We start from the raw sequence: 57,671 nt of genomic DNA on the forward strand, positions 1-57,671 counted from the left end.
CTGGTAGCAGCGCACGGCAGGCGAAATGAAAATAATCGCTCAGCAGCGCGCTTTGCGTGTCGGCGCTCGCGAGGTGAAATAGATCTTTGGCGGCAGGCTGAAACAGAAGGTGGGCAGGGTGGCGCAGTAGCGAATCGGGGCTAACGCCCGCGCTGCTCATTTGAAATAGCGCTTGCCCGCATTCGAGCGCGTCGTCACTTAATGCCGCTTGCAGCGCGCGTTGCGCCCAAGCGCGCTGGCTGCCCGCTTCCCACGGCTGTATCACGGGCTGATGTTTGCGCGTGATATTAAGCCAAGTTTGCAGGCTGCCCTCGTGTTGCAACTGCACCAGTACCGCCCATTGCCATTGCGGGTCGATCTCAAAGCCTTGAATCGCAGCCGATTTGATCACGCGCTTGAGCATCAGCCGCGCCATACCGGCTTTCAGGCCTTCCAGCGTAAAGTGAATCTCGGACGGCGCTTGCGCGTCATTGATAATGCTAAACAAGCGGTTTTGCGCCAAACCCGTGCCATAGCAGGCAAAAGCGGCGAGCAAAGGCCAGTCGGCGAGGTCGAGCTCGCCGTTCTCGATGGCGTTGGCGATCATTAGTGCAACTCGTTCAGCAATTCTTTCACGCGCACTGCACGCAATACGCTCTCTGGCCAATTACCTTCAACGCGCAATTTATCTTGGCCCGCCAGTTTGTAGTTTTTCTTGCTCTGGATCAGCGAGATGATCTTCATCGGGTCGACCGTGGTTTTGGGCAAGAAATGAATAATAATCGCATTGTCCGCAGCGTCAATTTTGCTAATGCCGAGCGGCCCCGCCAGCATGCGCAGGCGATGGCAGTCGAGTAGCACTTTGGCGGCGTCGGGCAATAGGCCAAAGCGATCGATCATTTCTTGATGAATGTCACCCAATTCATCGTTGTTTTCGACGCTGGCGAGGCGTTTATACAGCGACAAGCGCTCGTTCACATCGGGGCAGTAATCATCCGGCAGCAAGGCGGGCGCGTGCAGATTGATTTCTGTTGTAACGCCCAAAGGCTGTGACAAATCGGGCTCTTTGCCCGCTTTTAGCGCTTTCACCGCTTGCTTGAGCATTTGTGAATACAGCGCGAAGCCAATTTCCTGCATTTCGCCCGATTGCGAGTCGCCCAGCACTTCACCCGCGCCACGAATTTCCAAGTCGTGCATCGCCAAGTAGAAGCCAGAGCCGAGCTCTTCCATCATTTGAATCGCTTCCAGACGTTTTTTCGCGTCCTTGGTGATGCCATCCACGTCGGGGACGAGCAGGTAGGCGTAGGCTTGGTGGTGGCTACGGCCAACACGGCCGCGCATTTGGTGCAACTGCGCCAAGCCGAATTTATCGGCGCGGTTCATGATGATGGTGTTGGCATTCGGGATGTCGATACCAGTTTCGATAATCGTCGTACACAACAGCACATTAAAGCGCATCTGATTAAAATCGCGCATCACATGCTCAAGGTCGGACGGGCGCATCTGGCCGTGCGCGACGCCGATACGCGCTTCGGGTAACAGTAGCGCCAATTTTTCGCGCATGTTTTCGATGGTGTCGACTTCATTGTGCAAAAAGAAAACCTGCCCGCCGCGTTTCAATTCGCGCAGCACCGCTTCGCGGATAATGCCGTCAGAAAACTTCGCGACAAAGGTTTTTACTGCCAGTCGTTTATTCGGTGCAGTGGCAATGACTGAAAAGTCGCGCAAGCCTTCCAAGCTCATCGCCAGCGTACGCGGGATCGGCGTAGCGGTGAGCGTCAATACGTCAACATTGGCGCGCAGTGCTTTCAGCTGCTCTTTCTGGCGTACGCCAAAGCGGTGTTCTTCGTCGATGATCACCAATCCGAGTTTGGCAAACTCAACGTCGGGCTGAACCAGTTTATGCGTGCCAATCACAATATCAATCGTGCCATCGGCCAAACCTTTCATCGCCGCTGTGGTTTCTTTGCCAGAACGGAAACGGGAGAGTTCGGCGACTTTAATCGGCCAGTCGGCAAAACGATCGGCAAAGTTTTGATAATGCTGCTCGGCCAATAGCGTGGTTGGTACTAACACAGCAACCTGTTTGCCGCCTGCAACCGCACAGAACGCCGCGCGCAGCGCAACTTCGGTTTTACCAAAACCTACGTCGCCACAGACCAAACGATCCATTGGCTGTGTGGTGCGCATATCGACCAATACAGCTTCAATCGCCGCGGCTTGATCGGCGGTTTCTTCAAAGCCAAAGCCGGCGGCAAAGGCTTGGTAATCGTGATGGCTCCATTCAAACGCATGGCCTTGGCGCGCGGCGCGGCGCGCGTACAGGTTCAGCAATTCAGCGGCGGTGTCGCGCACTTGTTCGGCGGCTTTGCGCTTGGCCTTTTCCCAAGCGCCAGAGCCGAGCTTGTGGACATTGACGTTTTCAGTCGAGCCGCCTGAATAGCGCGAAATAACGTGCAATTGGCTGACTGGCACGTACAATTTATCGCCGCCAGCGTATTCGATCAGCAGTAATTCGGTATTGCCATCGCCCAAATCCATCGACGTCAGGCCCATATACAGGCCAATGCCGTGCGCTTCGTGCACGACGGGGTCGCCAATTTTGAGCTCGGACAAATCGCGCAGCATCGCATCGGTATTGCTGCGTTTTTGCTGCTTTTTACCGCGCGATTGAATGACGGCAGGGTAGAGGTCGGCCTCGGTAATCACCGCCAATGATTCAGACTGCCACACAAAGCCACGGAAAATCGGTGCTGCGATTAGCTGGATTTTGGCTTTGTTAGTTTTGGCTGTCGCCCAATCTTCCACTAATTCCGGTTTAAAGCCGTATTCAGCAAAAAACTGCGACATCGTTTCGCGGCGGCCCAAGCTTTCGGCAACCAGCAGCAAACGGCCTGGGTAGTGCGCGGCGAAATCGGTCAGTTTGGTAATTGGATTTTCGCTGCGGCGATCCACGTCGAGCGCGGGCAGCGGTTGGGTGATGCTGGTTTCGCCTGCGGTTAACTCTAGGCGGCGGTATTTTTTGATGTGGCCAAACAAAAGGTCTGGCGCAACAAACAAATCGCGCGGTGGTAAGAGTGGGCGGTCTTTGTCGCCAATATTGAGCTTATGGCGCTCGGCAATATCTTGCCAGTATTGCTCTGCAGCCGAGGTTAGATCACCGTGAAGCGCCAATACCCCGTCGTTAGGTAAGTAATCGAATAGCGTTGCCGTCGCGTCGAAAAAAAGTGGCAGATAGTATTCAACCCCCGCCGGAATAATGCCATTGCTAATGTCTTTGTAGAGGCGCGCATTCGTTGGCGCACCTTCAAACACCTCGCGAAAGCGCTGGCGAAATTTGGTTTTGCCCGCGTCATCGGTCGGGAATTCTCGCGCTGGCAGCAGGCGAATTTCGGGCACGGGGTAGAGGCTGCGCTGCGTATCGACGTCGAAAGTGCGGATTGTTTCGATTTCGCTATCGAATAAATCAATCCGAAACGGCAGCGTGCTGCCCATAGGGAATAAATCGATCAAACCGCCGCGAATCGAAAATTCGCCCGGACCATACACTTGCGTGACGTGGTTGTAACCGGCAAACGCCATATCGGCGCGCAGTTTTTCTGCGTCGAGCTTTTCGCCTTTTTTAAGGAAAAAAGTCGTGCCAGTAATAAATTCAACCGGCGGAAAAACGCCCATTGCGGTTTGAAGCGGCACAACCAACACATCGGCTGCGCCTTGGCGTACTTGCCAGAGCGCGGCAAGACGTTCGCTAATCAGGTCGGAGTGCGGCGAGAAATGATCGTAGGGCAGTGTTTCCCAATCGGGGAGCTGGACGATGCTTTTCTCGGGCAGGAAAAACGCCATTTCATCTTTAATGCGAGCCGCTTCTTGCGCGTTGGCCGTTAGCACGATCAGTAATTTAGCCTCGCCCACGTATTCGGCAAGGAGTCGCGCGTCGCCCGAGCCGTGTGGCGTGGCGAGCTGAAGGCGTTCTGGGTTGCTAGAGGCACGAGGTAGAGCAGGCAGCGTCATGGCATCAACACGAAGATGAAGTTTTCACGATTATATCAGGCTCAGACAGCGCATTGCGCGAATGATATTAATACCGCATTCATACTGTGCCTTGTATATCCACTAAGGCTATATGGTTATTGCATTTTGAGGTGATACCCCCGGGTGTTTGCCGTCGAGGGCTTGTAGCATGGTCGATGGCATTGGGCTTGACGGGCATTTGGGCTAGAATAGTCGACTTTCTTTCAGATCTGTATGGCTGCGGCCATCCAAGTTAAGCTTTGGAGTCTTTAATGTCGTCTACCAGTCTCAAGCAAGCCAATCTGCTCGATGAGTTACAAGCGCGTGGTTTGATCGCACAATGCACCGATCACGCTGCCCTGAATGAACTTTTGGCCAAAGAGTCTGTGACATTGTATTGTGGCTTTGACCCGACCGCAGATAGCTTACATATTGGTTCTTTGGTGCCGATTTTGGTGCTGAAACGCTTTCAGCAATTTGGTCACAAACCAATCGCCTTGGTGGGCGGCGCCACCGGTATGATTGGCGACCCTAGCTTTAAAGCGACTGAGCGCAAACTCAATACGCCTGATGTGATTGCCACTTGGGTTGATAAAATCCGCGCGCAAGTTTCACCTTTTTTAAGCTTTGAAGGCGAGAATGGCGCGATTATGTCGAACAACTACGACTGGTTTGGCGGGATGGGCGCGTTGGAATTTTTGCGCGATATCGGCAAGTATTTCTCAGTCAACCAAATGATCAAAAAAGAAGCGGTGCAGCAACGTATCGCACGTGAAGATCAGGGTATTTCGTACACCGAATTCTCTTACAGCTTGCTGCAAGGCTACGACTTTACCGAATTGAACAAACGCTACGCGTGTAAGTTGCAAATCGGGGGCTCGGATCAGTGGGGCAATATTACGGCGGGTACCGATTTAACGCGCCGTTTGAACCAAGAACAAGTATTCGGTCTGACATTGCCGCTGGTGACCAAGGCCGACGGCACTAAATTTGGTAAAACTGAGTCTGGCACGATCTGGCTCGATGCGAAAAAAACTTCGCCTTACGCGTTCTACCAATTCTGGCTCAATACCGCTGATGCGGACGTGTACAAATTTTTGAAGTACTTCAGTTTCTTGTCGGTCGCGGAAATCGATGCGATTGAAGAAGCGGATAAAACCAGCGGAAAAAAACCTGAAGCGCAGCGTATTTTGGCTGAGCAAGTGACCGCGACTGTGCACGGTGCCGCGGCAGTTGAAGCTGCACAGCGCATTAGCCAAAACTTGTTTAGCGATAGTTTGGCGGCTTTAACGCAAAATGACTTCGAGCAATTGGCGCAAGACGGTATGCCAAGCGTGCAATTGCCAAGCTCAGATAATCAATTGATTGCGACCTTGGTGGCGGCTGGTTTAGCAAAATCAAACTCTGAAGCGCGCACCTTTATTCAAAGCGGCGCGGTGATTGTGAATGGTGCGAAAGTAGATGCGCTTGATTTTACGTTTGGCGATGCAGAACGTTTGTTTGGCCAATACACTTTGATTCGCCGAGGCAAGAAAAATTACGCTTTGGTGTGTTGGAAATAAACTGGGCGGTAGTATTGGTCTGCAAGTGGTATTTTAACAATTCTTGCAGGCAATACCCAATAAAAAACCCCGCAATGGCGGGGTTTTTTATTGGCGTTAATGAGGGGCTTGTGTCTCTTCTCCTTCTGCTGGTTTTTCCCAGCCGCCGCCAAGTGCTTTGAATAATTCAACACGATAGTTTAGTTGGTCGCGTTGCGCGTTGACTAAGCTAATTTGAGCGCCGAAAAGATTGCGCTCAGCATCTAGTACTTCGAGGTAGCTAGAAAAGCCGTTGTCGTAACGCAAATTGGCCAGCTTCAATTGGCGATTGAGGGCGTCAACTTGTGTTTGGTCAGCTTTTACCTTATCGCCAATCACCAGATTTGATGCCAGCGCAGTGCGTGTTTCCGCAAAGGCTGTTTGAATTGCCAGTTGATAAGCCGCCGCGGCTTGACGCTCTCTGGCCTTGGCCTGATCTATTTGTGATGCGGTTAAGCCATTGTCAAATAAAGGCATTGCCAAATTACCCGCAAAACTCCAAGTTCGGGCGCTGCTATTAAAAAGTGCCCCTAGGTCATTGCTTTCGACGCCAAGTAATCCAGTGAGTGAAATGCGTGGCAGGTATGCTGCACGCGCGGCTTGTATTCTGGCTCGGTTGGCACGCAAGCTGGATTCAGCAGCGGCAATGTCGGGTCGGCGTAGCAATAAATCAGAGCCAAGTTCGGCGGGAATGCTTGGTGCAGGCTGAATGTAACCCATGGCTAGGCCACGTGGAATATTATCCTCAATTAGGCTCTTGGGCGATTGACCAATCAAGATGCTTAATGCGCCTTCAGTGCTGGCAATCGCGCGTAATATTTCCGGTAGGCTCGACTGTGCATTAGCCAGCTCAACTTCGGCTTGACGAACATCTAGCTCAGAGGTGACGCCCCCTTTGAAACGTTTGCTTCGCAGGGCGTAGGCTTCTTCACGCGATTTGATGGTGTTCTCGGTGATTTGTCGCTTTGCATCAAGCGCGCGTAAATTAAAGTAGGCTTGCGCTACTTCAGCCGATAATGAGCTAATCGCTGCGTCTTGATTGTACTGTGCGGCAAATAAATCATCTCGTGCGGCCGCACTCAGGTTGCGTACACGCCCCCATATATCGAGCTCCCAGCTCACTTGTCCGACCAACTTGTAGTTCTCAGCGTTGGTATAGGCAGGGTAGCCCAGTTCTTTTGACTGCGTGGCCTGTCCTGCGCTACCGCCAAGGCCGATGCGCGGTAATTGCTCTGATGAAGTGATTCCGAGTACTGCACGCGCTTCATCCACTTTGGCTTGAATCATGGCCAGGTTTTGATTGTTTTTGCGCGCAGCCTCGATCAGTGTCGTTAATGTGGGATCATTAAATTGTGTCCACCATTCTTTTGCGACCACATTTTGTACGGAACTAACCGGTAATTCCGTACTTGGAGGTGTGTAGTCTGGGGTAAAAGCGCAGGCGCTTAGTAAGCCAGCAATACATAAGGAGAGTATTGTTTTAGTCATGTTGTTGTTCTCCTGTCGTAGCCGGTACTGATTTCTCCGAACGTTTCATAATCAAGCGGAAGAACAGGGGGATGAAAAAGATAGCGATAAATGTTGCCGCCAACATGCCGCCAATCACAGGTACGCCCAGTGCTTTACGGCTGGCCGCCCCGGCGCCGCCAGAAATAACAAGCGGAACGCAACCCAAAATAAATGCCAATGAAGTCATGACGATAGGACGGAAACGCAAGCGAGAGGCTTCAAGCGCTGAGTCCAGTAGACTCATTCCTTCCTCGTATTTCATCACAGCAAACTCAACGATCAAAATGGCATTCTTGGCCGCTAGCGCAATCAAAGTGACTAAACCAATTTGGAAGTACACATTGTTGGTTAAGCCAACTGCCCATGTCGCTAGTAGTGCGCCAAATAGGGCGAATGGAACGGCTGTAATCACGGCAAGCGGGAGTGTCCAGCGCTCATACTGCGCAGCCAAAATTAGGAAGACCATTACAATGCCGAAGATAAAGGCCATTGAAGCTGATGAGCCAGCTGACTTTTCCTGGTAGGCAGAGCCTGTCCATTCGAGTTTGTAGTCTTGGCCCATAACCTCTTTTTCAACGTCTTCCATGGCTTTGATGGCCTGACCTGAGCTGATGCCAGGTGCTGGCTGAACCATGATTTTAGCTGCCTGGAAGATGTTAAAACGCTCGGTTAGCTCGGGTCCTACTGAGTTTTTGACATGAACTAAGCTGGTGAGAGGAATCATGTCGCCAGCGGTTGAGCGTACATAAACATTGGCAATGTCTTCAGGTCGAGCGCGGAAATCAGCCTCAGATTGCATTTGAACACGATAGGTGCGCCCAAACTGATTAAAGTCATTCACATAAACCTGACCAAAAGTCGCCTGCATGGTGTCAAACACCGTGTTAATGCTAACGCCTAAAGCTTTCGCCTTTTCACGATCTAGGTCTAAGTAAATTTGCGGCACGTTGGCGCGGAAAGTAGTTGAGACCGAAGAAAATTCAGGGCGTTTTTTTGCTTCCTCAACAAAGCGCTGAACTTCTTTGGCAAACTGCGCTGTGTCTCCGGTGCCCCGGTTTTGTAGGTAACCTTCAAGCCCACCTGTTGTTGACATGCCGCTAATTGCCGGAGGATTGAAAGTGGCAGCAAAGCCATCCTTCAAGCCCATGTAGGCCATGCCTTTAAAGGTTTGCGCGAGCGAGAATGAGTCGTCGCCTTTGCCTTCGCGCTCGGACCAATCTTTGAGTGTAACGAAGGTGATCCCACTATTACTTAATACTGCGCCAGAGAGCATGTCAAAGCCGACAAAAGAGACGACGTTTTCAATGTTTTTGTTCGCCATCAACATCTGATCGTATTGCGCTGAAACGGCCTGTGTGCGTGATAATGAAGCAGCATCAGGCAGCATTACCGCACTAAGCAAGTAGCCTTGGTCTTCGTCAGGGACTAGTGCACCTGGTACTGCTTTGAATAGCAGTACCAATGTCACCACCATTGCGCCAAAAATAGCAAAGGCAATGCCGACGCGGCGATTCAGAAAGGCAACACCACCAACATAGCGGTTTGTTAGGCTGTCAAAACGATCATTAAACCAAACAAAGAATTTAGCTGGTTGATGGTGGGTGTTTTTAAGCAAAATCGCACACAAGGCTGGCGTAAGTGTGAGTGCGACAAGGCCGGAAATGGCAACCGATACCGCAATGGTGATCGCAAACTGCTTGTACATCACACCGGTCATGCCGCCCATAAAGGCTACTGGCAAGAATACCGCACATAGTACCAATACGATCGCCATCACCGGCCCTGCTACTTCCTGCATGGCTAGAATTGAGGCTTCCTTGGCTGAGCATTTTTTCTCCGCCATGATCCGTTCAACGTTTTCTAGAACCACAATGGCGTCGTCGACAACAATACCGATGGCCAGAACCATTCCTAGTAGTGTTAACAGATTGATCGAGAAGCCGAGCATCAGCATGCCGGCAAAAGTACCAATCAATGAGATTGGCACTGCGATACACGGGATCAGTGTAGCGCGGAAATTTTGCAAGAATAAATAAACTACCACAAACACTAAAACCATTGCTTCCAGTAGTGTGTGGATTACCGCTTCAATCGAGACTTTGACAAACTCGGTCGTATCATAAGGGATGCTGTATTCAATGTCGCTAGGGAAGCGCTCTTTAAGAGACTCCATTTTTGCGCTAACCGCGTCTGCGACAGCAACTGCATTGGCCCCTGGCTGCAAATAAATACCCATGGCTACGGCTTGTTTGCCGTTTAGGTTGGCAAGAAGGTCGTAGTCTTTGCCGCCCATCTCAATGCGTGCAACGTCTTTTAGGCGTGTTTTGGCGCCATCCGGTGTTGCGCGAATAATGATGTTTTCAAAGTCCTCGACGCTTTTTAAGCGGCCTTGTGTATTGACCGTGAAGGTGAAGTCGACTTTGCTGGAGGTGGGTTGGGCGCCAATTTTGCCTGCGGCAAATTGCGCATTTTGTTCTCGAATCGCGCTTAAAATATCGGAGGTAGTAATACCCAATTGTGAAATACGATCAGGGCGCAGCCAAACGCGCATTGCGTAGTCGGTGCCGCCAAACATTTGCAGGTCACCAACACCTGGGATTCGCTTGATTTCGTCTACGATATTTAGCAGTGCATAGTTCGATAAGTAGGTCGTGTCGTAGCTACCTTTTGGGGAGCTAAGTGCGATTACGTTCAAGATTGACGTTGATTTCTTTTTGACCGTTACACCCTGCCGTTTCACTTCTTCAGGTAGCTGCGCCATCGCAGCAGAGACTCGATTATTGACGTTGATCGTCGCCTGATCCGGGTCTGTGCCGATTTCAAAGTAAACGTTTAGTGACATTTGGCCATTGGAAGCAGAGCCAGATTGAACATAGATCATGTTCTCTACACCGTTGATCTGCTGCTCTAGCGGTGCCGCGACGGTCTGAGCAATGACGTCTGGTGTAGCGCCCGGGTAAAAAGCTGTGACTGACACTACAGGTGGGGTGATGCCTGGGTATTGTTCAACTGGAAGTGAGCGCATGGCCGCTAAACCAGCGAGCACGATAATAATCGAAATCACGCTGGCAAAAATGGGCCGCTCAATAAAGAATTTAGAAAACATAGAGTCCTCGGCGGATTATTTAGTCGCTTGCACTTGGCTGGCTTGCGAGGCGTTGGCCTGTACTGGTTTTACTGTAGAGCCCGGTTTTGCTTTCATAATGCCTTCGACAATTACAATGTCGCCTTGTTGAAGGCCAGACTCGACTCTAACCATGCCATCCGATTGTGTGCGGCCAACTTTAACGGTGCGCGGGGATACTTTATTGTCTTTGTCGACGGTCATGACCAATTTATCCGCCTGCGATTGAACAATGGCGCGCTCTGGAATCAGGATGGCATTGTTTGCCTTGCCAAAATCTAGATGTAAACGAACAAACTGCCCAGGTAGAAGCTGTGCTTTGGGGTTGCTGAAAATGGCTCGCGCGCGGATGGTGCCCGTTTTGGGGTCGACACGGTTATCAGAGAAGTCGAGCTTGCCAGTCTCTTCGTAAAAGCTGCCATCGGCCAGTTGGATGCGTGCTTTAAGATTCCGTTGATCATTGAGCGTAATTTTCTTACTTTTTTCCAAAGACTCCATGCGCTGTCGGTCCTCTTCAGAGTAAGAGAATGTTACATAGAGGGGGTCTAGCTGTGAAATAGTGGTTAATTTCCCAGAGTCGCCCGCTGTGCTGACTAGGCTACCCTCAGATTGAGCGACTGTGCTGGTCATGCCAGAAATTGGCGCAACGACTTTGGTGTAACCTAAGTTCAATTGTGCTTCGCGAACCTTGGCTTCGGCCGCTTGATGGCTTGCAACAGCGGCGGCGTGGGCTGACATGGCATCGTCGTAGTCTTTGCGGCTGACTGCATTTTCTTTGAATAGTGGAATTATACGGTCTCGGTCAGCGCGTGCTTTTTCTAGTTTTGCGATCTCGATTGATAACCCGCCTTTGGCTTGATCTAGCGCGGCTTTGTACGGTTCAGGGTCGATTTCAAATAGAACTTGACCAGCGCTGACAGATTGACCTTCGATGTAGGTGCGTTTTAGCAAAATGCCATTGACGCGAGAGCGAACTTCGACGTCACGATAGCCGGCTGTTTCGCCAACCATCTCGAAGGACATCGGGGCAGAAGTTGGTTGGACAGTAATGACTGCTACTGGGGCCGGCGGTGGGGCTGGTGGCGCTGCTTTCTCGCCACAAGCAGAGAGAAATAAGGCTGAAGCGACGATTGTTATTGTTTTTAAGGTGGGCGTGTTTGTGCGCGTTGGGGCCATGATTTCTCCGAAGGTTGCGTATTATTCTGAGTCGAATAAAACCAGTGCTTGGTATTTACTTAGATTAACTCATTCGCGACATTTGTTTTCGCGAAGATTACGAAAAATTCTAACCGATGATTGTGACGGAAAAGTACTTTAGAAGATAGTGTAGAAATGCATTTTAGATATTGCTTTCTGAAAATTAAAAAGCCGCCATGAGGCGGCTTTGAAGCTTGATTGCTTGCAGTGGATTAGCAGGTGTGTTGACCGCCATTGATGGCTAAATTGGCGCCAGTCATGAAGCCGGCTACATCTGAAGCAAGATAGCCAATTAGACCTGCGATTTCTTCGGGTTTACCTAGGCGTGCAACTGGAATTTGCGCCACAATTTTATTGCGTACTTCTTCAGGTACAGCCATGACCATGTCTGTGGCGATATAGCCTGGAGAAACTGTGTTAACTGTTACCCCTTTGCGCGCAACTTCTTGGGCCAGCGCCATAGTGAAGCCATGCATGCCTGCTTTAGCTGCGGAGTAGTTGGTTTGGCCAAACTGCCCTTTTTGCCCATTAATCGAAGAGATGTTGATGATGCGGCCCCAGTTGCGATCAACCATGCTGTCAACAAACTGTTTCGATACATTGAAAACAGAATCTAAATTCGTACCAATAACTGCATCCCAATCAGTTTTACCAAGTTTCTTGAAGCTAGCATCTCGAGTAATTCCTGCGTTATTCACCAGTACATCGACAGGGCCTACCGTGTCGGTGATTTTTTGGGCTAGAGCCACGCAGGCGTCAAAATTAGTGACATCGCACTCAAAGGCATGAAATTGATAACCTGCGGCTTTATTCTCATCCAGCCATGCTGCCTCTTTTCCAGGGCGGGAGTATGTTGTTACCACAACGAAACCGTCATCTGCCAGTTTGCGACAAATTGCTGTTCCAATGCCACCCATGCCGCCCGTGACGAGAGCTACTTTTGCCATTCTTGTATATCCTGTATTGATTTATAACTTGCTTGATTTTGGCCTGCTTAAAGCGAAAATGCTTGCGTGAAACATAATTTCAGCTTGCTGATCGTAGCTAGGGGATACCCCTAATGTAAATGCAATTCAATTTCATGGTGTCAGAATGGATACACTTTAAATGTCGCATCGATTAAGAAGTATTTTAATTACGGGCTGCTCGAGTGGCATTGGCTTGGCTTGTGCGCAAGGTCTGCTGAAAAAAGGCTGGCGGGTTTTTGCTTCGGCGCGATCCGCAGAAGATGTTGAGAGATTGAAAGATTTGGGTTTGGCAGACGCTTTGCTTTTGGACGTAGCGGATAGCGAATCTATTTTTTCGGGTGTGCAATGGGTTTTGACGCAAACAGGGGGCAATCTTGATGCCGTATTTAATAATGCGGGCTTTGGTGTGCCTGGCGCAGTGGAGGATTTGAGCCGAGCAGCTATGCGTTATCAATTTGAAACCAATGTGTTTGGTGCAATTGAATTGACTAATCAAGTGTTGCCGATTTTTCGACGACAAGGCTATGGAAGGGTGGTTTTTAATAGTTCGGTGCTTGGATTTGCGGCCATGCCATATCGTGGAGCTTATAACGCTAGTAAATTTGCGTTGGAAGGTTTTGCGGACACCTTGCGTTTGGAGTTGCAAGGTAGTGGTATTTTTGTGTCCTTAATTGAGCCAGGTCCAATTGTTAGTCGCTTTAGGGCTAATGCAGCGGAGCAGTTTTATCGATGGATTAAGCCTGAATTGAGTTTTCATCTGCCGTCCTATCAAGTGATGGACGCTAGATTAAAAAAAGCTGGTCCAGTAGCGCCGTTTACTTTGCCGGAAGAGGCGGTTTTGGAAGTGTTGTTGCGGGCGCTAGAGGTTAAAACCCCTGCTGTGCGGTATCGGGTTACAACACCCACTAAGGTTTTTGCATTTTTGAAGCGAATTCTGTCATCTCGCTTGTTGGATCGTGTTTTGCTCGCGGCGTCAGGTGATGAGCCTGGGTTTTCTTATGGCCGAAAGCGTGATTGAGGTGTTTTTTATTGCTGATGCGGCAAATGCACAGAAATTTTAGTTTGTCCAGAATTGAGATTGAGGCTGTGGTTCAGGTAGAATAGGGGATTCAAACTTGTGCGCTCTTAACATGACCAAGTATATCTTCGTTACCGGTGGTGTTGTTTCATCACTCGGTAAAGGCATTGCCGCTGCCTCTTTAGCCTCAATCCTTGAGTCTCGCGGCCTTAAAGTCACCATGATGAAATTGGATCCGTATATCAACGTGGATCCTGGCACGATGAGCCCAATGCAACATGGTGAAGTATTCGTCACCGAAGATGGCGCGGAAACCGACTTGGATCTGGGCCATTACGAACGCTTTATTACGTCAAAAATGCAGAAGCGAAATAATTTCACGACGGGTCAAATTTATGACTCGGTGCTCAAAAAGGAGCGTCGTGGTGATTATTTGGGCAAAACTGTACAGGTTATTCCTCACATTACTGATGAAATGCGCCTCTTTATCGAGCGCGGTTCGGAAGGTGCTGAAGTCGCTGTCATTGAGGTTGGTGGTACTGTCGGCGATATCGAGTCACTGCCATTTCTTGAAGCCATTCGTCAGATGGGCGTGTTGCTCGGCAAAGACAGCACGTGCTTCGTGCATCTGTCGTATGTGCCATACATTGCAGCAGCTGGCGAAATTAAAACCAAACCAACTCAGCACAGTGTGAAAGAGTTGCGTGAAATCGGTATTCAGCCGGATATCTTGATCTGCCGTGCAGACCGCATGGTGCCTGATGAAGAGCGTCGTAAAATTGCTTTATTCACCAATGTGGCTGAAAAAGCAGTGATTTCATGTCCTGATTTGGATTCGATTTACAAAATTCCTCGCGTATTGTCTGAGCAAGGCATTGACGAGATCATTTGCAAGCAATTTGGTCTTGATTTGCCAAAAGCGAATTTGTCGGTTTGGGATGGTATCGTTGATGCGATCCAAAATCCAAAACAAACCGTCAATATCGCAATGGTTGGCAAGTACGTTGACCTGACTGAATCGTACAAATCGTTGATCGAAGCGTTGCGTCACGCGGGTATTCATACTCGCTCAGAAGTGAAAATTCACTTCGTCGATTCAGAGTCGCTGGAAACTGAAGGTGCGTCTTGCCTGAAAGACATGGACGCGATCTTGGTGCCGGGCGGTTTTGGTAAGCGCGGCGTCGAAGGTAAGATCGTTGCAGTGCGTTTTGCACGCGAAAACAATATTCCATACATGGGTATTTGTTTGGGTATGCAAATTGCGTTGATTGAATTTGCGCGAGATATGGCTGGCATGACCGGTGCGAACTCAACCGAGTTTGATCTGGAAACCGAATTCCCAGTGGTTGCATTGATTGACGAGTGGGTGAATCACGACGGTAAAGTCGAAAAACGTGACGAAAACTCAAATATGGGTGGCACGATGCGTCTAGGCGCACAAGAGTGCCGTCTGGATGCCGGTTCGCTTGCAGCACAAATTTATGGCAATGAAGTCATTACCGAGCGTCATCGTCACCGTTATGAAGTGAACAACTACTACTTGGCGCGTCTTGAAGCGGCTGGCCTGAAAATTAGTGGTAAATCGGTGGGCGCAGAGCAATTAGTAGAAACGATTGAGTTGCCAGAGCACCGCTGGTTCTTCGCGTGTCAATTCCACCCTGAATTTACTTCAACACCACGCGATGGTCATCCATTGTTCAAATCGTATATTGAGGCGGCAATTGCCTACGCGAAAGAAAATGGTCGCGAAGGTCTAAGCTGCTAATCTCACTTGGGGTATTGCCTTCTAGGTAATGCCTCAAGCTATCTTCAGAGCAATACAATTAGGGGTATTTATGAAACTGTGCGGATTTGAGGTTGGGATTGATCAGCCTTTGTTTCTCATCGCCGGCCCATGTGTGATTGAAAGCGAGCAAATGGCGCTTGATACAGCGGGGCAGCTCAAGGAAATTTGTACGGCACTTGATATCCCATTTATCTATAAATCGAGTTTCGATAAAGCCAATCGCTCGTCCGGTAAATCATTCCGTGGTTTGGGTATCGATGAAGGCTTGCGCATTTTATCGGAAGTGAAAAAGCAAATTGGTGTGCCGGTTTTAACCGACGTTCACACTGAAGCTGAAGCGCCGATTGTGGCCTCAGTGGTGGATGTGTTGCAAACCCCAGCGTTTTTGGCGCGCCAAACCGACTTTATCCATGCCGTGTGTGCCACTGGCAAGCCCGTGAATATCAAAAAAGGCCAATTCATGGCGCCTTGGGATATGAAGCACGTAATCGCTAAGGGCAAAGAAGCCAACGGCGGTCTGGATAACTTGATGGTTTGTGATCGCGGTACTTCGTTTGGTTACAACACCTTGGTTAGCGATATGCGCGGCCTGATGACAATGCGTGAAACCGGCTGCCCAGTTGTGTTTGATGCAACGCACTCGGTGCAACAGCCTGGTGGTCAGGGTGATCGCTCAGGTGGTCAGCGTGAAATGGTGCCGGTGCTGGCGCGTGCGGCGGTCGCTTCAGGGATTGCTGGTTTGTTTATGGAAACGCATCCAAACCCATGCGAAGCGCTTTCTGATGGTCCAAATTCAATGCCATTAGGCCGGATCAAAGAATTACTGATTACGCTCAAGGACATTGATCGTGTCGTTAAGGCACACTCCTTGATTGAGCATACTTTGTAATAAAGTTTCTTGACTTGCCTGTTGGAAATGTAATTTTCTAACAGCTAATGTCATAAATATTGTATATAGTCCTTTTTGTCTTCAAACCCACTTAAGGTGTAAAACCCATGAGCGCAATTGTTGAAGTTATTGCACGTGAAATTTTGGATTCTCGCGGCAACCCGACAGTAGAAGCAGATGTATTGTTGGAATCGGGTGTAATGGGCCGTGCGGCTGTACCATCTGGTGCATCGACTGGTGAACGTGAAGCGTTGGAATTGCGTGACGGTGATAAATCACGCTACCTTGGTAAAGGCGTTTTGAAAGCAGTTGAAAACATCAATACTGCAATCTGCGAAGCAATCATTGGTCTAGACGCTGCTGATCAAGCGTTTATCGATCAAACCATGCTCGATTTGGATGGTACCGAAGACAAATCAAGTATGGGTGCGAATGCGATCCTCGCAGTTTCTATGGCAGTTGCAAAAGCTGCTGCAGAAGAGGCAGGTTTGCCACTGTACCGCTACGTAGGTGGTTCAGGCCCTATGGCTCTGCCAGTACCAATGATGAACGTTATCAACGGTGGCGAGCATGCATCTAACAGCTTGGACTTCCAAGAAATCATGATCGTGCCAGTTGGCGCGCCAACTTTCCGTGAAGCTTTGCGTTACGGCGCGGAAGTATTCCACAACCTGAAAAAAATCCTGCACGACAAACACATGCCAACGCAAGTGGGTGACGAAGGTGGTTTCGCCCCTGACGTAGCTGGCCCAGAAGAAGCGCTGGACTTGATCATGGCTGCGATTGAAAAAGCGGGCTACAAAGCAGGTAGCGATTTCCGCATCGCTTTGGATTGTGCAGCTTCTGAATACTACGACAAAGCCAATGGCAACTACGTATTTAAAAAATCTGGCGGCCGCACTTTCACTTCCGCTGAAATGGTTGACTACCTCGAAAGCTTGGTTAACAAATACCCAATCATTTCTATCGAAGATGGTATGGGCGAGCGTGACTGGGATGGTTGGAAAGTATTGACTGACCGTTTGGGTAAACGTGTTCAATTGGTTGGCGATGACTTGTTTGTTACTAACACCAAAATCTTGGCTGAAGGTATCAAACGCGGCATTTGTAACTCAATCTTGATCAAAGTAAACCAAATCGGTTCTCTGACAGAGACTTTGGCGGCCGTTGAGTTGGCTAAACGCAGTGGTTACACCTCAGTAATGAGTCACCGTTCAGGCGAAACAGAAGATTCAACGATCGCTGATTTGGCGGTTGCAACCAACTGCATGCAGATCAAAACAGGTTCATTGAGCCGTTCTGACCGTATCGCTAAATACAACCAAATCTTGCGCATCGAAGAAGAATTGGGTGATGCAGCGGTTTACCCAGGTGTCGGCGCTTTCTATCAGCTGAAAGGCTAATTAGCGTTGTGATCAGGTTGTAATTGCTGGCGATGGTTTCGACGCTGCTGGCAAGCTGTAGTAATATCTAAACCGGGGTGCAAACCCCGGTTTTTTTACATAAATACTCTTGGATAGTGTTTTTTTGATGCGAATTTTAGCGCTAGTACTTGCCGCCTTAATTATTGCTTTGCAGTGGCCACTATGGATTGGCAAGGGGGGGTGGATGCGCGTTTGGCAACTTGATACCCAGCTAACGCAACGGCAGGCGGAAAATGAAAAGATGAAGGAGCGTAATGCTGCTTTAGATGCCGAGGTGCGTGATTTGAAGCTAGGTACAGAAGCAATTGAAGAGCGAGCGCGTAACGAATTGGGTATGATTCGTGGTGATGAAGTATTTTTTCAGGTTTTAGATCGGCCTGAGCAGGCTAAAAATTCATTGATTGGTAGCAGTCCTGTAAAAATTCAGTTAAGGCCGTAACTGTACCGTAACATGTTTGGTATTTCTGCACTCATTTGTCATCTGTTATGCTGCGCCAACTTAGGTTATAGTTAGTCAATCTAAGGAGTTGACCATGGCAGATCTGCAAGTCCCTACACAGCGTAAAACCCTCTATATCCAGCTTGCAGAAGAAATGGAGCAAGCCATCGAATCTGGCGTGTTGCGCGTTGGCGAAAAAATGCCATCGATACGTAAATTATCGGGGCAGCGTCAACTTAGCCTTTCCACAGTGATGGAGGCTTATCGTGAATTGGAAGATCGTGGCTTAATTGAAGCTAGGCCTCAGTCAGGATTCTATGTTCGCCAGAAGCTAAGTATGGCAATTCCTGAAATTACTGCGCCACCTAAAAACCCCTCACATGTATTCATAGATCCATTGCTAACACCGTCGGCTCTGTGGCGAATTAACAAGGAAATACGTGTTGACTTGGGTATGGCGATCTTGTCGCCCAAATTATTTCCCAATCAACAGATTCAGCGGCTTATGTCACAGATCGGTCGCCAAGAGCCGGATTTAATCGCTAATTACGGCGAGTCTCAAGGTGATATTGAATTGCGCCGCCAGATTTCACGTCGATCCCTTTTGTGGGGAGGGCAAGTTGAGGCGGATGAAGTGATTATCACCCAAGGTGGAATCGAAGCGCTCAATTTGTGTTTGCGAGCGGTTACTAAACCTGGGGACGTTGTAGCGATTGAGTCACCTGCTTATTTTGGCTTGCTGCAAATTTTGGAGAGTTTCGAACTCAAAGCGCTAGAAATCCCCACTCATGCCAAAACGGGTATTTCGATCGAAGCGCTTGAGCTGGCTACACGCAATGGTGAAGTTAAGGCGTGTGTTGTTTTGCCTAATTTTGCAAACCCTTTGGGTAGCTTAATGCCCGATGAAAACAAGCAGCGGCTTGTTCAGTTGTTGGAAGAGCGTAACATCCCGCTGATTGAAGACGATATCTACGGTGAATTTTGTTACAGCGGCGATAGGCCAACGCCAGCCAAAGCGTTTGATCGTACGGGCAATGTGATGTTGTTATCTTCGTTTACTAAAATTGTAGCCCCGGGCTTTCGCATAGGCTGGGTTTTGGCGGGTAAATGGCAGAAGAAAATTGAGCAGTTAAAATTTATTAATACCTACTCAACCCCTGTGTTATTGCAACGTACGATTGCCAAGTTTTTAGAGACCGGCGGGTATGATCACCATTTGCGACGCCTGCGAAAAAATTGTGCCGAACAAGTGCAAAATGCCGTTGATGCTATCCAGCGCCACTTTCCTGCGGATACAAGGCTTAATATGCCGCAAGGGGGGTATGTTTTGTGGGTTGAGCTTAATAAAGGAATTGATACAATTACCCTGCTGCAAGAGGCCTTAGCAGAAGGCATAAGTTTTACTCCCGGTTCACTTTTTTCCCCAAGTCACAGTTATCGTAACTGTTTGCGGATATGCTGTGTTGAGCCTTGGACCACACGTCATGAAAAGGCCATTGCAAGGTTAGGGGAGTTAGCTAGGGCTCAATTGCCAGATTTGGTGGTTAAGAAAGCTAATCTTTAAGCGCTTTCATCATGACCTCGCAACTGTTGACATGATGACCTTGAGCTTCGGAGCACGATTGTGAGTAACTCATCATACAAGGTGGGTTGATGCCACGGTCATCAACCCAAACTACATCAAAGTGCTCGCCACACAGCTCGTCAATGGTGCTGCTAATAAACAGCAGACGGTCAACCATGGTCTCAGCTTTGCTGTCGTCATCGGTGGTAAGCGCGTAACTGCCGTTGCTGTATAAGCTGCAGATGATCAGTAGCTGTAATCCTTTTCGTAACATAATGCCTCCTTCGATCAGCGATCAAATGGGCAATATAAAAGCGCCGATCAGTACTTTGACTATCGGCGCTTTTAAATGCGAGAAAAGCTTTATTATTTGAACGTCGTGCTTATGCTGATAAGCGGTGAACGTTATACGGTGGCGGTTTTAATTGTCGGGCGGTGAATGTACTGGTGAATAAAATCAGAGAAGCAATTGCGTGCTTTTTGTAGGGCGGTAGCGGGGCAAAATTGCTCTGATTGAATATTGAAGCGGCTATTGGCAAAAGCCTCAATCACAACGGGATAATCGCTCTTTACTTGCCAGTTTTGCCCGCGCTGTAGGATTACATCATGGCCATCATCGCTTAGCCAAATTGTGCCATGCTCACAGATGATCCATTGTTGTTTGTGTCCGCTCAGGGTAGAGAGGCTGGATTTTGGCAGCTGTATGGCTTGCATGATGATTCTCCTTGGGATCTTGCGTTGCACTGTTCAATGCCAAAAGAATACGCCCCAAAGATTCGGTTTTTAAGTTGCACAACTGTATTGCGATTTAGGGTACAGAGCTGCTTTTAGTGGTAACTGTAATCCTTGTGGGTGGTAGGATCTGTTTTACTTTGGTAGAAAGCTTTTGGTGTGCGCCTATTTTTTGCCTTTACGTAGCGCGCGCAATTCGAACCGTGCAGGATCTATGGCATTGACTAAGCTGCGTTCTATCGGCAAGGGCTCGTTATTTATTTGGCATGCAATAATTTCCGCAGCTAATGCATGCCAGGTAATTCCGCGCGAACCAAAGCCTAGTACGGTATACAAACCGGGCTGCCTAGGCATCTGAAATAATTGATGTATAGCCTCCCTATCGCTGGGTTTATTGAGTGGTGCATGCAAGGCTCCAACTAAGGGAAGGCGATCAAGCGAGTTTGGTCGGGCGCATACCCTTGTGTAGGTTTGTTTTGGCTGTGGCGGTTGTACGTCTGGCAATAAATCAGTTAATGCTGCGAGGTTGGCGTCTCGCGCCGCATCCGTATTGTCATTAATTAAGGCCGCTGCCCCTAAGCTGCGCCAGCCATTCCACGCGGCGGTGAGATAAGCCTTGCCCGAGTAGCTGGGCAGCGCAGAAGCAAACAATTCGGCAGGTACTTGGGTAACGGCACGCCAACTTTCACTGAGTGGCAAATCTGCGTTGCTGATTAGCTGTGTAGCGGCGGTAGCATTGGCAATAATCAGTGTTTTCGTGGTGGCAATGCAGTGGGCATCATGCGAAAAAAGATGCCAACGGTCATTAATAAATTCAATGCATTCTACGTGGGTATTGCCTTGAAAATTAATTAAATTTTGCTCTTTAGCAATATACCCTACACATAGGCTCTTCGGGTTTAGCCAAGCACCCTGCTCAAACCACCATCCGCCGCGGGGCGGGGTTGTGCCAAGCTTTTCGTAGGCTTGTTCTTGATTTAGGTATTGCACAAGTGATGCTGGAAAATGCAGCGTTTGTACAGTTTTTTGCATTAATGTTTCTTGCTCATCGTCTTGGGCTGCCTGAAATTGGCCTGCAAAACCGAACTGCACCAAGTCGGATGATTGCGCCAAGTGCAGCAATTTTTGCCGCGTCAGTGAAAAACCAGCTCGGCTTAAGCGCGCGAGTGCATTGTCATCTTTGCTAAAGGTCGGATGGCACAGGCCGACATGGTTCCCAGAGGCACGCTGCGCAATATCGTGTTCTGCATCCAATATGAGTACAGACCAGCCGCGCTCGGCTAGGCTTGCGGCCGTTGCGCAGCCGGCAATGCCAGCGCCAATGATAATTGCCGACTTTTCCGTAACGATGTATGGCTGTTGTTGCACAATGACGCGCGGCGGTTTGGGGAGGCGCGCGCAGTATCCGATCAGCATTTGCCGTTTGCTGGCAATGTCCACGGCTGTGGAAGTCGTAAAACCGGCCTCATGCAATCCCTCCAGTACATGGCTTGCTATGGTGTAGCTTGCTAGCGTGGTGTCGGCTGTGCACAAACGCCACAGCGCTTTAAAGACCGGCAAACTCCACATCTCTGGGTTTTTGGTCGGAGAAAAACCTGCGAGATAGATCGCATCAACTTTGCCCGAAACCTCATGTAGCATATTGAGCGTATCGCCGAATAATAGCGTTAAGCTAACTTGGCCTTGGTCTAGCCAAATGCGGTGAAATCCAGGGGTTAAATGCGGCCAATGCTCCAGCAGTTGTGCTGAAAGTTCGCTCAGCTCCGGATAGCTCTGATGTAGTTGCTGTAAGCTATCGCGCGTAAAAGGATGGAGCTCTACCGAGATAAAATGCAAGCGCTGGGATCGATGCTCATCATTGCGCCACTTTAGCCATGTGGTCAGAAAATTAAGACCTTGACCAAAGCCCGTTTCAATAATGCTAAAGCAATCTTTGCCTTGCCAGCGCTGCGGCAATTGATTGCCGGCTAAAAAAACGGCTTCGGCTTGCTGTATAGCGTCATGACTGGCGTGATAAATATCGTCAAATTGGCTGGAGTAGAGCGTCTGGCCGTCTGCGGCAAATTCGAGTTGGGCGGGGATAATGGGCATAGACAATCAAGCGGCTTCTTCTCCGTGCGGTCCGCGTAAAAAAGCACGGCGCGCCAGCACGGCAAACAGACCAGAAATAAAACAAATCAACACAAAGCTGCGGTTACCCCAATTAGCGTAGCTCCATTTTAACAGCTCAATGCCGGCGGCAAAAACAACCATATTAAACATGCCTAAAGCAGCGGCGACCGTGCCCTTGCTTTGCTCGCTGGCATACAGCGTTAGGCGGTATAGCGCGGCATTGACCATGCCCATGCCGATGGCTGCAACACCCATAGACCACACCAGCCATAGCCAATTTGCTGGGGCGAGCAGTAAATAGAGTGAGGCGCTTAAACCGGCCATCATCGGGATGGTGCCAAGGCGGATTAAGCGATAAATCGGCACAGAGCTAACAAGCTTGGCGAGTAAAATATTGCCCAAAATAAGACCAGCAAAAACTGGAATTTGCCAAAGGCCGTAAGCTAAAGTGCTCAAGCCTGCCGTTTGCATCAAAATCACAGGCGCGAGCGCAATCCAGCCAAGTAAGGGCACGATATTTAAGCCCAAGGCGAGCCCGCCATAGACAAAGCGGCGATTTTGAAAAACAATTTTATAATCCTGCCACAGCGTGCCCAAGCGCAGCGGGGAGCGATCCATGGGTGAGGTTTCTGGCATTTTTAGCCATAAGCCCACTAGCGACACGGCTGAAAAGAAGGTGACGATAATAAAAATCCAGCGCCAATCGGCAATTTGTAATACCGCAGCGCCAGCCACAGGGCCGATTAAAGGGGCGATTAAAGCGACGTTGGCCATCAAAGCCATGACACGAATGGCCATGACTTCAGTAAAACTCTCCTGTATAGCCGCGTAACCCACGGCGCCAATGAAGCACAGGCCAATACCCTGCAAAAAACGAAACAGTAGAAATATGCCAAACGTATGCGCCCAAATGATGCCAATACTAGCTAAGGTGAAAAAAATGGCGCCACCCAGCATGACTGGTCTGCGTCCAATACGATCCGATAGGGGGCCGAGTAGCCATTGCAAGCTTGCGCCGCCGAGCAAGCACAGCGTCATCGCCGATGGAATAAGAACGGGGTCGGCGCCAAATTCTTTCACCACGGCAGGCATGCCGGGTAAAATCATATCGTTTGAAATATAAGTGGCAAATTCAAATAGAACGAGTGCTATTGGAAAGAGTAAGCTTGTCCACGTGAGCTGAGTAATTGGGGGGGACGATGTCTGCGACATAAACTGCTCGGTTACTAAAGTAGTTATTTTCCAGCAATGAGTCGTGCTTGTCTGGTAAAAATTACAATGCCATGTTTTTTGCTTAAAAATCGCTGAAACATTCTCCCTAAGCTGGTCTGGCTGCGGCATAATCACTTGTATTATTTCAATCAGGTCGCGCATAAAAATGACAAAAACTGAACTCATCGCCATTGTGCATAACTTGGCAAGTATCGAGCACCCAGAATTAACGAAAAAATCGGTGGGCGCTCTGATCGAAACTTTGTCTGAGGTAATCACGGCTACGGTATCCGGTGGCGGCGATGTGACTTTGCCGAATGTAGGCAAAATTGCCCTGAAGTCGCGCGAGGCGCGAGTAGGGCGCAACCCACGTACTGGCGAAGCGGTGCAAATCCCAGCCAAGAAAGTATTGAAATTCACACCGGCCAAAGCCTTGAAAGACGCTGTTGCGATGCCTGCGGCAGAATAATTAAAGTGTTTCAAACAAAAAAACCAGCCTCGGCTGGTTTTTTTATTGTCACGGCAAGGGTGAACCCCTTGCTGTTAATTAGTCTTCGTGGCGCATTTGCGGGAACAAAATCACGTCGCGAATGCTTGGTGCGTCGGTTAGCAACATCACCAAACGGTCAATGCCAATGCCGCAGCCGCCGGTTGGTGCCAAGCCGTGCTCCAGTGCGCGGATGTAGTCGGCGTCAAAGTGCATCGCTTCATCATCGCCCGCGTCTTTCAGGTCAACCTGCGCTTGGAAGCGCGCTGCTTGATCTTCTGGGTCGTTCAACTCAGAGTAGCCATTGGCGTGTTCGCGACCAACGATAAACAACTCGAATCGTTCGGTAATGCCAGGTTGCGTGTCTGATGCACGCGCCAGTGGCGATACTTCAGCAGGGTAGTCAACGATGAATGTTGGCTCCCACAATTTAGCTTCGGTATTTTCTTCAAACAAGCTCAATTGCAGGCCGCCGATGCCGTCGGTCAAGACTGGCTTGCCGCCCAAACGGGCGATTTCAGCTTTCAAGAAAACGCGATCGTTTAGTTGCTCATCAGTGTATTCTGGGTTGTAGTGCTTGATCGCTTCGGCAATTGTGAAGCGCGCAAATGGCTTAGATAGATCAACCGTTTTGCCTTGGTAAGTTACGACCGCGTGACCCGTCGCTTCAATCGCGCAGGCGCGGATGATGCCTTCGGTCATTTCCATCATGCGTTGGTAATCGGCGTACGCTTCGTAGAATTCGATCATCGTGAATTCTGGGTTGTGGCGCGTGCTCATACCTTCGTTGCGGAAGTTACGGTTCACTTCGAATACGCGTTCTAAGCCGCCTACGACCAAGCGTTTCAGATACAACTCTGGTGCAATACGCAGGTACAGCGGCATGTCGAGTGCATTGTGGTGCGTTACGAATGGCTTCGCTGAAGCGCCGCCCGGGATGCTGTGCATCATTGGCGTTTCAACTTCGAGGTAGTGCTGCTCAACCATGAATTCGCGCAAACGCTGAACAATTTTCGAGCGTTTGATAAAGGTGTTGCGCGATTGCTCGTTGGTGATCAAATCGATGTAACGCTGACGATATTTGGTTTCTTGGTCGGTCAGGCCGTGGAATTTCTCTGGCAGTGGGCGCAGTGATTTAGTCAGCAAGCGCAATTCAGATACATGCACCGACAATTCGCCAGTTTTGGTTTTCATCAAAGTGCCACGCGCAGCAACGATGTCGCCCAAATCCCAGGTTTTAAAGTCAGCATATACATCTTCGCCAACGGCTTGGCCGCTGATGTAGAACTGAATGCGGCCAGAAACGTCTTGAATCGTGATAAAGCTGGCTTTGCCCATGACGCGTTTGAGCATAATACGGCCAGCGACAGATACCGCAATCGCTTGAGCCTCTAGCGGTTCTTTTTCGATCTCGCCGTACTGGGCCGCTAAATCAGCCGCCAAATGTTCACGTTTGAAATCATTCGGGAAGGCAACGCCTTTTTCGCGGATCGCGGCCAATTTAGCGCGGCGCTCGGCGATAATTTGATTTTCGTCTTGCTGAACAACTTGTTCTTCTGTATTTGGGTTTGACATGGGGTATATGCCTGCAAATTAATGTGTGTATAGTCTTGCGGCAGATACACTTGCATGTATCTGCCGCATTAATGCTTAAACGCCTTGCTTCAAGCTTGCTTCAATAAAGCCATCGAGGTCGCCATCCATAACGCCTTTGATATTGCCAACCTCGTAGCTGGTACGCAGGTCTTTAATGCGGCTTTGATCGAAAACGTAGGAGCGAATTTGGTGGCCCCAGCCGATATCGGATTTGGTCGCTTCCAGCGATTGCTGCGCTTCCATCCGCTTGCGCAACTCCAGCTCGTACAATTTGGCGCGCAACATTTTCCATGCTTCGTCGCGGTTTTTGTGTTGTGAGCGATCGTTCTGACATTGCACGACGGTATTGGTTGGAATGTGCGTCAAACGAACGGCCGAGTCTGTTTTATTAATGTGCTGACCACCTGCGCCCGATGCGCGATACGTGTCGGTACGAACGTCGGCTGGATTGATCTCGATCTCGAAGCTATCGTCAACTTCAGGATAGACAAACACCGAGGCAAACGAAGTGTGGCGGCGGTTGTTTGAGTCGTACGGTGAGCAGCGAACCAGACGGTGTACGCCGGTTTCGGTGCGCAAGAAGCCGTAAGCATAATCACCAGTCAGCTTGATCGTTGCTTGGCTGATGCCGACGATGTCGCCATCCGACTGCTCCATGATTTCGACGCCAAAGCCTTTACGCTCGCCGTAGCGAACGTACATGCGCAACAGCATGCCAGCCCAATCTTGCGCCTCAGTGCCGCCGGCGCCCGATTGAATGTCGATAAAGCACGGCATTGGGTCCATTGGATTGCTGAACATACGACGGAACTCAAGCTTGGCAATTTCTGCCTCAAGCTCGACGTAATCAGCTTGAATGACTTCGACGGTGCCAAAATCGTCTTCCATTTTGGCCATTTCGAATAATTCAAGCGCGTCCGTAACGCCACTGCTTACGCGATCGAGAACGAGCACGATGTCTTCGAGCGATTTGCGCTCACGGCCGACTTCTTGGGCCTTTTTCGGGTCGTTCCAAGTTTCAGGGGCTTCCGATAAGCGCACCACTTCCTCAAGGCGATCGACTTTGCCTGGATAGTCAAGGTAGCGCTTAAGTTCGTCAGCACGTGCGCCGAGCTCTTTAAGCTGGTTTTCAATCTGGTTTAGCTGTTCGCTTTCCATGCGATGGTCCGTCGTCCGCTGGTGCAAAACCGCCAATTATATCAGCCTAAAGCCCGTTTTTGTGAGCAATTTCATCTGCAATTACATACAAAAGCGATGTCTTAACTCCCGTATTGCCGCCGAAATCATTGCCAAATCTGGCGTTGAATTGCGCAACTCCATAAACATGGCTCGAATTCGTTCAATTGCCGCACCATTTTGCTGCTGCCATTGCTCCAAACAATGATCGTTTTGGTGGCATTGCCACACCTGAGTAGTGAGCTGCGCTTGCAATTCACTTAGGTCGTCACGCACCGCCATACGCGCTAGCGTTTGCCAGCGGTTGTCACGCGGCAGCTTTTCAATCGCCGAATGCAACCAGTTTAGCTCGAGCAATTCGCCCAGCAGTAGGTGGAGCTTCAAGCGATCAGCCAATTGTCCGGTGTCATTGCCATGCCTTGCCATCTCAAGCAGGGCTTGAATCTCCTGCAAAACCAGCACCTTCATCGCCAAATCAGCAGGAACTGCCGCGTTAATTAAGCGCTCTTTTTGCTCGGCATAGCGAGGGCTGGCCGCGATCCAGTCCGGCAGTTTAGGCAAAACCAGCGCCGCGCAGGTGTGTAAATGGTCGCTTTCGGCTTGGCTCAACGGGTGTTGAATCAACCAACGCGCAACACGCTCGCAATAACGACGGATTTGCAGCTGCATTTCAATTTGAATTTCGGCCGCGACCACACCATCGAGCGCCTCAACGTCAAGCGCTAGCTTTTCGGCATCGAGCAGATGCTGCGCAGTCAAAAATGCCGCAACAACTTCGCTGGCGCTATGCTCGGTTTCTTCTTGTAAACGATAAACGCTGCTAAAACCAAAGCGATTAATCGTATGGTTTGTCAGCAAAGTGGCGACAATCTCGCGCCGCAGCGGGTGTGCTGCGATCGCGCTCTGGAACGATTGCTGCAATGGGCGAGGGAAGTAACGCGCCAAGGTGGCGTTCCAGCGCTCATCATCAATGAGCGTTTCCGCCAACAATTCTTGATTCAGCACGATTTTGGCGTAGGCCAGCAGCACCGCCAACTCAGGACGATATAAGCCTAGGCCTGCAGCCTGCCGCTCGGCCAATTGCCCATCGCTAGGCAGGTATTCAATGCGTCGCGACAGTTTTCCTGTTTTCTCGAGGTGCTGCATCATGCGCGTATGCACACTGAGTAAGGACTGGGCCTGCTGATGCTCTAACGAGATGGCGAGTGTTTGCAGCTCATTATCCCTGAGGACCAAGGCGCCAACTTCATCGGTCATGCTAGCGAGCAGTTCATTGCGCTGTTTTAAAGTTAAATCGCCATTGGCAATAAGCCGGCCCAACAAAATCTTGATATTCACTTCGTGATCGGAGCAATCAACACCTGCCGAGTTATCGATGGCGTCGGTATGGATACGCCCACCTTTGGCCGCATATTCAACGCGGCCAAGTTGCGTAAAGCCGAGGTTCCCGCCTTCCGCGACGACCTTGCAGCGCAAATCTCGTCCATCAATTCGAATTGCGTCGTTGCTTCTGTCATTGGCTTCGGCGTGACTTTGGCTGCTGGCTTTAACGTAAGTACCAATCCCGCCGTTGTACAATAAATCAACGGGGGCTTTTAAAATGGCCTGTAGCAGGGCGTTTGGCTCTAAATGATCGGCGTCGCAATCTAATAGCGTCTTCATTTGCGGGCTTAGTGTGATTGATTTCGCACCGCGTGGCCAAATGCCACCGCCTTGCGAAATAAGCTGCTTGTTGTAGTCATCCCAAGACGAGCGGGGCAAATTAAACAAACGCTCACGTTCGGCAAAACTTGCTGCCTCATCGGGATTTGGATCAATAAAGATATGCCGATGGTCGAAAGCAGCGACTAAGCGCGTATGGGGTGATCTTAAGAGACCATTGCCGAATACATCACCAGACATGTCGCCGATGCCTGCCACGGTAAAAGGCTCGATTCTTGTATTTAGGCCAAGCTCACGGAAAGAACGTTCGACCGAGACCCAGGCCCCCCGCGCAGTGATGCCCATTTTTTTATGGTCATAGCCGACCGAACCACCACTGGCAAAAGCATCATCAAGCCAAAAGCCATATTCTTGTGAGATTTGGTTGGCAATATCCGAGAAGGACGCAGTGCCTTTGTCTGCCGCCACGACCAAGTATGGATCGTCACCATCACGGCGACGTACATTGTCCGGCGGGACGATTTGGCCATCGATAAAGTTGTCGGTTAAATCTAGCAGACCGCGAATAAAGGTTTGATAGCAACTGATGCCCGCTTTTTGTAGTGCATCTCGCTCGGTTGGCGTGTTTTTAACAATGAAGCCGCCTTTTGAGCCAACAGGAACAATCACTGTATTTTTTACCATTTGGGCTTTGACCAAGCCCAACACTTCGGTGCGGAAGTCTTCTTTGCGATCAGACCAGCGCAAGCCGCCGCGAGCGACTTTACCTCCGCGCAGATGGATACCCTCCATTTGCGGCGAGTAAACAAAAATCTCGCACATCGGCACGGGTTGCGGCATAAAGCTAATCTGCGGTGAGGCGACTTTAAGTGATAAATATGGCTTGGCTTGACCGTCTAGTTGCTGGAAAAAATTCGTGCGCAAAGTTGCGCGTATTGCCTGAACAAAACCGGTGAGGATGCGCTCTTCATCAACATTCGGTAGCACTTTTGCCGCTTGTTCAACTTCTTCAAGGATGATCTCGGCAACGCCTTCTTGCGGGTCATTTGGGTGATGCAATAAATTGAACGCATTGACCAGTTGCTGGCTTTGCGCCGGGTATTTAAGCAAGCAATCGGCAATTGTTTCCATTGCATATTTCAGCGCAACTTGTTTTAAGTAGCGCGCATAGGCGCGAAGAATAAGCACTTCGCGCCAAGCAAGACCAGCTAGCAATGTGAGACGGTTAAAATTGTCGTTTTCTGCCTGATTACTAAACAGCGCAATAAATGCATCGCTGAGTCGAGCGCGATCTTGGCTTGACTCCAACGAGGCGCCACTCGGTAGTCGAACGCCAATATCCATAATCGACAGTGGCTCGCCATTCAGCGGTTTAATTTGATAGGGCCGCTCATCCAAAACGCGCAAGCCCAAACTCTCCAAAAGCGGCAAACAATCGGAAAGTTCGATCGCATGCTGGCGATAAAGCTTAACTCGCCAAACGCTTGTATCCAAAGGGCTGGCTGAGCTGAGTGAAATTGCTAATTCTTGGTGCTGGCTAAGTTCAAGTGCTTCAATGTCATGCACGGCGATGCGAGGAAGGTAGTCTGCGCAATAGGCAGCACTAAAGGCTGAATGATAACGCTGGAATAACTGCGCACCATGCTCTTCGCCTTGTGTATGAATTAACTCTCGCTTTAGTCCGTCCATCCAGCGTTGAGCTAGCTGAGCGATTTCTTGCTCAATTTCTTTTGGATCGTAGTCAATTTTTGTGTCGACAGAGCCTCGAACAATATACTGAATGCGCGCGAGCGGCGCGTCACTAAGTGCTACGGTGTATTCCACACTGAGGCCGCGAAGACGGTCTAGTAATAATGACTCAATCTTGACTCTAACTTCTGTGCTGTAGTTATCTCTAGGAACAAAGACCATTACCGAAACGTAACGCCGATAGATGTCGTTGCGGAAGAATGCACGAACACGTGAGCGTTCGTGTAGTGACACGATGCCTTGCGCTATCCGATTCAGTTCATTCGCATCTATTTCAATTAATTCATCACGAGGGTAGGTGTCTAAGGTGTTTAGTAATGCCTTCCCGCGGTAGCCAGACAAATCGGCATTACAAGTATCTAAAACTTGTTTGATTTTTTGTCGTAATACAGGGATTTGGCGTGGTTGTGCGGCATAAGCACTTGAGGAGTAGAGCCCTATAATACGAGTTTCACCAACAAATTGCCCAGTACTGTCAAAATCTCTAACTAAGATGGTGTCCAAATAGGCTGGGCGATGAATAATTGAGCGCTTATCTGATTTTGTGAGCATTAATAAGCGATCAGGGGCATAAGCAATCTTTTTTAATTCTTCACTTAGGCTGTTCCAAATTTTGGATATGGAGTCTTGTCCTGAATCTCGTAAAATACCTAACCCTGAGCCTCCTTTCATCATCAAGGCTTGGTCAGTAAACTGATATTTTCTTATACCTAAGAATACGTAGTGCCCAGCAAGTAACCACTCCAAGAAGGCAATGGTTTCTTTTATTTTGTCTTTATTTAAAATTCTTTGTTTTTCTCTAAAATCTTCAAGTATGTCGACAATGCACTCGGTCATTTTTGTCCAATCAAGAACGCAGGCATTGATCGCATCTAGTGCGGACTCTATATGGGTTTGCAGTTGTTGCATTTGAGCTATTTGGCTGATGCGACTTACTTCAAAGTGCATCCATGACTCTTTATTGCCTTCTTCAGATAGCCTTTTAATCTTGTTATTGCCTCTTTCTATCTTAAGAACTGGGTGTATTACCTTGAGTGTGTTGAGCTTCAATGCGTTGATTGCAATACCTACAGAATCCACTAAGAACGGCATATCATCGGTGATGATTTCAATGACTGTGTGGGCGCTCTGCCAGCCGTGCTCATTTTGAGTTGGATTATATATTCGCACTAGGTGTTGCCTCGATGGGCGCGATTGGCCTAAACGCCAGTGGGAGAGTAAAGCCCCGGCCCAATCCCTGAAGTCTCTGTCTTCCCAGTCTTCGATCGAAAGATTTGCAAAATATTGTGGCGCAATAGTGCCGGCATCTGCCATGCCTTGCTGTTGCAAGCAAACGATTAGATCGGTTAAAGGCAGGTCTGGTTGCATGGCGATAGCTCCATATGGCATTTGTTAAACTTTAGGATGTTTGTTGTTGAATCTCCACCATGCTCTACATTGCGTCTGTAACCGATTTCCCGTAGTACTCGGATGATTGGATGAGGGCGGTGACTAACGGTGCTGCTTTGTGTATTATTATTTGCTAATATATGTAAATAGTACCAAATGGATGGGCAGGGTCATGTTGCAAGGACTTCCAAGCAGTCAACCTAAGGGCAATACGGCAATAAAAACCGATCCTATGTTGGCGGCGTGTCGTGATTTGGCCGTCAAAATGCTGACTGACTCTTTAGATCATTTCTTTTCAAAATTAGAAGATACCTACTTCGAACTCGGCGACAAAAGCTTTGATCGAAAGCAGAGAGAAGACTTTTATGCCGCTCGTTTAGAAACGCATAATAAGCGCGAGCTTATGGCTCGGCAGTTCCAAAGCTTTATGAATGAAGCTTTTGATAAAGGCGCGATAAAAAAAACAGCAGACAATGAGAAAAAATTCTTTTACGTCAGTGCAGATCCTGATCAGTTAAGCTTGGTTGCAAATGAAGAATATGAGGAAAGCATTTCCGCAGACAAGGTTGTCAAAAGCATTAAAACTCAAGGAGGTGATGAACTCACGCAGTTAGAACTGCGCTTGGCGCGTTTGTTGCCAGAAAATGATGGACAGATAGCGAGTAATCCGATGTCTCCGGAAGCTATATGTGAAGCATTTTTGCAGGCGTGCCGACAGTTGGAAACCGGGGTCGACGCACGCATGATTGCAATGCAAGCGTTTGAAAAGGAGCTGTCCGGCCAGGTTGCCAATGTTTATCATCAAATTAATCAGTACCTTATCGCGCAAAATGTTCAACCGCTACCACGAAGTCAAAGGGCTAAACAGCAAATTTCGCCAAAAGAGCACGAAGTCAAACCCAAGTTGGCTGAAATTCCTCAGCTTGCAAATCATCTGTCACAACTAGCAAACCACGAAATTACAGAGCAAGAAACGAAAGCGCTAGAAACCTTGCGTCAAGCACCTAGCTGGTTAGCTTTCTTGGACCTGCTTCAACGCAAGGCCCCTTCCGCTGCAGCTGTTGATGGTGGTGAAACAATTACCCAAAACCTTTTGGGCTTGTTACGAGAAACAGGGTGGGCTAAGCAGCTCCCTCAACTCGACGCAATGACGCTCGAGTTGGTTGCTATGCTGTTTGAGCATATTTTCGAGGATCCACGTCTATCACCTTCCGTGAAGAGCTTGATCGGACGTTTGCAAATTCCAGTTCTCAAAGTTGGCATGATGGACGCTGATTTTTTTGCCAGTAAAAAACACCCAGCTCGTTTATTGCTGGATGAGCTGGCATTTAGCGCAACGGATAATGAACAGTTTGAAGTTGGGATGCCGCGCTATGAAGCCACAGCCGAGATTGTAAATTCATTAATAAAAAGATATGAAAAAGACATCTGTGTTTTTGATGAAGCCCTACATCAATTACAGGTACTTAATCAGCGCTATGAAGAGTTGGCCGCAGCAGAGTTGGCGGAAGAGGTGGAACAACTGGCAGCGCACGAGCTAGCTGAACTCTCGCACGTTACATCAGAGCAGTTAATTGCCCAGCATCTAAGTCAATATGAATCTGTACCGGATGTAATTCATGACTTTCTGACGGGGAATTGGTTATCAGCGTTAAAGGTGGCTTACGGGCCTCTTGGCGAATGCGAGCCGGAGTATGTTCGCCGCATTTCTGCCATGAATGATTTGCTTTGGAGCGTTCAGCCTAAAGCTACTGCTGATGATCGTTTTAAAATGGTCAATATGCTACCTGTTATGCTCAAAGCACTCGAGGATGGGGTGGCCGCTGCAGGTCTAAGCAAAGAGCATGCTCAAGCATTTTTTTCCGAGTTGGTGCAATGCCATGCTAGTGCCATTCGAAATGGTATTAAAGTGGTTTCACGCCCAATTAGTGCGGTAGAGCAGGTAGTGGAAACTAGTTCTGATGAAGCTTTTCAGGAAACAGTGCCTGCTTATTCTGAAGATAGCTCTAAAGATGCAGATTCGATTTTACCGATCAAAGGTGAGTGGGTGGAGTGGTTAGATGAGTATGGTCACATTAGTCGTTTGCGTTTGTCGTGGATAAGTCCGCAACAAACGCGTTTCTTATTTACCAGTCGTGAAGTCAAAGGTATGGCTTTTTTGAAGCCAGAGCTGGAATGCGCCATTAAAGAAGGGCGCATTATTAGATTGGCTCTCGAGGGGTCAATAACAGATCGAGCCATCCAAGGTGTAATGAAGGATTTGTGCTAATTATTTGGCTAGTCCCCAATGGCTTTTTGTAGGTCATGAATCGCGTTGCTCAGTTGGTCTTGAAAATGGGCTTCAGCTAATAAAGCCCCTGATACATCTTCGAGACCATCATGAATAATGGCCATTAACGAGGACTCTTGTCGCTCTGTCAGTTGCAATCCAACAAGTGCTTCTTCTACACGCATCATCACATTGCTTAAAATAATGGATGCAGAAGCGCGTCCTGAGCGTTGCAAGTCATCGATATTAGCCATCGTAGTTGTTAGATTCTTAATAGTTTCAGCAATGGCGGTGCCACGATTCTGTGACTGATTTGACGTGTTGATGGCTTCTAAACGCACTTCCGCTGCTTCAATTAGCATTGCTAAGTGATCACGCAGACGACCGCATCGTTCTGGATCATCAGTGGGCATGTTGGTGATCAGTGTTCTCACATGTGGGTAGCTAATGGACATGCGTGTTTTGAACTGGGTTATCCTATCCATTGAGGCCATGTGTTGAATAACTGAGGATTCAAGCTCAGTAGCCGGCCCTTGCTTTCCGATGACAAGATTTGCATTGTTTGGGAGCAACAACTCCACGACGCTATCTACATCAAATAAAGCTTGCCCTTGTACAACGGCATCTGCCAGTTCCCGTGGGGTTTTGCAGTAATTGAATCGCTTAAGCCCTTCGAGTAATAACCCCGTTTCACTCATGCTCGTCATTGCTAGCATGGCTGTATTTGTTGCATATTGACTCTGGTTTTTTAACTGCTGACGCTCATCAATTAGGGCTAATATTCGTTTGACTTTGGCCTCAAGAATTTTGGGGTTGATTGGTTTGGCTAGAAAGTCCTCCCCACCTACTTCAAAAGCTTGTAATCGATCATCGATGGTATCGAGGGCAGATAAAAACAATATAGGTATGTCGTACAAATCGAAGTCATCTTTAATTTGACGACAAAACTCGAAACCATTCATTTCAGGCATTTGTATATCAGCAATGATGAGCTTCGGGTGAGACTGCGCCTGGCTTAATGCAAGACTGCCCGATTCTGCTGTAATGATTTGGCAGCTTTCAGCTAGAGCATCATGTAAAAAATCTAGCATAAACAAGTCATCATCAACGATCAGTACAAGTGGTTTGTCATCAGTTTGCATAAATTGAATCTCTTCTTTGAAGTTAGTTTTTATTAAATTCCCACTGTTTTTTCCAAGCTATAAATTCGTCAGCTGGCATTGGCTTTGCAACTAAATAGCCCTGTACTTCATGGCAACCAACTGATACAACTAAATCCCAATCCTCTTGTGTTTCAACACCCTCTGCGACCAAATTTAGTTTAAATTTGCTTCCCAGCATCACGCTGTGTTCTAAAATCGTTTGTGCAGATTTATTATTGCTAGCTCCGCGGACAAAAGCTTGATCGATTTTTAATTCAGTGAAAGGTGTTTGCAGTAGGTGCTCCATCGTAGAGAATCCTGTTCCAAAATCATCAATAGACAAGCCGAATCCTTTGATGCGCAGTCGAGTAAGAATGTCCAAACTCAATACATAATCGTGAGAAAGCTGCGTTTCTGTAATTTCTAGTGTAATTGATTGTGCTGCGACACCACTCTCTTCTAAAACTGCACTAAAAAGCTCCGGCAGTTCTAGTCGATGCAAATTATCCATTGATACATTGACTGATAATTTAATGTGCTCACCTTGTTCTTGCCAGGATTTAATCTGCCTAACGGCCTGTCTTAATACATTAAAGGTCAAATCATCGACCAACCCCAAGGTTTCGATCGCAGAAATAAATTGCCCTGGTCCGAGTAAGCCCCTGGTGGGGTGTCGCCAGCGAGCTAAGCACTCAGCACCAACAACACGCCGATCAAGTGTACTAACCTTCGGTTGGTAAAATAATTCGACTGCGCCATGGGCCAATCCTCGCTGCAATTCGTTGGCATCTAGGTGGTCTTCTGCTGGCTTACCAATTGGTTTTATCGTGTTTTCTAGCGTTGCTTCACTCAGTAAACGGGCTAAATCTTCTCTTTTGACAGGTTTGCTTAAAGCCCCGTGAATATTGAGCATAAAGGCTTGGCCTAGTTTCTCGGTGGCTTTTAAGACGGTGTTATCCATCCCGGATAAAATGGCAACCTGCCCGCGATAGTTCTTTTGGCCAAGTAAGCGAAGAAAAGCAATCCCATCTAAATCTGGCATTTGTAAATCGCACAAAATCCAGTCAGGTAATTCCTGCTGCTCCAGTTGTGCAAGAGCCGCATTGCCGTCTAGGCAGGTTGTCACATGGGTTAGTTGAAGGTCGGCTAAGTGTTGCGAGATAATATCTAGAGTAAATTCGTCATCATCAATAAGCATAATACGCAGATTGTGATCCAAAAGTGGCATTGTGCTCGATGATTTAAGCGTTACTGGGCTTGATTCAATTAACTGCTGATCAAATAAGTGCTGGCAGGTTTGCTCAAAAATATCATTGAGCCCTTTGATTTTTTCCTTCAGAAAGGGCGAGGAGCTATCTCTGGAGTCATTTTCTAGCTGATTGAGGCTGTTTGCCAGTTCTATGGCCCCAACCGTGCGAGCTATTGATTTGAGCCTATGGCATTCTGCAGCAATTTGCTGAATACCTCCCTCATTGGAAAGGCTTGATATTTTTTCTAAGCCTTCATGGGTGGCCGAGACAAACTTGGCAAAATATTTCTTTTGCCGCTCGATTTGTGGCCCCAGCATCGCAATTAAAGTGTCGTAATCGATTAAAACGTCGTTTTGGGTTTTGATCGTATTCTCATTGCTTTCATTTTCTGTGTGCCCTGATACCCAATAAGCAAGCGTTTTATATAGTTTTTCAGGTATAACAGGTTTACTAATAAAGTCGTTCATTCCTGCTGCAAGACACAACTGCCGATCCTCATTCGATACATTGGCGGTCATGGCAATGATTGGGATTTGATCAAATTGGGTGCTGTTCCGAAGTATCTTGCTTGCGGTGAAGCCATCCATTTCGGGCATTTGAACATCCATTAATATCGCATCAAATTGCTGCGAGTTTGCTAGCTCAACCGCTTCCCTTCCGTCATTGGCTAAAACAACTGTTGCTCCAACTTCAGCGAGCAGATCTTCGCCAACTTGCTGATTAAACGGGTGGTCGTCTGCTAGTAGAATATGTTTACCCTTTAAGGTGCTGTGATAGTCGATAGACTGGCGATCCTGGTCATTCTCATTTAATGATGGCTGGATGATTGATGGCAATGGGAGGCTAAAACTAAATTCGCTACCGAGCCCTGATTGGCTTTTGAGTGTTAATTCCCCCCCCATTAACTCAATTAGTTGTCGGCTAATTGCTAGTCCTAATCCGGTTCCACCAAATTTTCGTGTTGTTGAGCTATCTGCTTGGTGAAAAGATTGAAATAAACGTGTTTGTGCTCCTGGTGATATTCCGATTCCAGTATCGGTTACTGTGAAGCAAATTCGGGGGGGCGAAGTGGGAGGGGGCAGCATTGTAGAAATGTGCAATCGAATTTTGCCTTGCTCGGTAAATTTAATGGCATTGCTCAGCAAGTTTATTAAGACTTGTTTGAGTCTTAGCGCATCACCCTTACTATATTTAGGGACATCAGGCTCAATAATTAATTCAAATTTAAGGTGTTTTTCAAATGCCTTAGGCTCAAGCAAGTCTTTTAGCTCATTACATAATGAAGATAGCGAAAATTCAACGGATTCGATTTCAAGTTTTCCAGCCTCGATTTTAGAGAAGTCGAGTATGTCATTGATTAATCCTAATAAGTGGGTACCTGAGCTACTAATTTTGCTTAGGTAATCTCGTTGCTTCTCATTTAAGTCAGTTTGTAGGGCAAGGTGGGCCATCCCAAGTACACTATTAAGTGGGGTGCGAATTTCATGACTCATATTTGCCACGAAAGCACTTTTGGCTCTGTTGGCGCTTTCCGCAAGCAGGCGCGCCGTTTCTAGCTCTTTAGTGCGTTGCTGTACGCGCTCTTCTAGATTTGCTGTCAAGTTAATTAAATTTTGTTCAAATTCTTTGCGGTCTGTAATGTCCCTTACCATGGCGGTGTAAATGGGTGATCCGTAGTTTTCTGAAAATGAAATGGCAACTTCAATTGGGAATTCGGATCCGTCAGCACGTTGCCCGCAAACTTGGCGTGCTGCTATGCCATTCATTTTTCGGGTCTGATTCCCTTTTTCTCCAAACTGGCGCATAAAAATGCGATGACTAATTGCATAACGCGAGGGGATGAGGGATTCAATTGGACAACCAAGCATTTTGTAAGCGGGGTACCCAAACATTTGTTCAGCGGCGCGATTGAATAAAATGATGTTGAATTGATTGTCGGTTGTGATGATTGCATCCATTGCACTATCAATCATGCCTGCGAGTTGTGCACGATTGGCGAGCAATTCCTCCTCTGCATTTTTGCGAAGGCTAATGTCGGTTGTGGTGCCTATCATTCTGCTCGGAGTGCCGTCCTCGGTTCTGCTAACGACTGTTCCGCGTGTTAGAACCCATTTGTAGCTGTTATCTTGACTGCGTAGTCGGTGTTCGGCAGAAAAAGAAGGGCTTTGGCCGTCTAGGTGTGATTTTAGCTGGGCGCGTAGTGGCTGAATGTCTTCTGGGTGAACTCGTTCAAGCCACTCGTCAGGGCTGTTAGATAATGTTTTCGGGTCGATCGCAAGGAGTTGAGCCCATCGCTCTGTAAGACTTAGTTTGTTTTCTTTTAAGTCCCAATCCCACACGCCGTGACCGGCGCCTTCAATCGCCGTTTTCCATAGCTGGTCGCGTTGATGTAGCTCCTCTTTTGCTCGTCTCGATTCGCGTTTGCTACGAAGTGCCATGACTAGTTGAGAATAGGTCAACATAAATGGCTGGAGCTCATCGATTAGCTTAAGATTGAAGCCTTCCTTGCGATTGGCCATCCCAATCTCGGCGATTAATGTACTTCCCTGGAAAATAGGGATCGCCATGAAATTGAAAATTGGCGCGTGTCCATTCGGGGTCTTGTAAATGTTCGAGTTGGTTGACGCTTCGTTCGAGATATAGGGTTCTAAAGTTCGTAGTGGTATTCCAAAAACACTATCTAGGTTGTGAAATTCAATGCCGTGTTCAATATATTGTTGATATGTCTCATGAGCGCCCTGATTCCAGGCCATATTGCTCAATGCGTTTGCGCGCAAATAGGGGGATCCATCGGTATTAAGTAACACTTCGGCGATGAAGCCAAATTGGCACTGACTCACCAAGCAAATTTGCTCGAGCACCATATCAAATGCGGCTTTTTCATCTTGGTTTTCGATGAAGTTGCCTTGAATGTGCGCAATTGCCTGTAGTTGAGTGTTGCTGAAATCACGCTGTTGTTTGGCAAGATGCTCGGCGCTAATGTCGCGCTGTACGGTGATCCAAACCGGCCCGTAATTTTTATGGTTGAAGCCTGAAATGGCTGCTCGAGTCCAAAAGGTTTCCCCATTGAGTTTGATGTTGAGTAACTCGCCTTCCCAGTGAGCGTGAAGTTCCAATTCTTTGAGAATAACCTGCGCCATGTCTTCCTGTAAGGTGTTCGCAGGAGGGTTGAGTACGCTGACGTGCTTGCCAATTAGGCTGTTCGATGGGTAACCAAACATGTCTTCTAGGGTTGGATTGGCGTAGACGATAATACTGTCACTAGCGCGAACTAGGTGTACACCTTGATGCATGTTCTCGAGTACCTCACCCCGAAAAGCTAGTTCATTCTGCATTTCTTGAATTTGACTTAAATCTTGGATGCAAACGGGAACATTTTTCGCTGCTTCATGCGTTTTCGGAATAGGGAAAGAAATAATGGCGCGGAAAGGATGATTGCCTAGCGTGCGCAAGTTGACTTCTGCGCTAAAGTGTTCTTTTTTTTCCCAAAAATGCATTAATTCGTCTTTGATTACATCAATTGCGCCGTCGCCAAATAAAACACTAATATCCTTCAGTAATTCAGCTTTTGTTCCCTGAAAAAGGGCTTCGGTTGCTGGGTTGAGGTCGGTGACTTTAAATAAGCGAATGCACTCCTGAAGTACTTCATTGTGCTGCTCTAGGTGATGATGAAAGTCTACGATGCCTTCGGCTCGCAGTTGGTCGAGCCGGTCCAGTAGGCCCGACATGTCTTCGTTCCAGATGGAAAGATTTGCTGTTTCAAAAAGTGCCTTGAAACGTTGTTCTCGCATGACGAGTTCTTGTTGCTGCTGCTCTTGTTCGGTTAAGTCGATTAGTGTGACTAGGTGATCTCCAGTCCAGTTGTTTTCTAGCGGTGTTGCGCTTGCTAACACTGTTTTCAGTTCACCATTTTGGCAATGGATGTGCGCAATTAATGGTTCAAACTGTGTTTGCTGGGTTTTGGCGGTTTCGAGTCTTTGCAGCCATTGATCTTGTATCCAGTTGCGATAGCTTGCGTCTGGGTAAGCGTGAGTCCACCAATGGTGTAAATCAGGTATCTCAGCTAGTGAATAACCAAAGGTGGCAGAGAATGCGCGGTTGACAAAACTGATCTGCAAGTCTGGTGTGTTGATCGCGCATGGCACAGGGAGGGTGGCCATTAGTAATTCAAACCGAATCTGATTTTGAGCCTGAATCCGTTGTATCTCTTTATAAGGAGTAATGTTTCGCCAGGAAGAGATTGAGTGCGTAATGAGGCCTTCCGCATTACGGGCAGCGCGACTGCTGAGTAATACATCAAAGATCTGACCGTTTTTGGCTTTGACCTGTAACTCAATCGCCTCAAGGCAGCCTTCTTGGGTGAATTTGGGTAGTAGTTCCGTTTTGATTCTTTGGCCGCTTTCTTGGGTATATATCTCAAGAGCAGATCTACCAATGACTTCGTGGCTATAGTAGCCTAGGGTATTTAATAAAGTTTGGTTGCAATTGATGATGTGCGTTGTTCTTGGGTTGATTGATAGCAGCATGTCAGGAGAGTGGTCATACAAGTCCTGGAGTTGCTGCTGACTTTGCAAAAGATTTTGGGTTTGTTCTTTATGACTGGATATGTCCGTCAAAATACCTTCAATGGCTTCAATTTCCCCTGTGTCAGAAATAATGGGCCAGGACTGATCTTGTACCCAAATTGTTGCGCCGTCACTCCTGGTGAGGCGGAACTCGCTCACGTTGCGTTGGTGTACTTCATGCCGTTGCGATCGAAGTAGTTGCTGTGTGTCTTTATCATCCGAGTGTATTAGATCTAGTAATCCCACATCTTGTTGCAGAATGCTGGCAGTGTACCCAGTTAATGCTAGGCAGCCTTCGCTGCAAAATATGAAGCGCCAATTTAAGTCACGCCGACAGACGTACAGCATTCCCGCATAGTTGCGAGTAAAGGCGGTAAAGAATTTTTGCCTTTTGTCTACGCTCTGTATGGAGTTGGCTTGCCTTTTCATGGTTGGAGTAATGCTCTCTGCAGAATTTAATTAGTTCTTCATCAACATAGGACAATCAGTAAGGCTCTGCCATATTCCTGTTGAGTTCCCCTCTGTATATTTGTTGCCGGGGTGTCTGTGCCCTGTCTTTGTGTGACAGCAATTGGTTTTTAGGGGGGGTATAAATAAATATTCGTGATGCCTGTCGTATGTTTGACTTTTATCTATATGTGTTTGTATTTGATGGATTTTAATAGGGGTTTGGTGAGTGAATCCGTGACTACGAACGGGGTAGAAAATGACAGCGATAGAGTTGGCAACTAAATTGGAGTCGTATACATTTGGTGCGGCAGCTGCGATGGATTTGCGCAAAGAAATTGCGACTGAGCTGCGTAGATTGGTTGCAGAAAATACACGTTTACAAGGGCAGTGCGCGAAATGTGCACAACTTAAAGCAGAGGCCATGACTATGGTTCATGACTACGACGAAAATGCCTAGCTTGCTCTGTATATTTTGCAGTAGGTCATCTAATTAGAGCGTGGTGTGCGGTTTTATGTGGTTGCGGTGGATGTGGAGCTGAGTTTATTTGATTTGGCTTACGCCAATATACTGGAAGGTTTATGGAGAAAATTTCGATCTTGATGGTCTGTACCGGGAATATTTGTCGTAGCCCGACTGCGGATGGCGTGTTGCGCAAAAAAATCGCTCAAGCCGGTCTAGTAGGCAGGGTGCGCGTCGATTCAGCAGGAACGACGGACTATCATGTTGGTGAGGCGCCAGATCGACGGGCTCAGCAGCACGCAAAAAAACGTGGGTATGACTTATCAAATTTGCGGGCTAGAGAGGTGTGTGCCAGCGATTATGTGGAATTTGATTTAATTTTAGCCATGGATAGCACTCATTTGAGCTTTTTAAAGCGCAGTTGCCCAAGTGAGTATCAGACAAAAGTGCAGCTATTTTTAGATTTCGCACCCGAATATAGGCAATCTGATGTGCCAGACCCTTATTACGGTGGGGCTGAGGGCTTTGAGCAGGTGTTGAATCTGATTGAGGCTGGGTGTGATGGGGTGATGAAATTGGTGCAGTTGCAACTTTGCGCACAGTCGCGATAATCCCCTACTTGTAAGCTACTCGCTCTCTGCATTAAAATGCTTGATTCCTTTGGGGGAGTATTCTCCAGCCTGCCGTGGTATTGGCTCGGTTGAGTTGGTCATACGTCAACAAACTTAAAGCATGATTCGCTTTATGGCGTATGAAAGTGAGCATTGCTCATTTGAAGAGACCCGAAGTTAGTCTAGTGCTCATGGGTGGGCCGCTGGCTAGCTTCGTGTCGTCGCCCACCCTGGAGTTTTGAATGTTTGATGCACTAATGGTTTCTACGGGCGTCGTTGCAGTGGCTGAAATGGGAGATAAAACCCAACTTTTGTCACTGATCTTGGCTGCTCGCTTTCGTCGCCCGCTTCCTATCGTTGCGGGCATTTTTGTAGCTACTGTCTTGAATCATTTTGCTGCCGCATGGGTTGGGCAGCAGGTGGCAGGTTTAATCTCGCCTGATATTTTGCGTTGGGTGGTCGGCTTGGGCTTTCTGGCGATAGCTGCATGGGCCATCATTCCTGATGAAATGGAAGAGGGTGAGGCTGCTGTGAAGCCCTATGGGGCATTTCTAGCGACCTGTGTTGCGTTCTTTTTGGCTGAGATGGGTGATAAAACCCAGGTGGCAACAATCGCTCTAGCGTTGAAATACTCGCCTTTGTGGCAGGTGGTGATCGGCACCACAGTTGGCATGATGATTGCCAACGTTCCCGCGGTTTATTTGGGTGATTGGATTTCTAGTCGCATGCATTTACTGCGCATGGTGCGTTTTGTAGCCGCAGCGATTTTTGCTGCAATTGGTTTATTTGCCTTGTTTGGCTTTTCTAACTAAGCCGGAAAGCCAAGCCGTACTGATAATGCCAGTATGGCTTGGCTAATTATATTTTTAACTTTGATCTCTATGAGGTATTCACATGCTGGACGCTTTTTTTAAGCTCAAAGAGCATGGCACAAATGTAAAGACTGAAGTGATTGCAGGTGCTACCACCTTCCTCACCATGGCCTACATTGTCTTTGTTAACCCAGCCATCCTGTCGATTACCGGCATGGATTTTAATGCTGTCTTTGTGGCAACTTGTTTAGCTGCAGCGCTAGGCACAGCAATTATGGGCTTGGTTGCCAATTACCCAATCGCTCTAGCGCCCGGCATGGGGCTGAATGCCTATTTCACCTTTACAGTAGTGAAAGGGATGGGGATGAGTTGGCAAACTGCACTGGGTGCGGTATTTATTTCCGGCATTATTTTCTTGCTAGTGAGCTTGTTCAAGGTTCGTGAAGCCTTGGTGAATGCTATTCCACATTCGCTCAAATTGGCCATCTCTGCCGGTGTTGGGATGTTTTTGGCGATTATTGCGCTGAAAAACGCAGGTGTTGTGGTTGACCACCCGGCAACTCTAGTTACGCTTGGCAATTTGGCTGATCCTAAAGTATTGCTAGCCATCATGGGCTTCTTCCTGATTGTTGGCCTTGAATATCGTCGCATTCCTGGCTCAATTATTATTGGTGTGCTTGCCGTGACCGTAGCAGCAATTGCTTTTGGCTTGCAAGAATTTAAGGGCGTTTTTGCGCCAATCCCATCCCTAGCGCCTACGTTCATGCAAATGGACTTCTCGGCATTGATGACGCCTGCAGGCATTTTCAATGGCGCCTTATTGGGGGTGATTTTTGTATTCTTCTTTGTTGATTTGTTTGATACCACAGGTACTTTGGTTGGTGTTTCACATCGCGCAGGCTTGCTTGATAAAGACGGTAAATTGCCACGCCTGAAAAAAGCCTTATTGGCGGACTCAGTTGCTATTACTGCTGGCGCAGCTATGGGTACATCTTCAACGACTGCCTACATAGAGTCGGCTGCAGGGACGGCTGTTGGTGGGCGCACAGGTTTGACGGCCGTTGTTGTTGCCATTTTGTTCTTGCTGGCCTTATTCCTGTCGCCATTGGCCGCATCGGTTCCAGCGTATGCAACTGCGCCAGCGCTTTGCTATGTTGCGGTATTGATGAGCCGTGGCTTGGCCGAGATTGAATGGGATGATTTAACTGAATCTGCTCCTGCCGTGATGACGGCACTGGCTATGCCATTCACATTCTCAATTGCGGATGGTATCGCTTTCGGCTTTATTAGCTACGTGGCAATCAAAGCAATTGCTGGTCGCTTTAAAGACCTCAGCCCTGCAGTCGTTATTATTGCTGCATTGTGGGTGGTGAAGTTCGCCTTGTTCCACTAAAACGGAGATCAAGATGGATAAAGCTGTTGCACCTTACGCGGATTACATCCGCGAGCGCATTCGCACCGTACCGAATTGGCCTCAGCCGGGCGTGATGTTTCGTGATATCACCCCGCTATTGCAAGACCCACGAACTTTTCGCTTGCTAGTTGATGTATTTGTCCATCGTTATATGGGGCAAAAACTCGATGTAATTGCGGGGGTGGATGCGCGCGGCTTTATCCTTGGCTCTGTAGTGGCCTATGAGTTAAATCTTGGCTTTGTTCCTGTTCGTAAGAAGGGTAAGCTGCCGTTTGATACGATCGCCGAAGAGTACGAGCTTGAATACGGCTCTGCTACAGTCGAGCTGCATGCCGACGCTTGCAAGGCGGGTGATCGTGTATTGCTGATTGATGACTTGGTTGCGACGGGTGGCACACTAATGGCAGCGGCTAATTTGCTAAAACGCTTGGGTGCCAATGTCGTTGAAGCCGCAGCAATCGTTGATTTGCCTGAGCTTGGCGGTTCGCAATTAATTCGCCAAAATGGCATTGATTTATTTACTGTTTGTGATTTTTCTGGGCATTAAGCTTGGATTGAGGATGTCATCGTGACTATGGAATTGCCAGAAGCTCGTACCATTTTAGATAACGCAGATTGCCTGCATCCAGAGGCTGAAGTGATTGCCGCGCTCGATCAAATGGGTGAGTCAATGTGCAAAGCTTTGGCGCACACCAATCCTGTGGTGTATACCGTACTCAACGGCGGTTTGATCGTTGCAGGGCATTTATTGCCACGTTTGAAATTTCCTTTGGAAATGGCTTATCTGCATGCAACGCGCTATCGCCAGGAAACCTCGGGTGGCGAGCTAGATTGGAAAGTTAAGCCTCGTGAAGATCTGCGTGGCCGTACCGTAGTGATTGTGGATGATATTCTGGATGAAGGTCACACACTGGCAGCGATTGTTGATTACTGCAAACAGCAAGGTGCAAGCGCGGTTCACGTCGCCGTCTTGATCGACAAAAAACACAATCGCAAGGCAGAAGGTATTAAAGCTGACTTTGTGGGTATGGAAGTAGAAGATCGTTTCTTGTTTGGTTGCGGCATGGACTACCAAGGCTACTGGCGAAATACCCTTGCCGTGTATGCCGTCAAAGGCCTTTAATTCTAAGCCTTAGGTTGCCATGCCTCAGTAGGGGGTGTCATGGCGACCAGTTCCAATGTAATAGTTAAGCACTTTCGCCAAATCTTAATTTGGCCCCTACAGCTGATGCCGATTCCACACAAAAGTGGCGAATCAAACGCCATGGGTCGGCACTGGGAAGTAATGCAAGCCGCCGCGGCCGAAGGCTCGCCTTGGCAGCCACGAGCAACCGAATTTGATGGCGACCCAGAGCAATTCGAAGAGCGCCACTACCGCGAATTCGTCACCTTCCTTCCTTATGTTCAACGTTTTCTGTACGGCGAAAGCAAGGCCTCAGGGTTAAGCAGCTACGGCCACTCACCGCTCCACGTGTTTCGTCGGTCAGACATCACTACAGCGCTGATGATGTTTAAAGATGGTGCTGTGCATCATTTTAAAGTGGCGCACATCGATTTGTATTTCTTTTACGACGTCGATGTGGTGATTCTGGCCTTTGAAATCATGGGTGACAATTTACCCCTCAGGCGTGTGCAGGATGCATTATTTCGTTTTGGTCGCGCTTTTCCTGCGCAGTGGGATGAAGATGCTACGGCGGCCAATTGTTTGCGCAAAGTGGCGTGGCTAAATAAAGAAGGCGAAGTGATTTCAGAGTCCGACTTTGAAGATCGGCTAGGTTATTTGTCACACCTTGGCCAATTTCGTGCACCGCGCATGGCTGCCCATTGGGATTTTTTAATGCAGCCTCTGGTCATGCATCACTCTTCGGCTGCCGGTTCTTTACGTTATCGTCAAATTGAATATCACCGCATGCCGATTTTGGCCTACTTGGCGGTGGATGATCCTTTTAAATTAACGGATGAGGATTTTTATCGCTTAGGCATGGTCATTCGTCCCGGTAGTGGAGATGCGCTACCGTACACCCAAAAAATGTTCGATGAATTTGAGCGTGATTGTTGCTACGACCGATTCTGGGTGCCAGAAAGGCAGCACAGTACGGCCTCGACGCGCATGATGTGCAATGGTCATGCTTTTGTTATGGTTGGAAAACACGACAATGCTTTTTATTCCGATCCGTATACTGGCGTGCTTGGGCAGTTTCGTCATCAGCATTTCTTAATGACTTTGATCGCCCATTTTCACAAGGCATCGTTGCTGATGTTTTCTGATCGCCTTGCCGTGGCCCTATCAGAACTCGATTTAAAAGATGCGCGTTCTATTCGTGGGTTTAAGCGTGAAATTCGACTGTTATTGGAAGGGTTTTTGCGTTTTAACCAGCGCTATTGGTTTCGCGAGGTGTCCAACCAAATTGTTTCCGATCAATTATTTCAAATGCTCTCCAAGCACTTAGATACTGAGCGACTGCATTCGGATGTCAAGGATGCGGTGCAGAGCATGAATCAGTATTTAGAAAATGACGATTTGCGCCGGCAGGCCGATACGGTGGTTCGACTAACTGTGGTAACGGTTTTTGGCTTAATCGGTACAACGATCACCGGATTTCTCGGTATGAACTTATTTGGCTTGGCGGATGAGCCTAGCTTGCAAAAAATCGGGTATTTTGTCGTGGTTGCTATACCAATTTCTTGGCTGATTTTTATTACGGTAGCTAAATCAAAGGTTTTATCTGAGTTTTTGGATGCTATGTCGGATGAGCGAATTTCACTTCGTGAAACGTGTAGAATGCTTGCAAATGTCTGGCGAAAAAAGAAATCATGAAAATCTTGCATGTTGAGTGGACAACTGTGCATCTTAAATTGATCTAAGTCGTGTTAGAATTGCGTATTCTTTCAACGATTACGGATGCATCTCGCTCATGTTCTCGAAGTCTCAAACCATTGCCTCTTACGATCCAGATCTCGCTGCAGCGATTGCTGCTGAAGTTGTTCGTCAACACGAACACATCGAATTGATCGCATCTGAAAACTACACTAGCCCAGCCGTGATGGAAGCCCAAGGCTCTCAACTCACGAACAAATACGCTGAAGGTTACCCAGGTAAACGTTTCTACGGTGGTTGCGAGCACGTTGACGTGATCGAGCAATTGGCGATTGATCGTGTAAAAGCTTTGTTTGGTGCTGAATATGCCAACGTTCAGCCGCACTCTGGCTCACAAGCCAACCAAGCGGTTTACTTCTCGATCCTGAAACCAGGTGACACCGTAATGGGTATGAACTTGGGTCACGGCGGCCACTTGACGCACGGTTCACCAGCGAACTTGTCAGGTAAATTGTTCAATATCGTGGCTTACGGCTTGAACGAAAACGAAGAAATCGATTACGACGATATGGAACGCGTCGCAATGGAAACCAAGCCAAAACTGTTAATCGGCGGTGCTTCGGCTTACGCTTTGCGTTTTGACTGGGCGCGCATGCGTGAAATCGCTGACAAAGTTGGCGCTTACTTCATGGTTGATATGGCGCACTACGCAGGTTTGATCGCTGCTGGTGTTTACCCAAATCCAGTACCTCACGCGCACTTCGTAACGTCGACCACGCACAAAACATTGCGTGGCCCACGTGGCGGTATCATCTTGGCTAAGGCTGAGTTTGAAAAATCACTGAATTCAAACGTGTTCCCAACACTGCAAGGTGGTCCGTTGATGCATGTGATCGCGGGTAAAGCGGTTGCATTTAAAGAAGCTGCAACTGACGAATTCAAAGAATACCAAAAACAAGTTTTGCTGAACGCGCAAGCAATGGCAAAAACTTTGGCAGAGCGCGGTCTGCGCATTATTTCTGGTCGCACTGAATCGCACGTATTCTTGGTTGACTTGCGCCCTAAAGGTCTGACTGGTAAAGCGGCTGATGCTTTCCTCGGCAAAGCGCACATCACCGTCAACAAAAACGCGATCCCGAACGATCCAGAAAGCCCATTTGTGACCTCTGGCATCCGTATCGGTGCACCTGCGATTACTACGCGCGGCTTTAAAGAAGAAGAAGCGATTCAAGTAGCCAATCTGATTGCTGATGTGCTGGATAATCCAGAAGACGAAGCAAATATCGCTGCAGTAGCTGCTAAAGTAAAAGCGCTAACTGCACGCTTCCCAGTTTACGGCGCTTAATATTTAGCGTTAATAGCTGCACAAAGGTGGGGCGCAAGCCCCACCTTTTTTTGCTGTATATGCTTGGGCTTGACATGTGGCAATATGTCTAGCTCAATACATAGCTAGAGTATCTATAAAGCTTGAGTTTTTATCCTTCGGCCTTATTTGATATGAATGATCTTTTTGTTCTTTGCGGGGTTCGTTAATGAAGTGCCCATTCTGTGGTTCTCCTGATACGCAAGTCGTTGACTCGCGCGTATCTGATGAAGGTGACGTGATCCGTCGCCGTCGCCGCTGCACGATTTGCGACAAACGCTTTACCACCTTTGAGACCGCCGAGGTTCGTATGCCTCAGGTCGTCAAACAAAATGGACAACGCGCCGAGTTTGATCGCGAAAAAGTCCGCACCAGTTTCCTGCGTGCACTGCATAAACGTCCAGTGCCAACCCCGCTCGTTGATGAAGCCATTTCCCGCATTATTCAAAAAGTGCTCACGGTCGGTGAGCGCGAAATTATGTCGCGCCAGATCGGTGAAATGGTCATCGCCGAGCTCGCCAAACTCGATAAAGTGGCATACATCCGTTTTGCTTCAGTTTATCGCTCATTCCAAGACGTGGATGATTTCCGCGACGTTATTCGAGAAGTAACGAAGGAATAAGCATGTTTACCGCATTTGATCACGAAATGATGGCCAAAGCCTTGCAGGTTGCCGCACAAGGAGCGCACCTGACGACACCGAACCCTTGCGTTGGCGCTGTTTTAGTCAATCAGGGCGAGATAATCGGTTATGGCCATAGCCAAGCCGCGGGCGGAGCGCATGCCGAAATTATGGCCTTAAAAATGGCCAAGGCCCGTGCGCCAGAAAAAATCATGGGCGCCACAGCCTACGTCACGCTAGAGCCATGCAGTCATTTTGGCCGCACACCACCTTGTGCCAATGCCCTAATCGGTGCCGGTGTTGATCGCGTCATTGCTGCGCTGCGTGACCCAAATCCACTGGTTGCCGGCAAAGGCTTGGCACGACTTGCTGCGCACAATATTGAAGTCGCGCATGGACTTATGGCCCATCAAGCGCGTGAGCATCATAAAGGCTTTTTGTCTCGCATGACGCGTAATCGGCCGTGGTTGCGCGTAAAATTGGCGGCCAGCCTCGATGGGCGAATTGCGCTCAATAATGGCCAATCACAATGGATCACGGGCGCAGCAGCGCGTTCTGACGTCCAAAAAATTCGTGCTCTGTCCTGTGCAATGTTAACCGGCGTTGGAACAGTGTTGGCAGATGATCCACAGCTGACGGTGCGAGATTTTACCGTAACACGTCAACCCCAGCGCATCGTGCTCGATAGTCAGTTGCGCACGCCATCAAGCGCCAGAATACTGCAAACCGAAGTCGCAAAGACCCAAATACTCAGTACCAAGACTTCAAATACGCTATCAACAGAGCGGCTAATTTTCAAACAAATCGCAAGTAATGCTGATCGTCTCGATTTGCACGCGGTGATGCAATATTTAGCTGAGCAAGGTTTTAACGTAGTCACTGTTGAAGCAGGTGGCACTTTGGTAGGGGCACTACTTGAGGCAGGCTTGGTAGACGAAGTTATCCTCTATCAAGCAATGAGCTTTATTGGTCAAGGGCAAGCTTTGGCCAACTTCAGCTTGAGCGACTTAAGCCAGCAGTATCGTCCAACCTTATTCGATCGCCGGATGGTCGGCGCGGATCAGCGCATTACTTTGCGCTTTACCGATCCTAATGTCGCCTTCGCGCCGAGCACGACAGGAGCTTGAAATGAGTACGGAACAAAAATTAGTCTGCCCAGATTGCGGCAAAGAAATTGAAGTGTTGGCGGCGTGTGGCGCCAAAAGCTATTTTTGCAATCATTGTAATGAACTGAAGTCGTCTTCACGCGTGCGCGAAGCCAACCCGACCTTATTTCCCGAGCAGAAGGATTGATATGTTCACTGGCATTATTCAAGCAGTCGGTCAGATTATTGACGTCAAAGCCTTTGATGGTGGCCTTCAACTCACCGTCGATGCCGCCGATTTAGATATGAGCAATGTAGTACTTGGGGATAGTATTGCTCATAATGGCGCATGCATGACTGTGATTGAGCTAATACCCCCTAAGCAATACAAGATTGACGTCTCCAACGAATCGTTGCGTTGTACCGTGGGCTTGGGCGAGCAGGGCGGCAAGGTGAACCTGGAAAAAGCATTACGCCTTGGCGATATGCTCGGCGGCCATATGGTGTCCGGCCACGTTGATGGCGTTGGTCAGGTGCTGAGCTTTGAGCCCGTAGGCGAAAATCGTGAACTCGTCATTTGCGCGCCAAAATCACTGGCTAAATATTTAGCCGCCAAAGGCTCGGTGGTGGTGAATGGCGTGTCGCTGACAACCAATACAGTGCAAGACAGCGCTGATGGCTGTGTGTTTTCAATTAATTTAATCCCACACACTTTAAGCGTAACTACGCTTGGGGCGCTGGTCGCCGGCGCTAGCGTTAATCTAGAGATAGACCTGATTGCGCGCTATGTTGAGCGCATGGTTTCATTCGAAACCACTCAAGGCGGAGCTTAATCAATGAGCCAAATTTCCCCAGTTCATGAAATCGTAGCTGAATTAAAAGCAGGGCGCATGGTCGTGCTGGTTGACGAAGAAGATCGCGAGAACGAAGGCGATTTAGTTCTTGCGGCCGATTTTGTCACGCCTGAAGCCATCAATTTCATGGCCAAATACGGCCGTGGACTGGTGTGCCTGACTTTAACGCCTGAGCGTTGCAAACTGCTTAATTTGAGCACGATGGTGTCGAGCAATGGCTCGTCGTTTGGCACCAATTTCACCGCTTCAATCGAAGCGGCCGAGGGCGTGAGCACGGGTATTTCCGCGCATGATCGTGCGCTGACGATTCGTAAAGCGGTTGCTTTTGATGCCAAAGCCAGCGATGTTGTATCACCGGGACACATTTTCCCTGTCATGGCCCAACCTGGCGGGGTGTTAGTTCGTGCGGGTCACACTGAAGCGGGTTGTGATTTGGCGATGATGGCGGGCTTAACGCCGGCGTCCGTAATCTGTGAAATCATGAACGATGACGGCACAATGGCGCGCCTGCCGGAATTGCTGGTGTTTGCTAAGGAACACAATCTAAAAATTGGCACTATCGCGGATTTGATCAACTATCGCAGCCGCACCGAAAGCTTGGTTGAGTGCGTAGGCCGTCGTCCGGTGCGAACTTTTGCTGGCCAATTTGAATTGGCCGTTTATCGCGACAAACTCACCTCGTCGACGCATCTGGCCTTGATTAAAGGCGAACCTACTGCAGATGATGAAACCTTGGTGCGTGTTCACGAGCCCTTGTCGGTAATCGACTGGCTAGATTTAGACGCGCGCAGCCATTCTTGGAGCATTGAATCGGCGCTATCGGCTATCGAAGAAGCGGGTAAGGGTGTGGTGGTCTTATTGCATCGCACTGAAGACGGAGAAGATCTGCTGGCGCGTGCGTTGCCTGATTTGAAACTGAATAAACCCCAAAAATGGGATATGCGTACCTATGGTATAGGAGCGCAGATGCTGAAAGACTTGGGCGTTGGACGTATGCGTCTGATGTCGCCAGAGCGCAAGATTCCGAGCATGATGGGTTTTGGTCTCGAGATAACTGGCTTTTTCCAGCCCGAATAAGTGTTTAAAAATTAAAGGATATACAAATGAGTTTAGAAGGTATTTCACTAATTAAACCCAATCTAGCTGGCCAAGGCATGCGTATTGGTGTGGTGATGAGCCGCTTTAATACGCCAATTTGCGAAGGTTTGCGTGATAACTGCTTGGATGAATTAGTTAAATTGGGTGTTGCGCCGCAGGATATTTTATTGAGCAGTGTTGCTGGTGCGCTAGAAATTCCCGTGGTTTTGCAAACTATGGCGGCCAGCGAGCGTTTTGACGCTTTAATCGCATTGGGCGCAATTATCCGTGGTGAAACCTACCACTTTGAATTGGTCGCCAATGAATCGGGCGCTGGGGTAACGCGCGTTACGCTGGACGCAGGCCTGCCGATTGCCAATTGTATTTTGACCACTGAAACTGATGAACAAGCAGAAGTACGTGTAGTAGAAAAAGCGCGCGAAGCCGCGCGTGTTGCGGTTGAAACCGCTAATTTAGTAAAGGCATTACAAGCATGACCGCAGAAAAATCAGAAGCCCCTGCAGTAAAAAAAGCACCGATGAAATCCGCTCGCCGCCGTGCGCGCGAATTTGCGGTGCAAGGTGTGTATCAGTATTTGATGAGCAACGACACCGTTAATAATATCGATTTGTATCTGCGTGGTAGCAGCACTTACTTCACGAAAGCCGATGCAAACCTGTATCGCGCGATTTTATTTGGCGTGATTAAAGACGCAGCCAAACTCACGCAAGCGATTGAGCCGCATGTGGACCGCCCGCTAGAAGAAGTCAGCACCGTTGAATTGGCGGTACTCTACACTGGCGCGTTTGAAATTATGTCGATGCCAGAAACGCCATACCCAGTAATTATCAATGAAGCGATTGAGCTCACCAAAACCTACGGAGGCTCTGATGGTCATCGCTTCGTGAATGGTGTACTCGATAAATTGGCTGAACTCGTGCGTAGCACAGAATTTGCTGCCATTCGCGCCAAACGTCAGGGCTAATCTGTTGCGCGTATGAACGAGTTTGATTTAATTGCCAAATATTTTACCCGCCCAAATCGTGCGCTTAAGAATGCGGATTTGGGAGTCGGTGACGATGCTGCGCTAATGACGGTCAGTGCAGGGCATCAATTAGCCGTCTCGGCCGATATGTTGGTGGCTGGTCGACATTTTTTTGCCGATGCCGACCCAGAACGCTTGGGGCATAAATGCTTGGCAGTAAATCTGTCGGATTTAGCGGCGATGGGCGCCAAGCCGACTTGGTTTACGCTCTCACTCGCTTTGCCGAGTATTGATGAAGCATGGCTGGCCGCGTTTAGCCGCGGCCTATTCGCCCTAGCTGATCAGCATGAAATCGAACTCGTTGGCGGCGACACGACTCGCGGACCACTAACCATTGCGATTCAAATCGCCGGCGAAGTGCCAACGGGTCAAGCCATGCTACGCAGCCATGCGCAAATTGATGACGATATTTGGGTCTCTGGCCCGCTGGGTGGTGCGGCGGCAGCGGTAATGCATCGCACCGGACGCGCGCAATTGCCAGCAGAAATCGCGCAGCAATGTGATTTACGTTTAGATTTACCGCAACCCCGCCTTGTATTTGGCCAAGCGATAGCTCCGTTCGCCAACGCCGCACTCGATATTTCAGATGGCCTGGCCGGTGATTTGCGCCATATTTGCCAGCGCTCACAATGTGCGGTACAAATATGGATAGCTTCAGTGCCCAGTGCTGCGCAACTCTTGCATCTGCCGCACGAGTTACAGTTGGAAGCTAAGTTGGCAGGCGGGGACGACTACGAGTTGTGCTTCACTGCGCCGCAGTCCGCTAGAACCAATATCGAAGCGCTAGCTCAGGAACATGGTTTAGCCGCCCAACGCATCGGGGTTATCATTCCACATGGCGATTCACAGCCTTTGGTGCAATTTCTCGACACTACAGGTCAATCCATGCAGTTTGGCTTTGGCGGCTTTGACCACTTTAAAAATTGATGATTACAGACTCTTTGCCCAGCAGCAATAAAAAGCAAGCCCCCAAAATCCAACCCAGTTGGACCTTCTTAAAGGCTCATCCAGCCCACTTTGTAGCCTTTGGCTTTGGTAGCGGCTTGGCAAAAAAAGCCCCCGGCACTTGGGGTACGCTGGTTGCGCTGCCAATGATGGCTGCGCTGCAGCTTTTTTTGCCCAATCCAATCATCTTTGCGTTTTGCGTTCCCTTATTTGCCATCGGCATTTGGTCGTGTGAAATCACCGGTCGTGCGCTGGGCGTCAGTGATTATGGTGGCATTGTGATCGATGAAGTGGTGGCCATGCTGATGGTGCTGTGCTTTGCGCCCAAAACAGTCGCCGCATGGGTTTTGGCTTTTGCCTTATTTCGCTTTTTCGACATTATCAAGCCTTGGCCGATTAGCTGGTTTGATCGTCGCGTTAAAGGAGGACTTGGCGTGATGATTGATGATCTGATCGCGGCGGTGTTCGCCATTATCGGCATTGTGCTATATACGGCATTTTAGTATTCATAGGTATGGCTCTGCGGGCAATATTTTTAAATGACTATAGAGCAATACCTAACTTAGTAGCCCCTCCTTAACTTGATTTTCTGGCGGCAAGTCGGCTAGAGCAACGCAAGCTCTGGTAAAATGCCGCCATGATCAGACTAAAATCCCTCACCCTACGTCGCGGCGTTAAAGTTCTCTTAGACCGCGTTGATTTAACCCTCAATCCAGGCTCTAAAACAGGTGTCGTCGGTGCCAATGGCGCTGGCAAATCAAGTTTTTTTGCGCTGTTGCGCGATGAAATACACGCCGACGAAGGTAATCTGGAAATGCCTCCACGAGCCGCTATTGCGCACGTCGCGCAAGAGACGCCCGCTTTATCATGCACGGCACTTGATTACGTGTTGGACGGTGATGCCGAACTGCGTCGCATCGAGTCTGATTTAGCGGCGGTGGCCGGCGATGGCCTTCAGCACGGCGAATTACTAGCGCAGCTTGAAGCCATTGACGGCTATTCAGCGCCAGCACGCGCAGGCAAATTATTGGCTGGTCTGGGATTTAGTACTGAAGAAATTTCGCGTCCAGTATCGAGTTTTTCCGGTGGATGGCGCATGCGCTTAAATTTGGCGCAAGCACTGATGTGTCGCTCTGATGTTTTGTTGCTGGACGAGCCAACCAATCACTTGGATTTAGAAACGGTGGTGTGGTTGGAGAATTGGCTTAAATCGTATCGCGGCATGCTGCTGATTATTTCCCATGACCGCGACTTTCTCGATTCAACCGTGGGGCAGATTTTGCACGTTGAGAATGCGCAGTTAGCACTGTACACCGGTAATTACGCAGATTTTGAAAACCAACGAGCTGAAAAACTGGCGCTGCAAGCCCAATCGTATGACAAGCAGCAACGCCAAATTGCGCATTTGGAGAGCTTTATTACCCGCTTTAAGGCCAAGGCCAGCAAGGCCAAGCAGGCGCAAAGCAGAGTTAAAGCATTAGAAAAGATGGAGCGCATCGCCGCTGCGCACGTTGATTCGCCTTTTACTTTTGCGTTTCGCGAACCAGATTCATCGCCAAGCCCATTGGTGCGACTCGAGCAAGCTGAAGCAGGTTACAACGCTGATAAACCGATTTTGCGCGGACTGGAGTTAAGCCTAGAGAACAAAGCGCGGCTTGGTTTATTGGGTGTCAATGGTGCAGGTAAATCTACCTTTATTCGCTCTTTGGCGGGTGAGCAGCCCTTGCTAAAGGGGATGCGCACCGAAGGGAAAGGGCTCAAAGTAGGGTACTTTGCCCAGCACCAACTTGAATATCTGCGCTTGGAAGAGTCCGCGCTGTGGCATATGCAAAAGCTCGACCCACAAACGCGTGAGCAAGAGCATCGCAACTTTCTGGGCGGCTTTAATTTTCACGGTGATATGGCCACTTGCCCTGTTGCGCCGTTCTCAGGCGGGGAAAAAGCGCGGCTCGCGCTGGCTTTGCTCATCTGGCAAAAACCTAATCTGTTGCTACTTGATGAGCCGACCAACCACTTAGATATCGAAATGCGCGAGGCCTTAACCTTTGCGCTGCAAGACTTTGAAGGTGCTTTGATTGTGGTGTCACACGATCGGCATTTACTGCGCGCAACAGTCGATGATTTTTGGTTAATCGAAGATGGCAAGGTGCGGCCGTTCGACGGCGATCTGGACGATTACACGCGCTACAGTCAAGACAAACGCTCGCAACAAGATCAAGCCGTTCGTTCTGCTTCGCCAAGTGCATCAAGCGACGCAGGCAATCGCAAAGAACAAAAACGTCTTGAAGCCCAAGAGCGCCAGCGGGTTGCTGAATTGCGCAAACCGCTAGAAAAGCAACGCGATAAAAACGAAAAAGAAATGGCTAAATTGGCGCAAGAGCAAGCGCAAATAGACCAAATCTTGGGTGACGAGGGCGTTTATAGCAACGAGAGGAAAGCCGAGTTACAGCAAGCTCTGCAACGAGATGCGCAAATCAAAGCCCGCGTTGAAGAGCTAGAGTTTGAGTGGCTTGAACTAACCGAGCAGATTGAAGCGATATAGGTATTTGCGCCTAAGCCAATATATTAGCTGCGTAGCTTAAAATACCATAGAGGTGTAATTTGAAATCTACTGCATCGATTGTACTGATTTGGCTTTTGGTGGCTGGCGCAATTTACTGGGCTTTTGATGCGCTGATTCTACGTCAACACAACCCTAATGTAGCCAGCATGAGCCAAACTCACGGTGAAATACTCAAGCTCAAGCGCTCAAAAGACGGACACTTTCGCTTGAGTGCGATGCTTAATCAGCAAGCCGTAGTTTTGATGATCGACACTGGCGCCAGTTCGCTCACCATTGATGAATCGCTGGCGCAACAATTGAGTTTGGAGCGGGGAGAAGCCTTCGTCACTCAGACCGCCAATGGACCAAGCCCAGCCTATTGGTCGAACATTGAGCAATTACAGTTCGGGCCATTTGAACTTGAAAATATTAAAGTGGCCGTTGTGCCGCGTTTGGGGGATGAGGCGCTACTGGGGATGAATGTATTGAAGTTTTTTGCGGTACAAATTAGTGGGAACGAAATGACGCTGCAATCAAGCAGCAATAGGCATTAAATTTGAGTTGGCAGATTTGCTAAGCTCAGCCTGCAAAACCAGATCGACTCGCTTCACGACTTCATTGGCCGATTGCAGATATTGTGCAATAGCAGCACTAAGTTCATCGTAATTTGGGTTGGAGTTGATTGGCATAAAACGACACCTGAAATAACATTCTCTATATTTATGCTATCGGCAAGTCGATCAA

The 57,671-nt window shown here is 48.6% G+C and carries 44 protein-coding genes (1 of these 44 only partly in view); 28 read left to right on the forward strand and 16 right to left on the reverse strand.

Annotated features, from left to right (window positions below; translation table 11 throughout):
* Window positions 1-586, reverse strand: the 5' portion of a protein-coding gene (locus NT239_00795) for a DEAD/DEAH box helicase (GenBank protein ID XGA71412.1). It extends 3,497 nt beyond the left edge of the window; only the first 586 of its 4,083 coding nucleotides appear in the window; its start codon is at window positions 584-586; its stop codon lies off the left edge, out of view.
* On the reverse strand, window positions 586-3,990 hold the full coding sequence (gene mfd, locus NT239_00800; protein ID XGA71413.1) for a transcription-repair coupling factor: 3,405 nt from the start codon (window positions 3,988-3,990) through the stop codon (window positions 586-588). Before mfd ends, NT239_00795 begins: the two co-directional genes overlap by 1 nt.
* Window positions 3,991-4,262: 272 nt before the next feature.
* Between mfd and tyrS the strand changes: the two genes are divergently transcribed.
* Window positions 4,263-5,552: a tyrosine--tRNA ligase gene (gene tyrS, locus NT239_00805; protein ID XGA71414.1), complete on the forward strand. Its 1,290-nt coding sequence runs from the start codon at window positions 4,263-4,265 to the stop codon at window positions 5,550-5,552.
* Window positions 5,553-5,648: 96 nt separating this feature from the next.
* Here the strand turns inward: tyrS and NT239_00810 are convergent, their stop codons facing one another.
* From NT239_00810 to phbB, 4 genes are all read right to left on the reverse strand, one after another.
* Complete coding sequence (locus tag NT239_00810; GenBank protein ID XGA71415.1) at window positions 5,649-7,058, reverse strand: efflux transporter outer membrane subunit; 1,410 nt, start codon at window positions 7,056-7,058, stop codon at window positions 5,649-5,651.
* Window positions 7,051-10,185 (reverse strand): multidrug efflux RND transporter permease subunit, encoded by a 3,135-nt coding sequence (locus NT239_00815; GenBank protein XGA71416.1) that lies wholly within the window; start codon window positions 10,183-10,185, stop codon window positions 7,051-7,053. Before NT239_00815 ends, NT239_00810 begins: the two co-directional genes overlap by 8 nt.
* A gap of 15 nt (window positions 10,186-10,200) precedes the next feature.
* Entirely contained in the window at window positions 10,201-11,379 is a 1,179-nt protein-coding gene (locus NT239_00820; GenBank protein XGA71417.1) for an efflux RND transporter periplasmic adaptor subunit, read from the reverse strand.
* Between the two features lie 233 nt (window positions 11,380-11,612).
* Entirely contained in the window at window positions 11,613-12,347 is a 735-nt protein-coding gene (gene phbB, locus NT239_00825) for an acetoacetyl-CoA reductase (protein XGA71418.1), read from the reverse strand.
* A gap of 160 nt (window positions 12,348-12,507) precedes the next feature.
* On the opposite strand from phbB, the gene NT239_00830 reads away from it, so the two are divergent.
* The 6 genes from NT239_00830 to NT239_00855 all read left to right on the forward strand — a co-directional run bounded on the left by NT239_00830 (window position 12,508) and on the right by NT239_00855 (window position 19,488).
* Window positions 12,508-13,386: an SDR family NAD(P)-dependent oxidoreductase gene (locus tag NT239_00830; GenBank protein XGA71419.1), complete on the forward strand. Its 879-nt coding sequence runs from the start codon at window positions 12,508-12,510 to the stop codon at window positions 13,384-13,386.
* 112 nt (window positions 13,387-13,498) lie between these two features.
* Complete coding sequence (locus NT239_00835; protein XGA71420.1) at window positions 13,499-15,151, forward strand: CTP synthase; 1,653 nt, start codon at window positions 13,499-13,501, stop codon at window positions 15,149-15,151.
* Window positions 15,152-15,221: 70 nt separating this feature from the next.
* Window positions 15,222-16,061, forward strand: coding sequence for a 3-deoxy-8-phosphooctulonate synthase (gene kdsA, locus NT239_00840; protein XGA71421.1), 840 nt, complete (start codon window positions 15,222-15,224; stop codon window positions 16,059-16,061).
* Window positions 16,062-16,168: 107 nt separating this feature from the next.
* Complete coding sequence (gene eno / locus NT239_00845; GenBank protein XGA71422.1) at window positions 16,169-17,464, forward strand: phosphopyruvate hydratase; 1,296 nt, start codon at window positions 16,169-16,171, stop codon at window positions 17,462-17,464.
* 127 nt (window positions 17,465-17,591) lie between these two features.
* On the forward strand, window positions 17,592-17,924 hold the full coding sequence (gene ftsB / locus NT239_00850) for a cell division protein FtsB (GenBank protein XGA71423.1): 333 nt from the start codon (window positions 17,592-17,594) through the stop codon (window positions 17,922-17,924).
* 94 nt (window positions 17,925-18,018) lie between these two features.
* Window positions 18,019-19,488, forward strand: coding sequence for a PLP-dependent aminotransferase family protein (locus tag NT239_00855; GenBank protein ID XGA71424.1), 1,470 nt, complete (start codon window positions 18,019-18,021; stop codon window positions 19,486-19,488).
* Here the strand turns inward: NT239_00855 and NT239_00860 are convergent.
* From NT239_00860 to NT239_00875, 4 genes are all read right to left on the reverse strand, one after another.
* Window positions 19,478-19,762, reverse strand: coding sequence for a hypothetical protein (locus NT239_00860; protein XGA71425.1), 285 nt, complete (start codon window positions 19,760-19,762; stop codon window positions 19,478-19,480). The genes NT239_00855 and NT239_00860 overlap by 11 nt on opposite strands.
* Before the next feature lie 131 nt (window positions 19,763-19,893).
* The gene (locus NT239_00865) at window positions 19,894-20,202 is read right to left on the reverse strand and encodes a DUF2917 domain-containing protein (GenBank protein XGA71426.1); all 309 of its coding nucleotides are present in this window, start codon (window positions 20,200-20,202) and stop codon (window positions 19,894-19,896) included.
* A gap of 183 nt (window positions 20,203-20,385) precedes the next feature.
* Window positions 20,386-22,311, reverse strand: coding sequence for a bifunctional tRNA (5-methylaminomethyl-2-thiouridine)(34)-methyltransferase MnmD/FAD-dependent 5-carboxymethylaminomethyl-2-thiouridine(34) oxidoreductase MnmC (gene mnmC / locus NT239_00870; protein ID XGA72834.1), 1,926 nt, complete (start codon window positions 22,309-22,311; stop codon window positions 20,386-20,388).
* A gap of 6 nt (window positions 22,312-22,317) precedes the next feature.
* Complete coding sequence (locus NT239_00875; GenBank protein XGA71427.1) at window positions 22,318-23,544, reverse strand: MFS transporter; 1,227 nt, start codon at window positions 23,542-23,544, stop codon at window positions 22,318-22,320.
* A 166-nt stretch (window positions 23,545-23,710) separates the two neighbouring features.
* Between NT239_00875 and NT239_00880 the strand changes: the two genes are divergently transcribed.
* Window positions 23,711-24,013 (forward strand): HU family DNA-binding protein, encoded by a 303-nt coding sequence (locus tag NT239_00880; GenBank protein XGA71428.1) that lies wholly within the window; start codon window positions 23,711-23,713, stop codon window positions 24,011-24,013.
* A gap of 78 nt (window positions 24,014-24,091) precedes the next feature.
* Here NT239_00880 and lysS read toward each other — a convergent pair whose 3' ends face one another.
* The 3 genes from lysS to NT239_00895 form a co-directional block, all read right to left on the reverse strand.
* A complete protein-coding gene (gene lysS, locus NT239_00885) occupies window positions 24,092-25,615 on the reverse strand; it encodes a lysine--tRNA ligase (protein XGA72835.1) in 1,524 nt (507 codons plus the stop codon).
* 66 nt (window positions 25,616-25,681) lie between these two features.
* Entirely contained in the window at window positions 25,682-26,785 is a 1,104-nt protein-coding gene (gene prfB / locus NT239_00890) for a peptide chain release factor 2 (protein XGA71429.1), read from the reverse strand.
* 81 nt (window positions 26,786-26,866) lie between these two features.
* Entirely contained in the window at window positions 26,867-31,582 is a 4,716-nt protein-coding gene (locus tag NT239_00895; protein ID XGA71430.1) for an NAD-glutamate dehydrogenase, read from the reverse strand.
* Between the two features lie 193 nt (window positions 31,583-31,775).
* Here NT239_00895 and NT239_00900 point away from each other — a divergent pair, with 193 nt between their 5' ends.
* Entirely contained in the window at window positions 31,776-33,872 is a 2,097-nt protein-coding gene (locus NT239_00900) for a DUF1631 domain-containing protein (protein ID XGA71431.1), read from the forward strand.
* 8 nt (window positions 33,873-33,880) lie between these two features.
* Here NT239_00900 and NT239_00905 read toward each other — a convergent pair whose 3' ends face one another.
* Both NT239_00905 and NT239_00910 read right to left on the reverse strand, forming a co-directional pair.
* Window positions 33,881-35,014 (reverse strand): response regulator, encoded by a 1,134-nt coding sequence (locus NT239_00905; protein ID XGA71432.1) that lies wholly within the window; start codon window positions 35,012-35,014, stop codon window positions 33,881-33,883.
* Between the two features lie 22 nt (window positions 35,015-35,036).
* The gene (locus tag NT239_00910; GenBank protein XGA71433.1) at window positions 35,037-41,258 is read right to left on the reverse strand and encodes a PAS domain S-box protein; all 6,222 of its coding nucleotides are present in this window, start codon (window positions 41,256-41,258) and stop codon (window positions 35,037-35,039) included.
* Window positions 41,259-41,535: 277 nt separating this feature from the next.
* Here NT239_00910 and NT239_00915 point away from each other — a divergent pair, with 277 nt between their 5' ends.
* From NT239_00915 to NT239_01005, 19 genes are all read left to right on the forward strand, one after another.
* Window positions 41,536-41,736, forward strand: coding sequence for a hypothetical protein (locus NT239_00915; GenBank protein ID XGA71434.1), 201 nt, complete (start codon window positions 41,536-41,538; stop codon window positions 41,734-41,736).
* A 143-nt stretch (window positions 41,737-41,879) separates the two neighbouring features.
* Window positions 41,880-42,350: a low molecular weight phosphotyrosine protein phosphatase gene (locus tag NT239_00920; protein ID XGA72836.1), complete on the forward strand. Its 471-nt coding sequence runs from the start codon at window positions 41,880-41,882 to the stop codon at window positions 42,348-42,350.
* Between the two features lie 242 nt (window positions 42,351-42,592).
* Window positions 42,593-43,162: a TMEM165/GDT1 family protein gene (locus NT239_00925; GenBank protein XGA71435.1), complete on the forward strand. Its 570-nt coding sequence runs from the start codon at window positions 42,593-42,595 to the stop codon at window positions 43,160-43,162.
* A gap of 82 nt (window positions 43,163-43,244) precedes the next feature.
* A complete protein-coding gene (locus NT239_00930) occupies window positions 43,245-44,555 on the forward strand; it encodes an NCS2 family permease (GenBank protein ID XGA71436.1) in 1,311 nt (436 codons plus the stop codon).
* 13 nt (window positions 44,556-44,568) lie between these two features.
* The gene (locus NT239_00935) at window positions 44,569-45,123 is read left to right on the forward strand and encodes an adenine phosphoribosyltransferase (protein XGA71437.1); all 555 of its coding nucleotides are present in this window, start codon (window positions 44,569-44,571) and stop codon (window positions 45,121-45,123) included.
* 27 nt (window positions 45,124-45,150) lie between these two features.
* Window positions 45,151-45,699 carry a hypoxanthine-guanine phosphoribosyltransferase gene (locus tag NT239_00940; GenBank protein ID XGA72837.1) on the forward strand — a complete coding sequence of 183 codons (549 nt, stop codon included), beginning with the start codon at window positions 45,151-45,153 and terminating at the stop codon, window positions 45,697-45,699.
* 39 nt (window positions 45,700-45,738) lie between these two features.
* Window positions 45,739-47,394 (forward strand): hypothetical protein, encoded by a 1,656-nt coding sequence (locus NT239_00945; protein ID XGA71438.1) that lies wholly within the window; start codon window positions 45,739-45,741, stop codon window positions 47,392-47,394.
* A 97-nt stretch (window positions 47,395-47,491) separates the two neighbouring features.
* Complete coding sequence (locus NT239_00950; GenBank protein XGA71439.1) at window positions 47,492-48,739, forward strand: serine hydroxymethyltransferase; 1,248 nt, start codon at window positions 47,492-47,494, stop codon at window positions 48,737-48,739.
* Window positions 48,740-48,926: 187 nt separating this feature from the next.
* Entirely contained in the window at window positions 48,927-49,379 is a 453-nt protein-coding gene (nrdR, locus tag NT239_00955) for a transcriptional regulator NrdR (protein XGA71440.1), read from the forward strand.
* Window positions 49,380-49,381: 2 nt separating this feature from the next.
* Window positions 49,382-50,506 (forward strand): bifunctional diaminohydroxyphosphoribosylaminopyrimidine deaminase/5-amino-6-(5-phosphoribosylamino)uracil reductase RibD, encoded by a 1,125-nt coding sequence (gene ribD / locus NT239_00960; protein ID XGA71441.1) that lies wholly within the window; start codon window positions 49,382-49,384, stop codon window positions 50,504-50,506.
* A 1-nt stretch (window position 50,507) separates the two neighbouring features.
* Window positions 50,508-50,672 carry a zinc ribbon domain-containing protein gene (locus NT239_00965; GenBank protein XGA71442.1) on the forward strand — a complete coding sequence of 55 codons (165 nt, stop codon included), beginning with the start codon at window positions 50,508-50,510 and terminating at the stop codon, window positions 50,670-50,672.
* Between the two features lies 1 nt (window position 50,673).
* Window positions 50,674-51,297, forward strand: coding sequence for a riboflavin synthase (locus NT239_00970; protein XGA71443.1), 624 nt, complete (start codon window positions 50,674-50,676; stop codon window positions 51,295-51,297).
* 3 nt (window positions 51,298-51,300) lie between these two features.
* On the forward strand, window positions 51,301-52,395 hold the full coding sequence (gene ribBA, locus NT239_00975) for a bifunctional 3,4-dihydroxy-2-butanone-4-phosphate synthase/GTP cyclohydrolase II (protein ID XGA71444.1): 1,095 nt from the start codon (window positions 51,301-51,303) through the stop codon (window positions 52,393-52,395).
* 26 nt (window positions 52,396-52,421) lie between these two features.
* The gene (gene ribH, locus NT239_00980) at window positions 52,422-52,892 is read left to right on the forward strand and encodes a 6,7-dimethyl-8-ribityllumazine synthase (protein ID XGA71445.1); all 471 of its coding nucleotides are present in this window, start codon (window positions 52,422-52,424) and stop codon (window positions 52,890-52,892) included.
* Window positions 52,893-52,933: 41 nt separating this feature from the next.
* A complete protein-coding gene (nusB, locus tag NT239_00985) occupies window positions 52,934-53,380 on the forward strand; it encodes a transcription antitermination factor NusB (protein ID XGA72838.1) in 447 nt (148 codons plus the stop codon).
* Window positions 53,381-53,392: 12 nt separating this feature from the next.
* Window positions 53,393-54,367, forward strand: coding sequence for a thiamine-phosphate kinase (thiL, locus tag NT239_00990; protein ID XGA71446.1), 975 nt, complete (start codon window positions 53,393-53,395; stop codon window positions 54,365-54,367).
* Complete coding sequence (locus NT239_00995; GenBank protein XGA71447.1) at window positions 54,367-54,888, forward strand: phosphatidylglycerophosphatase A; 522 nt, start codon at window positions 54,367-54,369, stop codon at window positions 54,886-54,888. Before thiL ends, NT239_00995 begins: the two co-directional genes overlap by 1 nt.
* Before the next feature lie 134 nt (window positions 54,889-55,022).
* Window positions 55,023-56,927, forward strand: coding sequence for an ATP-binding cassette domain-containing protein (locus NT239_01000; protein XGA71448.1), 1,905 nt, complete (start codon window positions 55,023-55,025; stop codon window positions 56,925-56,927).
* 59 nt (window positions 56,928-56,986) lie between these two features.
* The gene (locus NT239_01005; GenBank protein ID XGA71449.1) at window positions 56,987-57,481 is read left to right on the forward strand and encodes a retroviral-like aspartic protease family protein; all 495 of its coding nucleotides are present in this window, start codon (window positions 56,987-56,989) and stop codon (window positions 57,479-57,481) included.
* Here the strand turns inward: NT239_01005 and NT239_01010 are convergent.
* Window positions 57,461-57,616, reverse strand: a complete 156-nt coding sequence (locus NT239_01010) for a hypothetical protein (protein ID XGA71450.1) — start codon at window positions 57,614-57,616, stop codon at window positions 57,461-57,463. The genes NT239_01005 and NT239_01010 overlap by 21 nt on opposite strands.
* Window positions 57,617-57,671 lie beyond the last annotated feature (55 nt).

Origin of the sequence: Chitinibacter sp. SCUT-21 (genome assembly GCA_041874755.1) — a bacterium.
Taxonomy (GTDB): Bacteria; Pseudomonadota; Gammaproteobacteria; order Burkholderiales; family Chitinibacteraceae; genus Chitinibacter.

Coding starts and splice junctions, on each gene's coding strand:
- mfd (XGA71413.1), bottom strand. CDS start 3,990: ATGACGCTGCCTGCTCTACCTCGTGCCTCTAGCAACCCAGAACGCCTT.
- tyrS (XGA71414.1), top strand. CDS start 4,263: ATGTCGTCTACCAGTCTCAAGCAAGCCAATCTGCTCGATGAGTTACAA.
- NT239_00810 (XGA71415.1), bottom strand. CDS start 7,058: ATGACTAAAACAATACTCTCCTTATGTATTGCTGGCTTACTAAGCGCC.
- NT239_00815 (XGA71416.1), bottom strand. CDS start 10,185: ATGTTTTCTAAATTCTTTATTGAGCGGCCCATTTTTGCCAGCGTGATT.
- NT239_00820 (XGA71417.1), bottom strand. CDS start 11,379: ATGGCCCCAACGCGCACAAACACGCCCACCTTAAAAACAATAACAATC.
- phbB (XGA71418.1), bottom strand. CDS start 12,347: ATGGCAAAAGTAGCTCTCGTCACGGGCGGCATGGGTGGCATTGGAACA.
- NT239_00830 (XGA71419.1), top strand. CDS start 12,508: ATGTCGCATCGATTAAGAAGTATTTTAATTACGGGCTGCTCGAGTGGC.
- NT239_00835 (XGA71420.1), top strand. CDS start 13,499: ATGACCAAGTATATCTTCGTTACCGGTGGTGTTGTTTCATCACTCGGT.
- kdsA (XGA71421.1), top strand. CDS start 15,222: ATGAAACTGTGCGGATTTGAGGTTGGGATTGATCAGCCTTTGTTTCTC.
- eno (XGA71422.1), top strand. CDS start 16,169: ATGAGCGCAATTGTTGAAGTTATTGCACGTGAAATTTTGGATTCTCGC.
- ftsB (XGA71423.1), top strand. CDS start 17,592: ATGCGAATTTTAGCGCTAGTACTTGCCGCCTTAATTATTGCTTTGCAG.
- NT239_00855 (XGA71424.1), top strand. CDS start 18,019: ATGGCAGATCTGCAAGTCCCTACACAGCGTAAAACCCTCTATATCCAG.
- NT239_00860 (XGA71425.1), bottom strand. CDS start 19,762: ATGTTACGAAAAGGATTACAGCTACTGATCATCTGCAGCTTATACAGC.
- NT239_00865 (XGA71426.1), bottom strand. CDS start 20,202: ATGCAAGCCATACAGCTGCCAAAATCCAGCCTCTCTACCCTGAGCGGA.
- mnmC (XGA72834.1), bottom strand. CDS start 22,311: ATGCCCATTATCCCCGCCCAACTCGAATTTGCCGCAGACGGCCAGACG.
- NT239_00875 (XGA71427.1), bottom strand. CDS start 23,544: ATGTCGCAGACATCGTCCCCCCCAATTACTCAGCTCACGTGGACAAGC.
- NT239_00880 (XGA71428.1), top strand. CDS start 23,711: ATGACAAAAACTGAACTCATCGCCATTGTGCATAACTTGGCAAGTATC.
- prfB (XGA71429.1), bottom strand. CDS start 26,785: ATGGAAAGCGAACAGCTAAACCAGATTGAAAACCAGCTTAAAGAGCTC.
- NT239_00895 (XGA71430.1), bottom strand. CDS start 31,582: ATGCAACCAGACCTGCCTTTAACCGATCTAATCGTTTGCTTGCAACAG.
- NT239_00900 (XGA71431.1), top strand. CDS start 31,776: ATGTTGCAAGGACTTCCAAGCAGTCAACCTAAGGGCAATACGGCAATA.
- NT239_00905 (XGA71432.1), bottom strand. CDS start 35,014: ATGCAAACTGATGACAAACCACTTGTACTGATCGTTGATGATGACTTG.
- NT239_00910 (XGA71433.1), bottom strand. CDS start 41,258: ATGAAAAGGCAAGCCAACTCCATACAGAGCGTAGACAAAAGGCAAAAA.
- NT239_00915 (XGA71434.1), top strand. CDS start 41,536: ATGACAGCGATAGAGTTGGCAACTAAATTGGAGTCGTATACATTTGGT.
- NT239_00920 (XGA72836.1), top strand. CDS start 41,880: ATGGTCTGTACCGGGAATATTTGTCGTAGCCCGACTGCGGATGGCGTG.
- NT239_00925 (XGA71435.1), top strand. CDS start 42,593: ATGTTTGATGCACTAATGGTTTCTACGGGCGTCGTTGCAGTGGCTGAA.
- NT239_00930 (XGA71436.1), top strand. CDS start 43,245: ATGCTGGACGCTTTTTTTAAGCTCAAAGAGCATGGCACAAATGTAAAG.
- NT239_00935 (XGA71437.1), top strand. CDS start 44,569: ATGGATAAAGCTGTTGCACCTTACGCGGATTACATCCGCGAGCGCATT.
- NT239_00940 (XGA72837.1), top strand. CDS start 45,151: ATGGAATTGCCAGAAGCTCGTACCATTTTAGATAACGCAGATTGCCTG.
- NT239_00945 (XGA71438.1), top strand. CDS start 45,739: ATGGCGACCAGTTCCAATGTAATAGTTAAGCACTTTCGCCAAATCTTA.
- NT239_00950 (XGA71439.1), top strand. CDS start 47,492: ATGTTCTCGAAGTCTCAAACCATTGCCTCTTACGATCCAGATCTCGCT.
- nrdR (XGA71440.1), top strand. CDS start 48,927: ATGAAGTGCCCATTCTGTGGTTCTCCTGATACGCAAGTCGTTGACTCG.
- ribD (XGA71441.1), top strand. CDS start 49,382: ATGTTTACCGCATTTGATCACGAAATGATGGCCAAAGCCTTGCAGGTT.
- NT239_00965 (XGA71442.1), top strand. CDS start 50,508: ATGAGTACGGAACAAAAATTAGTCTGCCCAGATTGCGGCAAAGAAATT.
- NT239_00970 (XGA71443.1), top strand. CDS start 50,674: ATGTTCACTGGCATTATTCAAGCAGTCGGTCAGATTATTGACGTCAAA.
- ribBA (XGA71444.1), top strand. CDS start 51,301: ATGAGCCAAATTTCCCCAGTTCATGAAATCGTAGCTGAATTAAAAGCA.
- ribH (XGA71445.1), top strand. CDS start 52,422: ATGAGTTTAGAAGGTATTTCACTAATTAAACCCAATCTAGCTGGCCAA.
- nusB (XGA72838.1), top strand. CDS start 52,934: ATGAAATCCGCTCGCCGCCGTGCGCGCGAATTTGCGGTGCAAGGTGTG.
- thiL (XGA71446.1), top strand. CDS start 53,393: ATGAACGAGTTTGATTTAATTGCCAAATATTTTACCCGCCCAAATCGT.
- NT239_00995 (XGA71447.1), top strand. CDS start 54,367: ATGATTACAGACTCTTTGCCCAGCAGCAATAAAAAGCAAGCCCCCAAA.
- NT239_01000 (XGA71448.1), top strand. CDS start 55,023: ATGATCAGACTAAAATCCCTCACCCTACGTCGCGGCGTTAAAGTTCTC.
- NT239_01010 (XGA71450.1), bottom strand. CDS start 57,616: ATGCCAATCAACTCCAACCCAAATTACGATGAACTTAGTGCTGCTATT.